Origin of the sequence: Streptomyces sp. NPDC051563, from assembly GCF_044454225.1 — a bacterium.
Lineage (GTDB): Bacteria > Actinomycetota > Actinomycetes > Streptomycetales > Streptomycetaceae > Streptomyces.
The window spans coordinates 1-56,556 of the sequence record NZ_JBITDL010000005.1 but is presented as its reverse complement, the minus strand read 5'-3'; the positions used below and the strand labels follow the sequence as shown (position 1 = coordinate 56,556).

50 protein-coding genes and 1 riboswitch (1 of these 51 only partly in view) are annotated in these 56,556 nt (G+C 72.3%); of the genes, 13 read left to right on the top strand and 37 right to left on the bottom strand.

Annotation, left to right across the window (positions count from 1 at the left end; all coding sequences use genetic code 11):
* The 8 genes from ACIA8F_RS07950 to ACIA8F_RS07915 form a co-directional block, all read right to left on the bottom strand.
* A protein-coding gene (locus tag ACIA8F_RS07950; RefSeq protein WP_399377398.1) for a sensor histidine kinase crosses the window boundary here: on the bottom strand, window positions 1-1,312 show its 5' portion. The gene continues 323 nt to the left of window position 1, outside the view; the window shows 1,312 of its 1,635 coding nt (coding positions 1-1,312); it begins with the start codon at window positions 1,310-1,312; the stop codon falls past the left edge of the window.
* 421 nt (window positions 1,313-1,733) lie between these two features.
* Window positions 1,734-2,933 (bottom strand): MBL fold metallo-hydrolase, encoded by a 1,200-nt coding sequence (locus ACIA8F_RS07945; RefSeq protein ID WP_399377397.1) that lies wholly within the window; start codon window positions 2,931-2,933, stop codon window positions 1,734-1,736.
* 182 nt (window positions 2,934-3,115) lie between these two features.
* Window positions 3,116-4,009, bottom strand: coding sequence for an SGNH/GDSL hydrolase family protein (locus tag ACIA8F_RS07940; RefSeq protein WP_399377396.1), 894 nt, complete (start codon window positions 4,007-4,009; stop codon window positions 3,116-3,118).
* Between the two features lie 191 nt (window positions 4,010-4,200).
* On the bottom strand, window positions 4,201-4,473 hold the full coding sequence (locus tag ACIA8F_RS07935; RefSeq protein ID WP_399377395.1) for a hypothetical protein: 273 nt from the start codon (window positions 4,471-4,473) through the stop codon (window positions 4,201-4,203).
* Between the two features lie 105 nt (window positions 4,474-4,578).
* Complete coding sequence (gene abc-f / locus ACIA8F_RS07930; protein ID WP_399377394.1) at window positions 4,579-6,252, bottom strand: ribosomal protection-like ABC-F family protein; 1,674 nt, start codon at window positions 6,250-6,252, stop codon at window positions 4,579-4,581.
* A gap of 129 nt (window positions 6,253-6,381) precedes the next feature.
* Window positions 6,382-6,681, bottom strand: a complete 300-nt coding sequence (locus ACIA8F_RS07925) for a hypothetical protein (protein ID WP_399377393.1) — start codon at window positions 6,679-6,681, stop codon at window positions 6,382-6,384.
* Window positions 6,682-6,773: 92 nt separating this feature from the next.
* Window positions 6,774-7,265, bottom strand: a complete 492-nt coding sequence (locus ACIA8F_RS07920) for a M15 family metallopeptidase (protein ID WP_399377667.1) — start codon at window positions 7,263-7,265, stop codon at window positions 6,774-6,776.
* A 20-nt stretch (window positions 7,266-7,285) separates the two neighbouring features.
* Entirely contained in the window at window positions 7,286-7,423 is a 138-nt protein-coding gene (locus ACIA8F_RS07915; protein ID WP_399377682.1) for a hypothetical protein, read from the bottom strand.
* A gap of 274 nt (window positions 7,424-7,697) precedes the next feature.
* Between ACIA8F_RS07915 and ACIA8F_RS07910 the strand changes: the two genes are divergently transcribed.
* Window positions 7,698-7,976 (top strand): alanine racemase, encoded by a 279-nt coding sequence (locus ACIA8F_RS07910; protein WP_399377392.1) that lies wholly within the window; start codon window positions 7,698-7,700, stop codon window positions 7,974-7,976.
* A 34-nt stretch (window positions 7,977-8,010) separates the two neighbouring features.
* Here the strand turns inward: ACIA8F_RS07910 and ACIA8F_RS07905 are convergent, their stop codons facing one another.
* A complete protein-coding gene (locus tag ACIA8F_RS07905; RefSeq protein WP_399377391.1) occupies window positions 8,011-8,367 on the bottom strand; it encodes an STAS domain-containing protein in 357 nt (118 codons plus the stop codon).
* A complete protein-coding gene (locus ACIA8F_RS07900) occupies window positions 8,364-9,689 on the bottom strand; it encodes a PP2C family protein-serine/threonine phosphatase (protein WP_399377390.1) in 1,326 nt (441 codons plus the stop codon). Before ACIA8F_RS07900 ends, ACIA8F_RS07905 begins: the two co-directional genes overlap by 4 nt.
* Window positions 9,690-9,902: 213 nt before the next feature.
* On the opposite strand from ACIA8F_RS07900, the gene ACIA8F_RS07895 reads away from it, so the two are divergent.
* The 3 genes from ACIA8F_RS07895 (at window position 9,903) to ACIA8F_RS07885 (ending at window position 15,128) form a co-directional block, all read left to right on the top strand.
* Window positions 9,903-14,087, top strand: a complete 4,185-nt coding sequence (locus ACIA8F_RS07895; RefSeq protein ID WP_399377389.1) for a SpoIIE family protein phosphatase — start codon at window positions 9,903-9,905, stop codon at window positions 14,085-14,087.
* On the top strand, window positions 14,087-14,374 hold the full coding sequence (locus tag ACIA8F_RS07890) for an STAS domain-containing protein (RefSeq protein ID WP_399377388.1): 288 nt from the start codon (window positions 14,087-14,089) through the stop codon (window positions 14,372-14,374). Before ACIA8F_RS07895 ends, ACIA8F_RS07890 begins: the two co-directional genes overlap by 1 nt.
* 85 nt (window positions 14,375-14,459) lie before the next feature.
* Window positions 14,460-15,128 carry a carbonic anhydrase gene (locus tag ACIA8F_RS07885; RefSeq protein WP_399377387.1) on the top strand — a complete coding sequence of 223 codons (669 nt, stop codon included), beginning with the start codon at window positions 14,460-14,462 and terminating at the stop codon, window positions 15,126-15,128.
* Between the two features lie 370 nt (window positions 15,129-15,498).
* Here the strand turns inward: ACIA8F_RS07885 and ACIA8F_RS07880 are convergent, their stop codons facing one another.
* Window positions 15,499-16,515: a peptidoglycan DD-metalloendopeptidase family protein gene (locus ACIA8F_RS07880; RefSeq protein WP_399377386.1), complete on the bottom strand. Its 1,017-nt coding sequence runs from the start codon at window positions 16,513-16,515 to the stop codon at window positions 15,499-15,501.
* A 4-nt stretch (window positions 16,516-16,519) separates the two neighbouring features.
* Window positions 16,520-16,715: riboswitch (cyclic di-AMP (ydaO/yuaA leader) on the bottom strand.
* A gap of 315 nt (window positions 16,716-17,030) precedes the next feature.
* Here ACIA8F_RS07880 and ACIA8F_RS07875 point away from each other — a divergent pair.
* Window positions 17,031-17,837 carry a tyrosine-protein phosphatase gene (locus tag ACIA8F_RS07875; protein ID WP_399377385.1) on the top strand — a complete coding sequence of 269 codons (807 nt, stop codon included), beginning with the start codon at window positions 17,031-17,033 and terminating at the stop codon, window positions 17,835-17,837.
* A 24-nt stretch (window positions 17,838-17,861) separates the two neighbouring features.
* On the opposite strand, the gene ACIA8F_RS07870 is transcribed toward ACIA8F_RS07875, so the two are convergent.
* The 15 genes from ACIA8F_RS07870 to ACIA8F_RS07800 all read right to left on the bottom strand — a co-directional run bounded on the left by ACIA8F_RS07870 (window position 17,862) and on the right by ACIA8F_RS07800 (window position 35,216).
* Window positions 17,862-19,244 (bottom strand): aspartate aminotransferase family protein, encoded by a 1,383-nt coding sequence (locus tag ACIA8F_RS07870; protein WP_399377384.1) that lies wholly within the window; start codon window positions 19,242-19,244, stop codon window positions 17,862-17,864.
* Complete coding sequence (gene hpnH / locus ACIA8F_RS07865) at window positions 19,241-20,275, bottom strand: adenosyl-hopene transferase HpnH (RefSeq protein WP_399377383.1); 1,035 nt, start codon at window positions 20,273-20,275, stop codon at window positions 19,241-19,243. Before hpnH ends, ACIA8F_RS07870 begins: the two co-directional genes overlap by 4 nt.
* A gap of 5 nt (window positions 20,276-20,280) precedes the next feature.
* Window positions 20,281-20,964 (bottom strand): 1-hydroxy-2-methyl-2-butenyl 4-diphosphate reductase, encoded by a 684-nt coding sequence (locus tag ACIA8F_RS07860; protein WP_399377382.1) that lies wholly within the window; start codon window positions 20,962-20,964, stop codon window positions 20,281-20,283.
* Complete coding sequence (shc, locus tag ACIA8F_RS07855; RefSeq protein WP_399377381.1) at window positions 20,964-23,015, bottom strand: squalene--hopene cyclase; 2,052 nt, start codon at window positions 23,013-23,015, stop codon at window positions 20,964-20,966. Before shc ends, ACIA8F_RS07860 begins: the two co-directional genes overlap by 1 nt.
* 122 nt (window positions 23,016-23,137) lie before the next feature.
* Entirely contained in the window at window positions 23,138-24,232 is a 1,095-nt protein-coding gene (locus ACIA8F_RS07850; protein WP_399377380.1) for a polyprenyl synthetase family protein, read from the bottom strand.
* Window positions 24,233-24,324: 92 nt separating this feature from the next.
* Window positions 24,325-25,701, bottom strand: coding sequence for a hydroxysqualene dehydroxylase HpnE (gene hpnE, locus ACIA8F_RS07845; RefSeq protein ID WP_399377379.1), 1,377 nt, complete (start codon window positions 25,699-25,701; stop codon window positions 24,325-24,327).
* A gap of 91 nt (window positions 25,702-25,792) precedes the next feature.
* Window positions 25,793-26,743: a presqualene diphosphate synthase HpnD gene (gene hpnD / locus ACIA8F_RS07840; protein ID WP_399377378.1), complete on the bottom strand. Its 951-nt coding sequence runs from the start codon at window positions 26,741-26,743 to the stop codon at window positions 25,793-25,795.
* Between the two features lie 62 nt (window positions 26,744-26,805).
* Window positions 26,806-27,786 (bottom strand): squalene synthase HpnC, encoded by a 981-nt coding sequence (gene hpnC, locus ACIA8F_RS07835; RefSeq protein WP_399377377.1) that lies wholly within the window; start codon window positions 27,784-27,786, stop codon window positions 26,806-26,808.
* A gap of 381 nt (window positions 27,787-28,167) precedes the next feature.
* Window positions 28,168-28,944 carry an ABC transporter ATP-binding protein gene (locus tag ACIA8F_RS07830; RefSeq protein WP_399377376.1) on the bottom strand — a complete coding sequence of 259 codons (777 nt, stop codon included), beginning with the start codon at window positions 28,942-28,944 and terminating at the stop codon, window positions 28,168-28,170.
* Window positions 28,937-29,866, bottom strand: coding sequence for an ABC transporter permease (locus tag ACIA8F_RS07825; protein ID WP_399377375.1), 930 nt, complete (start codon window positions 29,864-29,866; stop codon window positions 28,937-28,939). Before ACIA8F_RS07825 ends, ACIA8F_RS07830 begins: the two co-directional genes overlap by 8 nt.
* A gap of 96 nt (window positions 29,867-29,962) precedes the next feature.
* The gene (locus ACIA8F_RS07820) at window positions 29,963-30,826 is read right to left on the bottom strand and encodes a glycosyltransferase family 2 protein (RefSeq protein ID WP_399377666.1); all 864 of its coding nucleotides are present in this window, start codon (window positions 30,824-30,826) and stop codon (window positions 29,963-29,965) included.
* Window positions 30,827-30,861: 35 nt separating this feature from the next.
* Window positions 30,862-31,641 (bottom strand): CDP-alcohol phosphatidyltransferase family protein, encoded by a 780-nt coding sequence (locus ACIA8F_RS07815; RefSeq protein WP_389686711.1) that lies wholly within the window; start codon window positions 31,639-31,641, stop codon window positions 30,862-30,864.
* The gene (locus ACIA8F_RS07810) at window positions 31,619-32,680 is read right to left on the bottom strand and encodes an iron-containing alcohol dehydrogenase family protein (protein ID WP_399377374.1); all 1,062 of its coding nucleotides are present in this window, start codon (window positions 32,678-32,680) and stop codon (window positions 31,619-31,621) included. The genes ACIA8F_RS07815 and ACIA8F_RS07810 overlap by 23 nt, the downstream gene beginning before the upstream one ends.
* On the bottom strand, window positions 32,668-33,420 hold the full coding sequence (locus tag ACIA8F_RS07805; RefSeq protein WP_327256157.1) for a phosphocholine cytidylyltransferase family protein: 753 nt from the start codon (window positions 33,418-33,420) through the stop codon (window positions 32,668-32,670). The genes ACIA8F_RS07810 and ACIA8F_RS07805 overlap by 13 nt, the downstream gene beginning before the upstream one ends.
* A complete protein-coding gene (locus ACIA8F_RS07800) occupies window positions 33,417-35,216 on the bottom strand; it encodes a DUF5941 domain-containing protein (protein WP_399377665.1) in 1,800 nt (599 codons plus the stop codon). The genes ACIA8F_RS07805 and ACIA8F_RS07800 overlap by 4 nt, the downstream gene beginning before the upstream one ends.
* A 526-nt stretch (window positions 35,217-35,742) precedes the next feature.
* Between ACIA8F_RS07800 and ACIA8F_RS07795 the strand changes: the two genes are divergently transcribed.
* Window positions 35,743-36,984, top strand: coding sequence for a GNAT family N-acetyltransferase (locus tag ACIA8F_RS07795; RefSeq protein WP_399377664.1), 1,242 nt, complete (start codon window positions 35,743-35,745; stop codon window positions 36,982-36,984).
* A 170-nt stretch (window positions 36,985-37,154) separates the two neighbouring features.
* Complete coding sequence (idi, locus tag ACIA8F_RS07790; protein ID WP_399377373.1) at window positions 37,155-37,754, top strand: isopentenyl-diphosphate Delta-isomerase; 600 nt, start codon at window positions 37,155-37,157, stop codon at window positions 37,752-37,754.
* Window positions 37,755-37,833: 79 nt separating this feature from the next.
* Here idi and ACIA8F_RS07785 read toward each other — a convergent pair whose 3' ends face one another.
* Window positions 37,834-38,388: an ATP-binding protein gene (locus ACIA8F_RS07785; RefSeq protein ID WP_399377372.1), complete on the bottom strand. Its 555-nt coding sequence runs from the start codon at window positions 38,386-38,388 to the stop codon at window positions 37,834-37,836.
* Window positions 38,389-38,482: 94 nt separating this feature from the next.
* Entirely contained in the window at window positions 38,483-39,184 is a 702-nt protein-coding gene (locus tag ACIA8F_RS07780; protein WP_399377371.1) for an HdeD family acid-resistance protein, read from the bottom strand.
* A 124-nt stretch (window positions 39,185-39,308) separates the two neighbouring features.
* On the opposite strand from ACIA8F_RS07780, the gene ACIA8F_RS07775 reads away from it, so the two are divergent.
* The gene (locus tag ACIA8F_RS07775) at window positions 39,309-40,058 is read left to right on the top strand and encodes an enoyl-CoA hydratase/isomerase family protein (RefSeq protein ID WP_399377370.1); all 750 of its coding nucleotides are present in this window, start codon (window positions 39,309-39,311) and stop codon (window positions 40,056-40,058) included.
* Here the strand turns inward: ACIA8F_RS07775 and ACIA8F_RS07770 are convergent.
* Complete coding sequence (locus ACIA8F_RS07770) at window positions 40,033-40,671, bottom strand: DJ-1/PfpI family protein (protein ID WP_399377369.1); 639 nt, start codon at window positions 40,669-40,671, stop codon at window positions 40,033-40,035. The two genes, ACIA8F_RS07775 and ACIA8F_RS07770, sit on opposite strands and share 26 nt — an antisense overlap.
* Window positions 40,672-40,753: 82 nt before the next feature.
* Complete coding sequence (locus tag ACIA8F_RS07765) at window positions 40,754-41,716, bottom strand: GlxA family transcriptional regulator (RefSeq protein ID WP_399377368.1); 963 nt, start codon at window positions 41,714-41,716, stop codon at window positions 40,754-40,756.
* A 240-nt stretch (window positions 41,717-41,956) separates the two neighbouring features.
* On the opposite strand from ACIA8F_RS07765, the gene ACIA8F_RS07760 reads away from it, so the two are divergent.
* The 3 genes from ACIA8F_RS07760 (at window position 41,957) to ACIA8F_RS07750 (ending at window position 45,393) form a co-directional block, all read left to right on the top strand.
* On the top strand, window positions 41,957-43,198 hold the full coding sequence (locus tag ACIA8F_RS07760) for an SLC13 family permease (RefSeq protein ID WP_399377663.1): 1,242 nt from the start codon (window positions 41,957-41,959) through the stop codon (window positions 43,196-43,198).
* 73 nt (window positions 43,199-43,271) lie between these two features.
* On the top strand, window positions 43,272-44,909 hold the full coding sequence (locus ACIA8F_RS07755) for an ABC-F family ATP-binding cassette domain-containing protein (protein WP_399377367.1): 1,638 nt from the start codon (window positions 43,272-43,274) through the stop codon (window positions 44,907-44,909).
* A gap of 244 nt (window positions 44,910-45,153) precedes the next feature.
* Window positions 45,154-45,393 carry a hypothetical protein gene (locus tag ACIA8F_RS07750; protein WP_399377366.1) on the top strand — a complete coding sequence of 80 codons (240 nt, stop codon included), beginning with the start codon at window positions 45,154-45,156 and terminating at the stop codon, window positions 45,391-45,393.
* A 67-nt stretch (window positions 45,394-45,460) separates the two neighbouring features.
* Here ACIA8F_RS07750 and ACIA8F_RS07745 read toward each other — a convergent pair whose 3' ends face one another.
* From ACIA8F_RS07745 to ACIA8F_RS07720, 6 genes are all read right to left on the bottom strand, one after another.
* A complete protein-coding gene (locus ACIA8F_RS07745; protein WP_399377365.1) occupies window positions 45,461-46,249 on the bottom strand; it encodes an SDR family NAD(P)-dependent oxidoreductase in 789 nt (262 codons plus the stop codon).
* 40 nt (window positions 46,250-46,289) lie between these two features.
* On the bottom strand, window positions 46,290-47,471 hold the full coding sequence (locus ACIA8F_RS07740) for an MAB_1171c family putative transporter (protein ID WP_399377364.1): 1,182 nt from the start codon (window positions 47,469-47,471) through the stop codon (window positions 46,290-46,292).
* Window positions 47,461-47,946, bottom strand: a complete 486-nt coding sequence (locus ACIA8F_RS07735) for a hypothetical protein (protein ID WP_399377363.1) — start codon at window positions 47,944-47,946, stop codon at window positions 47,461-47,463. Before ACIA8F_RS07735 ends, ACIA8F_RS07740 begins: the two co-directional genes overlap by 11 nt.
* Before the next feature lie 300 nt (window positions 47,947-48,246).
* A complete protein-coding gene (locus tag ACIA8F_RS07730; protein WP_399377362.1) occupies window positions 48,247-50,742 on the bottom strand; it encodes a Tex family protein in 2,496 nt (831 codons plus the stop codon).
* Window positions 50,743-50,881: 139 nt separating this feature from the next.
* Window positions 50,882-51,745 (bottom strand): hypothetical protein, encoded by an 864-nt coding sequence (locus tag ACIA8F_RS07725; RefSeq protein WP_399377361.1) that lies wholly within the window; start codon window positions 51,743-51,745, stop codon window positions 50,882-50,884.
* Between the two features lie 141 nt (window positions 51,746-51,886).
* Window positions 51,887-52,462, bottom strand: a complete 576-nt coding sequence (locus tag ACIA8F_RS07720; protein ID WP_399377360.1) for a cysteine hydrolase family protein — start codon at window positions 52,460-52,462, stop codon at window positions 51,887-51,889.
* Between the two features lie 322 nt (window positions 52,463-52,784).
* Between ACIA8F_RS07720 and ACIA8F_RS07715 the strand changes: the two genes are divergently transcribed.
* The gene (locus ACIA8F_RS07715) at window positions 52,785-54,314 is read left to right on the top strand and encodes a M1 family metallopeptidase (RefSeq protein WP_399377662.1); all 1,530 of its coding nucleotides are present in this window, start codon (window positions 52,785-52,787) and stop codon (window positions 54,312-54,314) included.
* Window positions 54,315-54,323: 9 nt separating this feature from the next.
* On the opposite strand, the gene ACIA8F_RS07710 is transcribed toward ACIA8F_RS07715, so the two are convergent.
* Window positions 54,324-55,223, bottom strand: coding sequence for an oxygenase MpaB family protein (locus tag ACIA8F_RS07710; protein WP_399377358.1), 900 nt, complete (start codon window positions 55,221-55,223; stop codon window positions 54,324-54,326).
* 191 nt (window positions 55,224-55,414) lie between these two features.
* Here ACIA8F_RS07710 and sph point away from each other — a divergent pair, with 191 nt between their 5' ends.
* Entirely contained in the window at window positions 55,415-56,407 is a 993-nt protein-coding gene (sph, locus tag ACIA8F_RS07705; RefSeq protein ID WP_399377357.1) for a sphingomyelin phosphodiesterase, read from the top strand.
* Window positions 56,408-56,556: the final 149 nt, after the last annotated feature.

Genomic DNA, 56,556 nt, shown 5'->3' with positions numbered 1-56,556 from the left:
GCTCCGGCCCGGGCAGGGGCATCCGTACCGGCTCCAGCCGTGGCGCGCCGGTCCCCTCGCCGGTCCCCCAGGCGGTCGCCCGGGAGCCGCCCAGGGCGTCGGCCGCGCTCGGCGCCTCGGCCCCCAGCAGCTCCTGGGGCAGGACCAGTACGGCGAGCACGCCGCCGTAGATGTTCGACTTGAGTTCGACGGCGATCCCGTGCCTGCGGGCCAGCGCCGAGACGACGAACAGGCCGATCCGGCCGTCCGCCAGCAGGTGGCGGACGCTGATCTGGTCGGGGTCGCCGAGCAGGGCGTTCATCCGGTGCGCTTCCTCGAGCGGCATGCCGAGGCCCCGGTCCTCCACCTCGACCGCGATCCCGGCCGTGACCCGCTCCGCGCGCACCACGACATCGGTGTCGGGGGCGGAGAACACGGTTGCGTTCTCGACTAGTTCGGCCAGCAGGTGCACGACGTCGGCGACGGCGTGGCCGCGTACGGAACCGCCCGCGGGGGGCACCACCTTGACGCGGGTGTACTGCTCGACCTCCGCGACGGAGGAGCGCAGTACCTCGCTCAGGTCGACGGGCCGGGTCCACTGGCGGCGCGAGGCGGCTCCGCCGAGCACCGCGAGGTTCTCCGCGTGGCGCCGGATCCGGGTGGCGAGGTGGTCGACGTGGAAGAGCTCCTTGAGCAGGTCCGGATCCTCGACCGTGTCCTCCAGGTCGTCCAGCAGCGAGATCTCGCGGTGCACGAGGGACTGGAGGCGGCGTGCGAGGTTGACGAAGACCTCGACCTTGCGGTCGCTGTCGGAGGGCGCGACGGGGCCGCCCAGGCGGACCAGAGTGGCGTGGGCCTGTTCGCGGGCGCCGCGCAGTTCCTGGGCGAGCAGCCAGAACTCGTCGACTCCCGCCGTCTCCGAGCCGAAGGACGGCGCGGCCGGTCCGCCGCGCGCCGGGCGGGCGGGCAGCTCTCCGCGCTCCAGCCGTTCGGCGGTGGTGTGCAGCTCCTGGCGGCCGCGGACGCTGGAGCGGCGCAGCGCCTCGCAGCGGTCGCGCACGGTCTTGGCCGCGCGCTGGGCCCCGAGCAGGGCGGCCGCGAGCGCGCCCGCGAAGAGCAGGGCGCAGCCGCTGAGCGCCGGCCACAGCCGGGGGTCGCGGTCGCCCGCGCCGCCGCCGAGCTGGAGCGCGAAGAGCACCGCGGCGGCCCCGCTGAGCCCGGCGGCGAGCGTGGGCAGCAGGGCGGCGCGGATCAGCTGGGGCCGTATCTGCCGAGCGGGACCGGTGACGGCATGTCTCGACGGGGAGTGGCGGGCGGCGCGGAGTCCGGACATCGGCGTCCTCGGTAGGTGGGGCCCGGCCCCGGCTTCCCGGGATACCGGTGTTGATCACCGGATACCCACGCTAGACCGCACGCTCGGCCCCAGGACGGCCAGTTGGGGAACTTCGCCCGGGTGCTTCCCGCTCCCGATGGAGCGCTCGTACGACAGCCCGAATGCGCCGGGAGCGCGCACGCCCCGGCTCCTCACGGGCACGCGCCGCCTCCCCGGAGCCCCCGCCAGCCTCCCGGAGACCCCTTCCGTCTCCCGAGCCCCACGCCGTCTTCCGGGGCCCCCGTCCGCACCTCGGCCCGGGCGGGGGCCGGAAACGACGCAGAGCGGATCCCCCTGTACCCGGGGGATCCGCTCTGCGTCGTTTGGGTGTCGTTCCGGGCCGCGTCTCGGTGTCGTTCCGGGCCGCCGCCCGGACAGGCCCCTAGGAGCCGACCGCCTCCGGCTCCTCGCGGGTCACGGCGACCGGCCGGCCGGTCGTGACGGTCCGGGCCGGTGCGGGCGGCGGGGGTGAGCCCGCGGCCACGAAGGGCCGCCACCACGGCGCGCTCGGCGCGTCCGCCGCACCCGGTTCGAAGGGCTGCCCCGGCACCGGCAGCGCGATCGCCGCACCGGCCCCCTCGGCGGCGGTCACCGTGCCCTCACCCGGCTCGTCCCACGGGTGCGGGGCCAGGTTGAAGGTGCCCCAGTGGATCGGCAGCATCGTGCCGCGCGGGACGCCGCCCTGGAGGTCGAGGTGGGCGCGCACGCCCTCCTCGGGCGTCATGTGGATGTCGGTCCAGAACTCCGAGTACGCGCCGATCTGGATCATCGTCGCGTCGAAGGGGCCGTGCGTCGCGCCGATCTCCTGGAAGCCGGAGAAGTAGCCGGTGTCGCCGCTGTGGTAGATCCGGTGTTCTTCGCCCGCGACGACCCAGGAGGCCCACAGGGTGAACTGCTGGTTGCGCAGGCCGCGCCCGCAGAAGTGCTGGGCCGGGGTGGCGGTGAGCGAGAGTCCGGCGACCTCGGTGCTCTCGTTCCAGTCGAGCTCGCGCAGCCGGTCGGCCGGGACTCCCCAGCGCTCCAGGTGCGCGCCGACGCCCAGCGGGACGGCGAAGACCGTGTCCGTACCGGCCAGGGCCTTGATCGTCGGCAGGTCGAGGTGGTCGTAGTGGTCGTGCGAGATGACCACCACGTCGACCTCGCCCAGCGAGGCCAGCGGTACGGGTACGGGGTGCAGGCGCTTGGGTCCGGCGAAGGGGAAGGGGGAGCAGCGCTCGCCCCAGACCGGGTCGAAGAGCACCCGGCGGCCGTCGATCTCGGCGAGCACGCTGGAATGGCCCATCCAGGTCAGTCGCAGGCCGCTGACCGGGGGCTTCGAGAGCTCCGCGAGGGTCGTCGGGTAGACCGGGATGGGGGCGCCGGGGCTGCGCCGGAGCCGCTGCTCCTTGTGGAAGTAGATCTTGGCGAACTCCGCCATGGACCCGGACGGTCTGGTCCGGGTGCCGGCCGGGTTCTGGAAGATGCCGTCGGCGAAGTTCGGCGAGCGCAGGATCCGCTCCAGCCGGGCACCGGACGGGTCCGCGCCGAAGGCTTCAGGCCGCAGTGCGCGCAGCCGTGGACGCAAGGGACGGGAGCCGGTCAAGGCGCCTCCAGTGTGGGGGGTGCGGGCAGGGCGTTCTCATGGTTACCACCATCCCAACGCCTGATACCCCCCAAGGATTCCGTTCGGCGCCTCCGAACGCTCCCCGGCAGCTCCCCGCCCGCCCCGCGCGCCTCCCCCGCACCGCCCCTCGCGCACCGCTTCCGCAGCGCCTGCGCACCGCCCTAGAGCGGCAGCAGGTCCGGCCGCTTGGCCTGTACGTGGTCCCCGGAGGACTCCCCGCGCAGCCGGCGGCCGATCCACGGCACGAGGTGCTCGCGGGCCCAGTGGATGTTGTCGCGGGTGGTGTCGACCGACCCGCGCGGCCGCATCGGCGGCCAGGGCTGGTCCGGATCGGCCGGCGTGTCGAGGCCGAGCACCTGGGCGGCGCGCAGGGCCACCCGGGTGTGCCCCTCGGGCGAGAGGTGGAGCCGGTCGGCGTCCCAGGCCCGCCGGTCCTGGATGGATTTCAGCGACCAGAGGTCGAGCACGGGGCACTCGTACCGGTCGGCGATGGACCGGACGTGCGCACTGAACGTCGCGATCTTGCCCCGCATGTGCTTGAGGACGGGCACGTCGCGCGTGTCGAAGCCGGTGGTGATCACGACCAGGCCGACGGATCCGGTGAGGTCGCGCACGGCCGCCTCGTAGCGTTCGGCCACGGCGTCCGGGTCGCTGCCGGGCCGGATGATGTCGTTGCCGCCCGCGCAGAAGGTCACCAGGTCCGGAGCGAGCTCCTTGGCCCGGGGGACCTGCTCGGCCACGATCTGGTCCAGCAGCCGGCCCCGTACGGCCAGGTTCGCGTAGCGGAACCCTCCGGACCGGGCGGCCTCTCCGGGGTGCCCGTGCTGCCCCTCGTACGGCTCGTGCTGCTGCTCCTGCCGCCGCTCGTGCTGCTCCTCGCGCCGGTCGGCCAGGAGGACGGCCAGCCGGTCCGCCCAGCCGAGGAAGGTGTCCCCCGGTCCCGGGTCCCCCACGCCCTCGGTGAAACTGTCCCCGAGCGCCGCGTACGAGCCAATGGTCTTGGTCTTGGAAGTCGTCGTCGCTGCCACGGGAGCCCATACTTCACCGCGGATCATGACCTACGCGACCGTAGCCAGGGCCTTACGTACCGTGATCTTCACCACCTCCGGGCCGGGGAATAACCCGGGCGGCTTCGCGACGGGGCCCGCGTCCACCGCGCCCCGTGGAGCGGGCGCGCGGGATTCACGACCCGTCAGCCGGCGGGGTGCGTTCCCGAGGAGGAGACGCACCCCGCTTCACCTCGGCGTCAGCCGACCAAGCGGCTCTTCACCAGGTACTCGGCCTGTTCTGACAGTTCCGCGCGCCGCGTGTGCTCGCGGGCGGATTCGATTTCGCGGCGCAGCGCAAGTTCCGTACGCAGGACCGTAGTTCTCGGAACCGGTACCCGCTGGCCGGGCTTTTCGGTGAAGGGCTGCAGCTCGCCCGCGAGCTCGTGCGCATCGGCGGACGTGCCGCGGCGGAGCGAGAGGAACACGCGGGCGAGCCAGTCGGCGGAGATCTGCACCATGAAATCGGTCATGCAGGTGCAACGACGCGACCGCTCGGCTGTGGCGCGCAATCGCCCGGCCGGCCGAGTGCCGCCAGGGCTTCGGGGCGCGAACGGGCGTATGCGGGCGTATGCGGGTCAGCGCATCCGGCCGTCGCGGAGTTCCACCCGCACCCCGTGGAAACGTGCACCGAAGTCGCGGTCGTGCGAGACCGCGACCACCGCTCCCGGATAGGACGCGAGCGCCTCCTCCAGGTCCCCGATCAGGTCGAGCGCGATGTGGTTCGTCGGCTCGTCGAGGACGAGGAGGTCCGCGGGACGGGTCACCAGGTTCGCGATCTGCAGACGCCGCTGCTGGCCGGCCGACAGCGCCGCGACCGGGACGTGCAGGTCCTCCTCGCGGAACAGGCCCAGCGCGAGGAGGAGTTCGGCGTGCTCGTGCGGCAGCCCGGGCCGCCCGGCCGCGAAGGCGGCGAGCAGCGGGAGCCGCGTGCGGCGTGCCGGCAGTTCTTGCGGCAGGTATCCGATCCGGGCGGGACGGCGTACCGTGCCCGCATCCGGTTCCAGGTCACCGGCAAGGACACGCAGCAGTGTCGTCTTGCCCGCCCCGTTCTCCCCCGTGACCAGCAGCCGCTGCCCGGGCGCGATCGCCAGCGAGCCGTCCAGACGCAGCCGTTCGCCGACGACCACGCCGACGAGTTCCGCGAGCGGACGGCCGGATGCGCCCTCCCCGTGCACGGTGTCCGGCGACCCGTCGGCGGTGGCCGGTGACGCGGTGAAGCGCAGCGGCACGGGGGGTGCGGCCACGGGATGGCGCCGCAGGTGTGCCAGCCGCTCCCGGACGGACCGGACCTGCCCGCCCAGCTTCGCCTCGTGCGAGCGGCGGTGCTTGCCGAAGCCCTGGCCGGGATCCTTGCCGGTGCCGGCCAGCCGCCTGCCCGCGGCGTCGAGCAGCTCCTGCGTACGGGCCACCTCCTGAACCCAGTCGCCGTACTCCTGCTCCGCGCGGCGCCGGGCGGCGGCCTTCGCGGCGCGGTAGCCGGCCCAGCCGTCGCCGTACCGGTGCACCGTGCGCGCATCGCGGTCGACTTCGAGGATCGTGGTGGCGGTGCGCTCCAGGAAACCGCGGTCGTGGGTGACCGCGACGACCGTGCCGCGGTGCGCGCGCAGGTGCTCCTCCAGCCACCGCACCGCGGCCGCGTCGAGGTGGTTCGTCGGCTCGTCGAGAAGCAGCAGCTCGGGGGCGGCGGCCAGCACGCAGGCGAGCGCGAGCCTCGACTGCTCACCGCCCGAGAGCGAGCCGAGCACGCGGGCGCGGCCGATTCCGGCGAGCCCGAGGCCGTACAGGGCGGCATCCACGCGGGCGTCGGCCCCGTATCCGCCGCGCTCCTCGTAGGCGATCAGCAGGTCGCCGTAGGCCGCGAGCTCCTCCTGCGAGGCATCGCCGAGGTGCTGCTCGGCCGTGCGCAGCCGGCGCTCCATGGCGCGCAGCTCGGCCAGCGCGCGATCGACGGCGTCCTGCACGGTGCGGTCGGCGTCGAGGTCGAGGGTCTGGGCGAGGTGCCCGGTGCCGCCGGGGAAGCTGACGGTGATCTCCCCGGCGTCCGGCGCCTCCGCCGCGGCGAGCAGCCGCAGCAGGGTGGACTTGCCCGAGCCGTTCTCGCCGATGACGGCCGCCTTCTCGCCGGGACGGACGGTGAAGGAGACCTGGTCGAGAACGGTCCGGGTGGCATAGGTCTTGGTGACCTCCTTGACGGACAGCTGCGCCACGGCAGCGGGTCGAGGCCGGGAGGTGGGGACGCGGTCGCGCATGTGACTTTCCCTGGGCATGCGAAGTGTCTACGGGCAGCAGAAACGGCGGCGGCCGTGCCCGGACTCAGAGGAAGAAGGAGGAAGTCATGTGGGCACCGTAGCAAGACGGAGCGTCTCGTCTCAAGCGATTTATGACCGTGCCGGAAGCCGATCGGGGCCTTCCCGGTGTTCCGCCTGCGCCGCAGCGCTGTGGGTCAGGAGGCCGAGGACCACGAGCATCGCACCGAGGCACAGCCCGATCGCCCCGAGTTCACCGGCGGGCTGCCATGACTGCCCCGCCGCCGAGTCCGTGCCGAAGGCGCTGATGATGAGCCACATCGATGCGGCGATGACCAGGGCACCGGCCATCCAGACCCCTTTGAACACGGCGGTCAGGACGCGGGAGGAAACGGCGCTCGGCTTGTGGGAGGTGTGGTCGCAGGTGTTCACGCATGGCTCCTGGAGAAGGACGTCGGTCGGTGTCGGGGGCTCGAAACGGCTGTGCGGGAGGTCAGTGCCGACAGGTGGCCGGGCCAGGTCCGTCACGCCGCGCACAGGTCGGCGTCGAGGGCCGCCCGGGTGGCGGGGAAGTCGAAGCAGGTGTGCGGGAAGGGTTCGTCGTCGAGGGTGAAGTGCCACCACTCGGTGGGCAGGTTGTGGAATCCCGCCCAGGTCATCGCGTGGTGCAGGAGCCGGCGGTGTTCGCGGGCGGCCGGCGCGATGTCGGGGTGATCGGTGCGGGAGCGGGGGTCGAAGAAGTCGAAGGGGGTTCCCATGTCGAGGAACGTCCCGTCGGGGGTGGTCAGGGTGATGTCGACGGTGCTGCCGCGGCTGTGGCCCGAGTGGGCGTGGATGTGGTCGGGGCCGAACAGACGGTCCTTGGGAACCCGCGGGACATACTGCTCCTTGCCGGCCTGCTGGTAGGGGTCCCGCGCCCAGCGGCGCATGTGGTCCACAGCGCGCTGGGGGCGGTAGCCGTCGAACAGGGTCAGTGCGTAGCCGTTGCGGGTGAGCAGGTGCTGGGCACGGCTCAGGGCCCGGGCGGCGGGAAGGGTCAGCAGGCAGGTGGCGTCCCGGTAGCCGTCGAGGGGGTGGCGGCGAAGTTGCGGTCGGTCGCGTAGCGCAGGTCCTGGCGGATGGTGGGGTCGACGTGGGCGAGGGCCACGAACCCGGCGGGGGCGCGGTCGGGCACGAGGGGCTCCTTCAGTGGGACGACGGGTGGGTTCTGCACCGGTGACTGCGGCTTTCCGGCTGTTCGCCGCGTACGCCGCGGTGCCCGCCGTGGGCCTGCTTCGCTCATCAGGCTGCTCCCGGCGTGCGGCACTGCGGCATCCGGTGTGCATCGGGTGGCGCTCAAACGCCGTCCGTGGACGAGCGCCGGCTGATACACGTCGGATGCCCCAGTGCCACGTGCCCGGCTCATCCTGTTTGTCGTGATCCAACAACACCGATAGCCCCTGCTCCCGGTGGACCTGGCCGCCGTCGCGGCCAACACCCGACGCCTGCGAGCGCGCACCACCGCCACCTGCATGGCGGTCGTCAAGGCCGACGGCTTCGGCCACGGGGCCGTCGAGATCGCCCGTACCGCCCTCGCCCACGGCGCCGAGGAGCTCGGCGCCGCCACCCTGACCGAGGCCCTCGCGCTGCGCGGGGCCGGACTGACCGCGCCGGTTCTGAGCCGGCTGAACAGCCCGTACGAGGACTTCGCCCCGACCGATCACGGATGTGCGGCGCACCGGCGGTGACCGGCAACCCCAGCACGTCCGTACGGGGGGGGTTCTACGGCTGGAGGGCCTTGAGCGCGTCCTCGATGGTGGGATGGAAGGTGAAGAGCTGGTTGAGGCCGATGATGCGGAAGACGTGCATCAGGTCGGCGTTCAGCCCGACGAGGGACAAGGGGGCTCGGGCCTTCTCCGCACGGTGGTAGGCGCCGATCAGTACGGTGATGCCCGTGGAGTCGCAGTAGGCGAGCTCGGAGAGGTCGATCAGTACGGGGACGCCCGCGCTGAAGGAGGTCTCCTCGATCACCCCGGTGAGCTCCGGTGCCGTGTGGTGGTCGAGCTCGCCGACCACTCCCAGGACGGTGGCCCCGCTCGGGTGGGAGCGCCGACTGGTGGTCAGGGTGCGGTGGGTCACCTGTTCTCCTGGGCTGGTAGCAGTGCCTGGTGGTACGGGACGGACAGGGCGAGCAGGGCGGTGTCGTCGCTCACTCCCGGTCCCAGATCGGTGAAGAGCTCGTGCAGCGAGGCCAGCAGGACGTCCGCTCCCCGGGCGGGCCGGGCGACCAGATGACGGGCCAGCCCCTCCTCCCCGAGCATGCTGCCGTCCGCGGTACGGGCCTCGGTGAGCCCGTCGGTGTACAGCAGCAGGGCGTCACCGGGCGCGAGGCGGGTGGTGGCCTGTGCGAAGTGCGGGTCGGGAAGGATCCCGATCAGCTGGCCGCCGTTGGTGGACACCGGTTCCACGGTGCCGTTCGCACGCACCGCCAGCGCCGGGGGGTGTCCGCCGCCGGCCAGGGTGACCGTGAACGACCCGTCGGTGGCGGCGTCGAGCACGCCGAACACCGCGGTGCAGTACCGGGGGGTGTCCCCCTGGTACTCGCCCTTGAGGACCGTGTCCAGGTTGGACAGGACGGTGCGGGGGTCGGGGTCGTAGATGGCTGCGGCACGCAGGGTGTAGCGGGTCAGCGAGGTCAGTGCGGCGGCGGCCGCGCCCTTGCCGCACACGTCGCCGAGGAAGAACGCCCACCGGCCGTCGTCGAGGGGGAACAGGTCGTAGAAGTCGCCGCCGACCTCGTCGGCGGAGGCCGTGTGGTAGGCGGCGGCCGCTTCCAGTCCGGGAACCGTGGGCAGGGCCGGCGGCAGCAGGGTGCGCTGGAGCGTGCGGGCCAGTCGCTCGGCGTCGGCCCGGCGCGCGCGTTCGGCAGCGACCATGTGCTGCGCGCTCAACCGCAGTTCGAGCTCCTCCATGACGAGTGCGGCCAGCTCCTGGAGGGCGGCCAGCTGGTCGCCGGTGGGGTGGCGCGGACGGGTGTCGAGCACGTTGACGGTGCCCAGTCGGTGGCCGTCGGGCGTGGTGATCGCCGCGGCGGCGCAGAATCGTACTCCCGGCCGGCCCTGGACGGCGGGGCCGGTGGTGGTGCGCGGGTCGATGAGGGTGTCCGTGACCACGTACGGCCCTTCCTGCGGGAGGGTGCCGAGCACGCTCTGGTCGCGGGGGACCTCCCTGAGGCCCGCGAGGCCGTGGGCGGCCTTGAGCCACACCCGGTCGCTGTCCACGATCGCCACGGTCGCCATGGGGGCGCCGAAGATGCGGGCCGCGAGGGTCGCGATCCTGTCGAAGGCCCCGTCGGCGGAGGTGTCCAGGGCCGCGTAGCGGCGTACCGCGGCGAGCCTGCTCCGCTCGTCCGCGCCGTCCTGCGCCGCCCCGTGGTGGAGGGTGTACTCGGTTGCCGTCACACAGTCTCCCGGACCGCCTGGTTGGCCGTACCTCGTGGTCCCGGGCTCGGCTGTCCTATCCTACGGATCACGTCAACGGTCTCCCTACGGTGGTCCGTCAGCCGTACGGGCCGCCGGGGGCCGCACAGCCCACCACGGCACGCGCAGTGGCAGCACAATGGTTGTCGGCCGTATGCCCGGACGGCGGCTGTTCGAACGAAGAAGGGGTGAGCAGTGACGCGTTCCGAGGATGCCGCTCGCGAGACGGCGGCGCCCGCCGGGGCCGGCGTGTTCGCCGCCGACGAGGCGGTCGGCCGGGATCTGGGCCAGGTGGACTGGTCGGCGGCCACCCCGCTCGGCATCCCCGAGAACTGGCCTCAGAGCCTGAAGACGACCGTGAGCATCCTGCTGTCGTCGAAGTTCTCGATGTGGATGGCCTGGGGACCGGAACTCACCTTCTTCTGCAATGCCGCCTACCGGCGCGACACCCTGGGCCGGAAGTACCCGTGGGCACTGGGACGGCCGGCGAGCGAGGTCTGGGCGGAGATCTGGGACGACATCGGCCCCCGCATCGACACCGTCCTCACCACCGGCGAGGCGACCTGGGACCAGGCACTGCGTCTGTTCGTCGAGCGCTCCGGATACCCGGAGGAGAGCTACCACACGTTCTCCTACAGTCCGCTGCGCGACGACACCGGTGAGGTCGTCGGCATGCTCTGCGTGGTCAGCGAGGAGACCGAGCGCGTCATCGGCGAACGGCGGATGACCACGCTGCGCGACCTCGGCTCCGACCCCAGCGTGGTGCGCACCGAGCAGGAGATGCTCGACTTCGCGCGGCTGCAGTTGAGCGGCAACCCGCACGATCTGCCCTTCACCCTGACCTACCTGTTCCAGGACGACGGCAGCGCCTCGCTGGCCACTGCCACCGGGATCGGGAGCGATCACCCGGCCGCCGTGAAGTTCCTCCCGCCGGACTCCGTCACCCCGTGGCCGACGGCCGCCGCGGCCCGGGGGGAGTCCGCGCTGGTGCCCTTGGAGGGCGACGTGTTCGCGGACCTGCCGACCGGCGAGTGGGCCGAGGCGCCCCTGCAGGCCCTGGTGGTGCCGCTGCGTCAGCAGGGCGGCGACCCGTACGGGTTCATGGTGGTCGGTCTGAACCGGTACCGGGCCCTGGAGGACGGATACCGCGGCTTCGTGGAGCTGGTCGCCGGGCACGTCGCCACCGGAGTGGCCAGCGCCCGCAGCTACCAGGCGCAGCAGCGGCGTGCGGAGGAACTCGCGGAGCTGGACCAGGCGAAGACGACGTTCTTCTCCAACATCAGCCACGAGTTCCGTACGCCGCTGACGCTGATCATGGGGCCCGTGGAGGAACTGCGGGACCGGCTCGCGGGCGTGGACGCGGACGCGGGGGTGCACGAGGAGCTGGAGGTCATCCACCGCAACGGGCTCCGGCTCGGCAAACTGGTCAACACCCTGCTGGACTTCTCCCGCATCGAGGCCGGCCGCATGCAGGCGTCCTACGAGCCGGTGGACCTGGCCGAGGTCACCGGTGAGCTCGCCAGCGTGTTCCGCTCCGCCGTCGACAAGGCCGGCCTGGGCTTCCGGGTGGAGTGCTCCCCGCTGCCCGAGCCGGTCTTCATCGACCGCACCATGTGGGAGAAGGTCGTCCTCAACCTGCTCAGCAATGCGCTGAAGTTCACCTTCGACGGCTCGATCCGCGTCGCGGTGGACGCCGTGGACGGGGCGGCCGTCGTGACCGTCGACGACACCGGCATCGGTGTCCCGGCGGAGGAGATACCCCGGCTGTTCGAACGGTTCCACCGCATCGAGAACGCCCGCTCCCGCTCCAACGAGGGCAGCGGCATCGGCCTGGCCCTGGTGAAGGAACTGGTCGGGCTGCACGGCGGCGAGATCAGTGCCACCTCCGCGGAGGGCCGGGGCACCCGGTTCACCATCCGGCTGCCCTTCGGGTCCTCGCACCTGCCCGCCGACGCCGTCCTCTCGGCGCCGGGTTCCGGGGCGGGCTCCACCGCGACCGCCCCCTTCGTCCAGGAGGCCCTTCGCTGGCTGCCCGGCGACCACGGCCAAGCGGCGCCCTTCGCGGCCCGGATCGAGAACGTCGCGGACGCCGAGGCCGCCAGGACCGACCCCGGTCCGGCCCCGGCGTCACGACTCCTGGTCGCCGACGACAACCCCGACATGCGCGAGTACCTCGTACGCCTGCTGCACGGCGCCGGTTACCAGGTCGACGCGGTCGCCGACGGCCAACAGGCTCTGGGGGCCATCCGCGCGAAGGCCTACGACCTGGTGGTCAGCGATGTGATGATGCCCCGCCTGGACGGCCTCTCCCTGGTCACGGCGCTGCGGGCCGACCCGCGGACCGCCTCGGTTCCGGTGCTGCTGCTGTCCGCGCGGGCCGGACAGGAGGCCTCCATCGAAGGCCTGCACGCCGGCGCGGACGACTACCTCGTCAAGCCCTTCGCGGCCGCGGAACTCCTCGCCCGCGTACGGGCGAACATCGAGCTGGCACGGCTGCGCGGCCACCACGTCCGCTGGCGAACCGCCCTGGTGGACTCCCTGCAGGAGGCCTTCTTCGTGTGCGACGAGGAGGGCGTGGTCATCGAGATCAACACCTCGTTCAGCGACATCCTCGGCTACGGACCCGAAGGCCTGCCCTACCGGCCGGTCCACCCGTGGTGGCCCGACGCCACCACCGACTCGGTGGCGCACCAGCAGGTCGAGGAGGCCTTCGCCCTGCTGCTCGGCAGCACGAAGGGCTCGTACACCATTCCGATCACCCACCGCGACGGGCACCGGCTGTGGGTCACGGCCACCTTCAACCAGGTCGACGACCCCGACACCGGGCGCCGCGTGACCGTGGGCACCTTCCGGGACGTCACCGCCGAGCACTACGCCATCCAGCGCGAGAGCGCCCTGGCCGCCCTGGGCACGTGCCTGTCCCGGGCCACGAGCGTGCCCGAGGCACTGGCCGGCGCACTGCAGGAACTGAAGAAGCTGTGGCGCGGCCGGTGGGTCGTGGCGGCGGTCTTCGACCGGGGCGACGAACCCGCGCTGACCTCCACCGACGCGCGGCTGGCCTGGTCGCAACTGCCCGCCGGACAGCGGGAGGCGCTCGAGGAGCTGCGCCGGGGGCCGGTCCTGACCCCGGTCGCCGACCGCACGGGGGCCGGCATCCTCCTGGAGTTCCCCGACGGGCCGCTCGCCCTGTGGATCGACCTGGGCGAGAACCGGCCGTTCACGGGCGAGGACGAACTGCTGCTGTCCCTCCTGGCCGGTCACCTCGCCCAAGGCCTCAACCGCGCCCACCAGATCGACCAGCAGCGCGAGACGGCCATCGCCCTGCAGCGCGCCATCCTCGGCCCCTCGCAGCTGCCCGCCGGTTTCGCCGTCCGCTACGAGCCCGCCACCCAGCCGCTGGAGGTCGGCGGTGACTGGTACGACACGGTCGCACTGCCCGACGGCCGCATCGGCATCGTCGTCGGCGACTGCGTGGGACGGGGGCTCGAAGCCGCCAGCGTCATGGGGCAGCTGCGCAGCGCCTGCCGCGCCCTCCTGCTGCAGGACGCCAGCCCCGCCCGGACGCTGATGGCCCTGGACCAGTTCGCCGCCGGTGTGCCGGGCGCGGCCTGTACCACCGTCTTCTGCGGAGTCCTCGACGTCGACACCGGGCAGCTGACGTACTCCAGCGCCGGTCACCCGCCCGGCATCCTCGTCCGGCCCGACGCCAGCACCCGGCTCCTGGAGGAGGGCCGCTCCCTGCCTCTGGCCGTCCGGCCCGGATCGCAGCGTCCCGAAGGCGCCTGCACCATACCGGCCCGGTCCACGCTGCTGCTGTACACCGACGGGCTCGTCGAACGCCGCCGCCGCCCGCTCAGCGCGGGCATCGACCAGGCCAGCAAGGCCCTCCAGGACGGCCGGGACACCGCGATCGACGACCTCGCCACCGATGTCATGTCGCGGCTGGCTCCCGTCGACGGCTACGACGACGACGTCGCCTTGCTGCTCTACCGTCACCCGGCGCCCCTGGAGATGTCCTTCCCCGCCGAATCGTCCCAGCTCGCGCCCGTACGCAAGACGCTGCGCGGCTGGCTCGACCGGTGCGACCTGCCCTCCGCCACCGTGCAGAACATCCTGGTCGCCGCGGGCGAGGCATGCGCCAATGCCATCGAACACGGCCACCGCGACGCTGCAGGAGGCACCATCCAGTTCCGGGCCGAGGCGAACGTCAACGTTCTGCACCTGACCATCGCCGACACCGGCCGCTGGAAGGCGCCGGAGCCGGAGCTCAACACGCACCGCGGCCGCGGGATGGCCCTGATGCGTGCGCTGATGCAGCACGTCACCGTCACTCCCGGCCCATCCGGAACCACCGTCGACATGCACACGAGGATCGCCTGATGACCACGCCCCTGACCCTCACCCTCGGACGGCGGCCCGACGGCACCGCGCTGCTCACCGCGGTCGGCGAGATCGACATGAGCAACACCAAGGAGCTGGCCGCCGCCCTCGCGGGCACGGCCGGCCCCCTGGTCCTCGACCTCACCGGCGTGGAGTACCTCGACAGCGCCGGCCTCAGCGTCCTCTTCCCGCACGCCGAGCGCATCGAACTCCTCGCCAATCCGCTCCTGGAACCCGTCCTGACCATCTCCGGCCTGACCGACCTCACCACCGTCCACGGCATCTAGCCGGGTGCGCCTGCAGCCGCTGCGTGCCGAGGTTGCCCGATGCCCTGATCGCGCGACGCGGCAGAGCGTCTCGTACGCTGCCGCCATGGCTTCTCTTCCTGTCTCCCCCGCTCAGGCCCTCGACGGCCTCCTCGCCGGGAACCAGCGCTTCGTGGACGGGGCTCCGCAGCACCCCAACCAGGACGCCGCACGGCGGGCCGAGCTCGCCCCGGCCCAGCAGCCCTTCGCCGTACTGCTCGGATGCTCCGACTCGCGCCTGGCCGCCGAGATCATCTTCGACCAGGGCCTGGGCGACCTCTTCGTGGTCCGCACCGCCGGCCACGTCCTCGGCCCCGAAGTCCTGGGCAGCATCGAGTACGGCACCAGCGTGCTGGACTGCCGCCTCGTCGTCGTCCTCGGACACGACTCGTGCGGCGCTGTCGCGGCCGCACGCACCGCCGTCGAAGAAGGACTCACGGCCACCGGGTACGTCCGCGACGTCGTCGAACGCGTCACCCCCAGCGTCCTGGCAGCCCGCGCCGCCGGACTCACCGCCGACAGCGACATCATCGACACGCACATACGGCACACCGTGAACCTGCTCCTGGACCGCTCCCGCGTCCTGGCCGACCAGGTCGCCACCGGCCACACCGGCATCGTCGGCCTGGCCTACCAGCTCGCCGACGGCCACGCCCGGCTCGTCACCTCCCACGGCCTCCCCACCCCGGTGACTCAAGACACGGTCGCGTCCTCCGTCGGCGTGCACCCGTCGTAAGCGGCAGCCACCGCGCCGGCGGGCGTGCGCATGACCTTGCGCGGCTTCGGCTTCGGCATCGGCCGCAAACCTGGTGAGGGGGCCGGGACCCCCCTCCGGTCCCGGCCCCGCGTTCAGTCGAGCAGCCGGGTTTCGGCGCCCGGCAGTTTGTTCCACCAGTGGTCGTAGCGGTGGCAGACCTCGGGCTCGCGGTCGGCCAGGAAGGCCGTCAGGGCCCGGGCCTCGCCGGCGAGCGCCTCCCAGGCCTCGAGCCCCGTGAAGGCGGCGTCGAGGTCCGCCGGGTCGGAACCGGCGAGCCGGTTCCACAGCGCGAGGTAGGGCGAGGCCGCGTACGTGCAGCCTGACCGGCACCTGCGACAGCTCCCCGGATTCAGATGCTGACGCCCTTCGACCGCAGGTAGGCCAGCGGGTCGATGTCCGAGCCGTACGAGGGTCCGGTGCGGATCTCGAAGTGCAGGTGCGGGCCGGTCACGTTGCCCGTGGCGCCGGAGAGTCCGATGGTCTGTCCGGCGCCGACGCTCTGGCCGGACGAGACGGAGAGCTGGGAGAGGTGCGCGTACTGGCTGTACTTGCCGTCGGCGTGGCGGATGACGACCTCGTTGCCGTACGCGCCGCCCCAGCCGGCGGAGACCACGGTGCCCGCGCCGACCGCCTTGACGGTGGTGCCGGTGCTCGCGGAGAAGTCGACACCGGTGTGGTAGCCGCTGGACCACATGGAGCCGGCGGTCTTGTACGCGGTGGACGTGCCGCCGCCGACGGGGGCGACGAAGCCGGTCGACGTGGAACCGCCCTGCTGCTTGGCGGGGGCCTTGCGCGCGGGGGCGGGCGCGGCGGCCTCGTCCGAGGAATCCTCATCGGACGAGGCCGCGTCCGAGTTGGAGGAATTCGACGAAGCGGAAGAATCAGAAGAAGAGGAAGAAGCAGACTTCTTGGCCGGCTTCGGCGTTTCGGCCGGCGCCGACTCGGCCGACGCGGCCGGAGCCGAGCCCTTCGCGCCGAGCGTGAGCTTGAGGCCCGGGTGGATCAGCGACGGGTCGGTGCCGACGGCCTCGCGGTTGTCCGCGTAGAGCTGCTCCCAGCCGCCGGCGAGGTGCCGGCTCGCGGCGATCTTGGAGAGGTAGTCGCCCGGCACCACGGTGTAGACGGTGGGGGCGCTCTGCGCGGTGGCCGGCGCGGCCTGGAGCGCGGCGGGCACCTGAGCGGCCACGGCCTGCGGGGCGGCCTGGACCGGAGCGGCGGCGGGCGCCGCGGCGGGGACCCCCGCGGCGTGGGCGCCGGCGGCGCCGAGCAGCGGAAGCGCGAGGGCCGCGCCACCGGTGCCGGCGGCGGCGAACCCGCGGGATATCGAGCGGGACTTGGGACGGCGGTGCTTACCCGTTCCGGACATGTCGCATTCCTCTCCGACGCCTGCGAGGTGAGCTGTCGGGTTCGGACTGGAGATGTCCGGCCGCCTCCGCGCCGGTGAACGGCACGTGTACGGCTTCACCCCGAGCTGTCCCGTCGTGAAGATCTCGACCGGAGATCCGGAACAGCGGCTTACCTGGTTCCCCCGCTCCTGCCGCGCGCGTGAATAGTCGGGTGCGGTTTCCGGTCGGCGGCAGGATTAGGCGGTCCGTCCGGATCGATCGCGAAGGTAATCGAGTCGGCCCGCGCGGAACAAGTCATGAATTCCCCAACGGAATCTTGAAGATGACGGGCTGCCGGAATTCCGGTCACCCTCCGTCCATTCCGCACCTTCAACAGCCGCCCCGGGCAGGCAATTCGGCATTTGCGATCAGGCACGCACCGTCACCGTATGATCTGGCTCACGGGGGCAGGTCCGATCTCGCCTCTCGCCATGGCAAGTTGTCAGCAAGTAGCGTAATTCGGACACCATCGACGACGATGACACGGAGGAGCCCGGTGACCCAGCCGATACCCCAGAGTCCGCACGAGGAGCCGACGCTGACCGGAGTGCGCAACTTCCGCGACGTGGGCGGGCTGCCGACCACGGACGGCCGGCGGGTCAAGTCGGGAAAACTATTCCGAAGCGGACATCTGGCTCATGCCACCGAAACCGACGCGGAGTTCCTCGGGTCGCTCGGGCTGCACACCGTCTTCGACTTCCGCAACGGAGCCGACCACGCGCTGGAGGGTCCGGACGTGGAGCTGCCCGGCGTGCTCAACGTCAGCATTCCGCTGTCGGATCCGGCCGACGGCAGCGAGTTCTGGAAGATGGTCCGCACCGGGGACCTGGCGCAGCTCCGCGAGATCCTGGGCGACGGGAAGGGCGCCGCGCGGATGTCCCGTTCGTACCGGACGATGATCCGGACCCGGACCGCCGAGCACGGCCGGGTGGTGCACGCGCTCGCCGAGTACAGCGTCCCGGCCCTCATGCACTGCGCCGCCGGGAAGGACCGGGCGGGCCTGTCGATCGCCGTCACCCTGCTGGCGCTGGGCGTCGAGCGGGAGGCGATCGTGGCCGACTACCTGGAGTCGAACGCCCCGCACAACCGCTACCGGGTCCGCCGGGGCAGCGAGGCGACCGAGCCCCGGACCCCCGAAGTGCTGGAACTGCTCTCCCCGCTCTTCGACGCCCGCGCCCCGTATCTGGCGGCGGCCTTCGAGACCATCGACGAGGAGTGGGGCGGTGTGGAGCGGTACCTGGCAGAGGGCCTCGGGCTCGCGCCCGAGACCCTCGCCAGGCTCCGTGACCGCCTGCTGGACTGACGCCCCGCGAGCCGGGCCGTCGCCTCAGCGGTTGGCGACGGCCTGCTTCACCAGCGTCCGGCCGAAGTCCCACATCAGCGCGCCGCCGCCGTGGGCCTCGTCCATGACCGCGCGGAAGGCGCCGACGAACCGGTCGACGTCCGCCTCGTCCACGATCAGCGGCGGGATCAGCTTGATCACTTCCAGGTGGTCGCCGGAGACCTGCGTGAGGATCCGGTGCTTCTGCAGCAGCGGCACCACGACCATCTGCGCGAACAGCCCCTTGCGCGCCGCCTGGAGCATGCTCCAGCGGCTCCGCAGCCCCAGGGAGGACGGCCGGCCGAACTCGATGCCGATCATCAGCCCGCGGCCCCGTACCTCGTGGAGCAGTTCGTACGTGTCCACGAGCGCGGCGAGCCGCCCGCGCAGCAGGTCGCCCATCGCGCGGGCGTTGGCCACGACCTGCTCGTCCTCCATGACGGACAGGACGGCGAGGCCGGCCGCCATCGCCTGCGCGTTGGAGCCGAAGCTCGCGGAGTGGACGAGCACCCGGTCCATGGACGAGTAGACCTTCTTGAAGATCCAGTCCTTGCCCAGGGTCGCGCCGACGGGCACGTAGCCGCCGGAGAGGGCCTTGGCCACGCAGACCAGGTCCGGTTCGACCCCGGCCTCGTGCTGGTAGGCGTAGAAGTCGCCGGTCCGGCCGAGGCCCGTCTGCACCTCGTCGGCGATCAGCAGTGCCCCCCGCCGGTGCAGCAGCTCCTGTGCGGCGAGCAGGAAGCCGGGCGGGGCGGCGAGCACCCCCTTGCCCTGGATGGGCTCCACGACGAGGGCCGCCACGTCGCCCTTCTTCAGCTCCCGCTCCAGGGCGGCCAGATCCCCGAGGGCGATCCCGGTGTCCGGCAGCAGCGGCGCGAAGCCGTCGCGGAAGCCGGCCTCGCCGTTGACCGAGAGTGAGCCCGTGGTGAGCCCGTGGAAGGCGTGGTGGCAGTAGAGGACCCTGGGCCGCCCGGTGGCGTACCGGGCGAACTTCAGGGCGGTCTCCACGGCCTCGGTGCCGCTGTTGCCGAAGAAGACCCGGTCCAGGTGCGGGCTGTGGGAGAGCAGCTTCTCGGCCAGCAGCCCGGGCAGCGGCTGGCAGTCGAAGCGGGTGAGGTCGGCGAGCTGGGCGTCCAGCACGTCGTGCAGGGCCTGCCTGACCACCGGGTGGTGGCGGCCCAGCCCCATCACCCCGAAGCCGGCCAGCATGTCGAGGTAGTCGTTGCCCTCGGCATCCCAGAAGTGGGCCCCCTCGGCCCGTACGTAGACCTTGTCGAACCCGATGGTGTGCAGCATGCGCGGCAGCTGGTGGTTGAGGTGGCGGGCGTGCAGTTCGTACCGCTCGCCACCCCGCTCGGCCAGCAGGGCGCCGAGGTCGAAGCCGGTCATGCCGACTTGTCCCTGCTCCCGCCCCCCACGGTCTCGCGGACCGCCCGCAGCGACTCCTTCAGGGACCCCATGGTGGCCAGGACGGCCGTGGGCTCGTACCCGCAGTGGGCCATGCAGTTCGCGCAGCGCGGGTCCTTGCCGCGGCCGTACTTGCTCCAGTCGGTCTCCTCGACGAGTTCCCGGTACGAGGGCACGTACCCGTCGCTCATCAGATAGCAGGGCCGCTGCCAGCCGAAGAGCGAGTAATTCGGAATGGCCCAGGCGGTGCAGGGGAAATCGGCTTTGCCTTCCAGGAAGTCCAGGAAGAGCGGGGAGTGGTTGAGCCGCCAGCGCCGCCGGTTGCCTCCGGCGAAGGCCTTCTTGAAGAGTTCGCGGGTCTGTTCGACGCCGAGGAAGTGCTCCTGGTCGGGGGCCTTTTCGTAGGCGTAGGCCGGCGAGATCATCATCTCGTCCACCTGGAGATCGTCATTGAGGTAGTTGAGGACCTCGATGATGGTCTGCGGAGTGTCGGTGTTGAAGAAGGTGGAGTTGGTCGTGACCCGGAATCCGCGCTTCTTCGCCTCCTTGATGGCCTCGACCGCCTCATCGAAGACGCCTTCCTTCGCCACCGACTCGTCGTGGCGTTCGCGCAGTCCGTCGATGTGCACGGCGAAGGCGAAGTACGGGGAGGGCGTGAACTTCTCGATCTTCTTGCGGAGCAGCATGGCGTTGGTGCAGAGGAATACGTACTTCCGCTTGGCCACCAACTGGCGCACGATCTCGTCGATCTGCGGGTGCATCAAGGGCTCTCCGCCCGCGATGGACACCATGGGCGCGCCCGATTCCAGCACGGCGCCCACCGCCTGGGCCACGGGCATGCGCTGCTTGAGCACCCCGGCCGGGTGCTGGATCTTCCCGCACCCCTCGCAGGCCAGGTTGCATGCGTAGAGCGGTTCCAGCTCGACGATCAGCGGGAACTTCTCACGCTTGCGGAGCTTCTGTTCGAGCAGGTACGTCCCGACCCTGATGGTCTGTCGCAGTGGCATGGCCATCTGGCTCACCTCCTGGGGAGCAGCAAAGAACGGTGCCATTCGTAAAACGCGGGCAGTACGGCACGCAGTACGCGAAAGGCCGATATTCCCCCGCGGACGGTGCCGATACGGACGAGCTCATGCTCCGGAGCGTCCACGATCACCCGGACGGCCGCAACCGGACGGTCCCGGGATCCCGGGGCGCTCCCGCCCCGGGTCGCGGCCCACAGGGTGGCCGCGGATTCCATGTCGACCCCGACGGCGCCGCCGGCGCGCAGTTCGGCGCGCTCCTGGCCCCGGACGACGTGGTCGGATCCGGTCAGTGCACCGAGGTGTACGGTCCGGCCGGGTACCGCCCGGGCCAGTGCCTCGGCGAGCAGGGCGGTACCGGCGCAGGCGACCGTGCCGCGCGGGTCCCGGGTCTCCTCGGCGACGATCAGGTCGCCGGGGCTCATGCCAGGCAGCAGCCCGGCGCAGAAGCCGGTGGCGAGCACGGCCGCGCCGTGCAGCCCCGGCTCGGCCAGCTTGCGGGTGACGGCGCGCTCGGCCGCGCGCGGGCCCATGCCGGTGCGCAGGACCTCGTACCGCTCGGGTGCGCCCCGCTCGCGGCCGCCGCGGTACGGGGCGCTGCGCAGGGCGGTCCGCTCGATGCGCAGGGCGCAGGCGATCAGCAGCGGCGGCGGTGCGGCCGCGGCGGGGCCGCCGGTCATCAGGCCTCCCCGGGGGCCGTGCGCGGGAGGGCGGCCGGATCCGCGTAGCGCCCGCCCGGGCCGAACGGTTCTCCGTGGAGGTAGCGGCCCAGCGCGGTGAGCGGGAAGACCTGGCGGTACAGGTGGTAGTTGATGGAGAAGTCCCAGGGGAATCCGGTGCCGGTGAAGTACGGCTCGTCCCAGGTGCCGTCGGGCCGCTGGGTGGAGACCAGGTAGCCGATGCCCCGCTCCACGGCCGGCGCGTCGCGCTCCCCCGCCGACAGCAGGGCCATCAGCGCCCACGCCGTCTGCGAGGCGGTCGAGGCGCCCTTCCCCGCCCAGGACGGGTCCTGGTAGGAGCGCTGGTCCTCGCCCCATCCCCCGTCCTCATTCTGTACGGATTCCAGCCAGGCCACGGCCCGCCGGATCGCGGGGTGCGAGGGGGCGTAGCCGGCTGCGGTCAGCGCCGGGACCACCGAGCCGGTTCCGTAGACGTAGTTGGTGCCCCAGCGGCCGAACCAGCCGCCGTTCGGGTCCTGTTCGGCGAGGAGCCAGGCGATGCCGCGCCGGGTGCGCGCGTCGCCCGCGCGGCCCTCGACGGCGAGCATCTCCACCACGTGGGCGGTGACGTCGGCCGAGGGCGGGTCGATGACCTCGCCGAAGTCGCAGAAGGGCAGCTTGTTGGGGTAGGGGCTGGTGTTGTCGGCGTCGAAGGCGCCCCAGGCGCCGTTCTTCGACTGCATGCCCAGGTTCCAGGACACCCCCCGGGCGATGGCGCCCTCCAGCCGCTCCGGATCGGGGTGCTTGATCCGGCGCAGGGCGAGGACGACCTCGGCGGTGTCGTCGATGTCGGGGTAGTTGTCGTTGTGGAACTCGAACGCCCAGCCGCCCGGGGCCAGTTGGGGCCTGCGCACGGCCCAGTCGCCGCTGCGCACGATCTCCTCGCCGAGCATCCAGTCGGCGGCCTTGACCAGGGCCGGGTGGTCGGGGCTCAGCCCCGCGTCGGCCAGCGCGATGGCGGCCAGGCATGTGTCCCAGACCGGGGACTGGCAGGCTTCGATCATGCGGGCGCCGTCGGCGCGCCAGACGGCGAAGCGGTCCAGGGACTCCAGTCCGGCGCGCATCACCGGGTGCCGCAGGTCGTAGCCGAGCAGGTGCAGGGCGATGACGGAGTACACGGCGGGCGGCTGGATGCCGCCCCAGCAGCCGTCGTTTTCCTGCCGCTCCACGATCCAGCGGCCCGCGCTGGCCATGGCGGCCGCGCGCAGCCGGCGCGGGGCGAACCGGCGGTAGACGTGCAGGGCCTTGTCCATCCGCTGGAAGGCACCGCTCCAACTGGCCAGCGGCGCCAGCTTCTTGGCGGGGTACGGGGTGCGCGCGTCGGTGTGCAGCTCGTCCAGGGCGAAGGGGGCCGGGCGGACCGGGCGCAGGGCGGAGACCACGGTGAGGGGGACGATGGTCTGCCGGGCCCAGCAGCCGAAGTCGTAGATGTTGAGCGGCACCCAGGACGGCAGGAAGAGCAGTTCGGGCGGGAGTTCGGGCAGGTGGTCCCAGCTCCACCAGCCGAACAGCGCCAGCCAGATGCGGGTGAAGACGCGGGCGCCCGCGACTCCCCCGTGGGCCCGGATCCACGCCGAGGCGCGGCTCATGTGCGGGGCGTCGGGCGCGTCTCCGGCCAGCCGCAGGGCCACGTAGGCCTCGATGGTGGCGGAGAGGTCGCAGGGCCCGCCGTGGAAGGTGGCCCAGGTGCCGTCCTCCTGCTGTTCCCCGCGGATGAACTGGGCCGCGGCCCGGGTGGTGGCCTCGTCCCGGATCCCGAGGAACTGCCGCAGCAGCAGGTCCTCGGCGTCCATGGTGACGTTGGTCTCCAGGTCGCCCTTCCACCAGCCGGCCTCGTCCTGCCGGCCGAGCAGGTCCCGGATGGCCCGCTCGGTGGCCGCGCGGACCCCGCTCAGCGCGGCGGGACCGGGATCCGGCCCGGTGCCCGGTGCCGGGCCCGGCGGCCCGGCGGTCCCGGAATCGTTCGGGTCGGCGCCGCAGGCATGGGCGCCGCCGTCGGTCGTCGCAGTCATGGCTTCCCCTTTGCGTGCAGTGTCCTCTGTCATCCGCTGTTCTGGGGGCCGCCGTCGGACGGTACTACCGGCAGGCAGTACCGTCCGGCGACTCGCGATTCATATGCGTGTACGGGTGGCGATCACCTCTTGCGCACGACGACGAAGTCGGCGAGCGCCACGAGCTGGTCGCGCACGCGCTGGTCCATGTCCACCTCGTCGAGGGCCTTGATGGCGATCTCGTACTGGCGGCGCGCCTCGTCGGCGGTCCACCGGCGGCCGCCGGCGGCCTCGATGAGCGCGGCGCGGGCGGCGAACTCCTCCTCGGAGAAGTTCTCGAAGTCGTTGCTCTTGGCGTCGGCGGCGAGCAGTTCGGTGAGTTCCTCACTGGCCGGTCCGCCGGCGGCGAGGGCGGCGACGACGGGCAGCGACTTCTTGCGCTGGCGCAGGTCGCTCCAGGTCTGCTTGCCGGTGGACTCCGGGTCGCCCCAGATGCCGAGGAGGTCGTCGACGGCCTGGAAGGCGAGGCCGAGGTGGTAGCCGTACTCCTCCAGCTTGTCGGCCGTACGGTCGTCCGCGCCGCCGAGCACGGCGCCGATGGAGACCGCGCAGGCGAGCAGGGCGCCGGTCTTGTTGCCCTCCATCTCCAGGCACTCCTCGACGGTGACGCTCTCGCGGTGCTCGTAGGAGATGTCCTGGGCCTGGCCGTCGATGAGCTTGCGGCTGGCGGTGGTCAGACGGCGTGCCGCACGGCCCGCCTCGACCGTGCCGAGCTCCAGTAGCACCTCGTTGGCCAGGGCGAACAGGGCGTCGCCGACCAGGATCGCGAGGGCGGGTCCGTGGACCTTCCACACCGTGTCGCGGTGGCGGCGCTGCTCGTCGCCGTCCATCAGGTCGTCGTGCAGCAGCGAGAAGTTGTGGACGAGTTCGACCGCGACGGCGCCGGGGATGCCGACCTCGGCGGCGGCGCCGGCGGCCTCCGCCGAGAGCAGGGCGAGGGCGGGGCGGACGGCCTTGCCGCCGTCGCCGTCCGCCGGGTTGCCGTGGGCGTCGATCCAGCCGAAGTGGTAGGCGGCGACGGTGTCCATGGGCGCGGCGAGCCGGTCCACGGCGGCGCGGAGCACGGGCGTCGAGAGCGTACGGCCTCGTTCGAGGAGGGCGAACGTGTCCGCCTTCTCCCCGCCGGCCGGGCCCGCACTGGCGTCCGTGTTCTCGACGGCCGGATTCCCCGGGTTCACTGGCTCTCCTCTGGTTCCTGTACGTACTGCGATGCGTGGTGCTGTGGTGCCGGCGCTGCCGGTACCGGTGGGGCTGACGGTGCCGGTGGTGGTCATACGGCCTCCGGCAAGGGGTGTTGGCGGTGGCGGCCCAGCGGGACCAGCGCGGCATGGGCCGCGTTCAGTCCGCTGCGGACGGCACTCTCCATGGTCGCGGGCCAACCCGTCGCGGTCCATGCACCGGCGAGGAACAGCCCCGGCGTGTCGGTCCGGGTTCCGGGCCGCAGCCGTCCGACGCCGGGGGTGGGGGCGAAGGTCGCGGTGCGCTCCCGGGTGACGAAGAAGTCGCGCACCTTGGCTCCGCGCGCCGCGGGCAGCAGCCGTTCCAGCTCGGGCAGGTACTTGGTGCGCAGGACCGAGACGGGTTCGTCGATGTCCTCGTGGGCGACCGACTGGGAGAGCGCCAGGTACTGGCCGCCGTCGGGGAGTCCGGAGGAGTCGGTGCGGTCGAAGACCCACTGGACCGGCGAGCCGAGGGCCGCGAAGAAGGGCTGCTTGAGGACCTTGCGGTCGTACACGACGTGCACGTTGAGGATCGGCGCGGTGCCGATGTCGAGCAGCTTGTCGGGGTCGGCGAGCGCTCCGGCGGGCAGCAGTCCGTGCGCCTCGCGCTGCGGTACGGCGAGGACGACGGTGCCCGCGTCGAAGGAACCGCCCTCGGTGGTCACCCGCCAGCCGTCCTCGGCGGTACGGGAGATGTCCGTGACCCGGGTGCGCAGTTCGGTGCGCACCCCGGCGGCGTCCAGGGCCTTGCGGGCGAGGGTGTCGTGCAGGTCGCCGAGGGGTACCCGGGCCCAGCCGATGTCGGCGGCGCCGTTCTGGGAGAGCAGGCCGGTCTTGAAGACCATGGCGGCCAGGCCCAGCGAGGAGTGCGCGGCGGTGGCGTTGAGGGTGGCGATGCCGACGAGGTCCCACAGGGCCTCGATGGTGCGCGGGGACTGGCCGTAGCGGCCGAGCCAGGTCGCGAAGTCCACGCCGTCCAGCGCCGGGTCGGCGGGGTCCAGTCGGCGCAGCGCGAGGGCGGCGCGGCCGACGGAGGCCCGCTCGGCGAGCGAGAGGTGCGGGTAGCGGGCGAGGGAGCCGGCCAGGTGCAGCGGTACGGGCAGGGCGCTGCGGCGCAGCCGTCCGAGCCGGGGGCCGCCGGGGTGGGCGACGTCGAGGACGGGCACGTCGAGCCGGTCCTGCAGGGGTGCCAGGGCGGCGCCGTCGATGCGGTCGAGGAACCACCGGTAGGCAGTGCAGCAACGCAGGTAGACGTGCTGGCCGTTGTCCACGGTCAGTTCCCCGCGCTTGAAGGAGAACGCCAGGCCGCCGAGGCGGGGCCGGCCCTCCAGCAGGGTCACCCGCAGGCCCGCGTCGGCGAGTTCCAGCGCGGTGGTGACGCCGGCGAGCCCGCCTCCGACGACCACGGCGTGCTGCTGCGCGCTCATGCGTCCTCCTCTGTCACTCCTGCGGACGCCGCCGGGCGCCGCGGGGTTGCTCCCGTCCGCCCCGTGGGCACGGCGCACCGGCCCGCCGTCATCAGAGCCGCCTCCTGGTGCTCTGGCGCGCGATGGTCCGCGCGTCCAGGCCGGAGAGGCCGCGGACGGCCACGTACGCCTTCTCGTGCGGCGGCAGCGAGACCCGGCCGCGGAGCACGGCCTCCGGCTCGCGTTCGATGCGGTCGAGCAGGCGCCGGTAGATGCCGGCCATGGCCGCGACGCAGGCGCCGCTGCGCCGGTCGAGCAGGGGCAGCAGCCGGTAGCCCTCCACGAACAGGGCCCGGGCGCGCCGGACTTCGTGGTGGACGAGACCGGCGAAGTCCGCCCCGCGGGGCATCCGTTCGCTGCGGAAGCCGTCGGAGCAGCCGAACTTGGCGAGGTCCTCGGCGGGCAGGTAGGTGCGCCCGTTGGCCGCGTCCTCGCGAACGTCCCGCAGGATGTTGGTGAGTTGCAGGGCGAGGCCGAGGGTGTCGGCGTACTCCCCGGCCCGCGCCGCGTCGTGCGCGCCGGAGCCGGCGGGCCCGGCCGTGCCGTTGGAGTTCGCGGTGCCGAACACGCCGAGCGAGAGCCGGCCGATGGCTCCGGCCACGCAGCGGCAGTAGGCCTTGAGGTCGTCCCAGGTCTCGTAGGTCTCTCCGCGGACGTCCATGAGGACGCCGTCGATGAGCTCGTCGAGCCCTTCGAGCGGGATCGGGAAGCGGCGCGAGGCGTGCGCGAGGGCGACCGCGACGGGGTCGGTGTCGTCCTCGTCCACCTCCTCGGCGCGGATCCGGCCGAGCAGGGTGCGGGTCTCCTCCAGCCGGGTCAGTTTGACCTCGTGCGGCAGCGTGCCGTCGCCGATGTCGTCGACCCTCCGGGAGAAGGCGTACAGCGCGGACATGGCCTGGCGCTTGTCGGCGGGCAGCAGGCGGATGCCGTAGGCGAAGTTGCGCGCCTGCGAGCCGGTCACGGCCTCGCAGTAGCTGTAGGCGGCCGAAATCGGTGCGGACATCTCCGTCGGCACGGACGGCGCGCCCGGTGCGGAAGCGTGTGTGGGGCCCTCCACGATCGGGCTCACCCCTTTCTCGGCGCTGAGCGCAGTACGGCGGCCACCTCGCGGAGCAGGACGCTCTTGGTGGCCTTGGGCGGGCCGGGAAGGACGTCGAACCCGGCGGCGGTGACGGCTCGCAGGGCGGCGCGTCCTCCTCCCACGAAGCCCGCGAGCAGCAGCCGGAGCCTTCCGTGGACGCTGCCCACGAGCGGCGTGCCTTCGTCGAGGAGCTCCCGCGCCCGTTCGGTTTCGAAGGCGACGAGGGCGCGTACGGACGCGCCCGCGGACGGGGCCTTCAGGTCGGTCTCGGTCACGTGGAAGCGGCGCATGTCCTCGGCCGGGAGGTAGATCCGGTCCCGGGCGAGGTCCTCGGCGACGTCCTGGAGGTGTTCGGCGATCTGCAGGGCGGTGCAGACCGCGTCGGAGCGGCGGATCCGCTCGGGGGTGCTGGTGCCGGTGAGGTCGAGCACGAGCCGGCCCACCGGGTTGGCGGAGAGCTCGCAGTAGCCGACCAGGTCGGCGTACGTCGCGTAGCGCGCGACCCGCTGGTCCTGGCGGTTGGCTTCGATGAGCCCCAGAAACGATTCGGGGGTGAGCCCGTGGGCTCGTACGACGGGCTGCAGGGCCAGCATCAGGGGGTGGCGCGGGGGCCCGTCGGTGCCGCCGAAGACCCGCCCCAGGTCGGCTTCGAGGGCGTCGAGCATGGCGGTGCGGTCGTCCGTGGCGGCGGGGTCGAGGCCCAGCAGCACCGCGTCGTGGCCGCCGGGGGCGAGGTCGCCGTCGCCGATGTCGTCGACCAGGCGGGCGTAGCCGTAGACCGCCATCAGGCCCTCGCGCCAGGCGCGGGGGAGGAAGGCGGGGGCGACGGGGAAGTTCTCGGAGCGCGCCTTGCCGAGGGTCTCGGCGCCGGGGCGGGAGCCGGAGGAGAGGGAGCCGGCCGGGAGGGAGCCGGAGGCGTCGGACGGCTCGTGCGGCCGGGGGCTGGTGCCGTGCCCCGGGGTCACCGCCCGCCGCCCGCGGCGGGGACGGCCGTCGTGCCTGGGGGCCGGAGAATTCCCGTAGCCATTGCCGTCACATCTCCCGTTCTACACTGCCAACCCAAAACATCCTATTTCGGACACGCCGCCGGACTTTCCCCGGGGCGTCCTGGGCTATTCGCCTATGGGGGGAATCGCCCCCTCTTGCCCGCGATTGAGGCCTGGCCCAGCTTACGCTGTACAACGCCGCCGGGGCTCGACGGGTATTCGCTCCGGCCACAATGTCGCCCGCACGCCACTCGCACGAATAGCGGGCCGCCCCGTTCGCCCGGCGCCCCCACGGCATGCGACGGCCCCCGCCGCCGGACGCGGTGGGGGCCGTCGGTGGCGGCCGTCGACGGGGAACCGTCAGCCGGTCGCCTTCTCGTACGCCCTGACGACTTCCTCGGTGGGACCGTCCATCAGGAGTTCGCCGCGCTCCAGCCACAGCACCCGGTCACAGGTGTCGCGGATGGAGTTGTTGTTGTGGCTCACGAGGAAAACGGTGCCGGCCTTCTTGCGCAGTTCGCGGATGCGCGCCTCGGAACGCACCTGGAACTTGCGGTCACCGGTGGCCAGCGCCTCGTCGATCATCAGGACGTCGTGGTCCTTCGCCGCGGCGATGGAGAAACGCAGGCGCGCCGCCATGCCCGAGGAGTACGTGCGCATCGGCAGGGAGATGAAATCGCCCTTCTCGTTGATCCCCGAGAAGTCGACGATGTCCTGGTAGCGCTCCCTGATCTGCTCGCGCGTCATGCCCATCGCCAGACCGCCGAGGACCACGTTGCGCTCGCCGGTGAGGTCGTTCATCAGCGCCGCGTTGACACCCAGCAGCGAGGGCTGGCCGTCGGTGTAGACCTTGCCGGACTCGCACGGCAGCAGACCCGCGATGGCGCGCAGCAGGGTGGACTTGCCGGAGCCGTTGGAGCCGATGACACCGATGGCCTCGCCCCGGTACGCCGTGAAGGTGACCCCGCGCACGGCGTGGACCCGGCGGACACCCGGTGCGTCGCCGCCCCGGCGGACTATCTTGCTGAGCGCCGCCGTGGCGCTGCCCTTGCCGGAGCTGCCGGTGTTGACCCGGTAGACGATGTGCACGTCGTCGGCGATGACGGTGGGGACGTGCCCCTGGTTGTTCTCAGCCACGGCCGTAACGCTCCTCAGCCTTCCAGAAGTACACGAATCCGCCGGCGCCGATCAGGACGGCCCAGCCGACCGCGAATGCCCAGACGTGCGGCGGCAGGTTCTCCCGGCCGTACCCGTCGATGAGCGCGAAGCGGATCAGGTCCATGTAGATCGCGGCGGGGTTCCACTGCAGTACGTCCGCGATCCAGGCGGGCTTGCCCTTGAGCATCTCGGTGATCGAGAACATGACGCCCGAGGCGTACATCCACGTACGCGTGACGAACGGCATGAGCTGCGCGAGGTCGGGGGTCTTGGAACCCATCCGCGCGAAGATCAGGGCGAGGCCGGTGTTGAAGCCGAACTGGAGGACCAGCGCCGGGATCACCAGCAGCCAGGACAGACTCGGGTAGTTGCCGAAGCCCATCGTGACCACGAACACGACGATCATCGAGAACATCAGCTGCTGGAGCTGCTGCAGCGAGAACGAGATCGGCAGCGAGGCGCGCGGGAAGTGCAGGGCGCGGACCAGTCCGATGTTGGACGGGATCGCTCTGACACCCGCCATCAGCGAGCTCTGGGTGAAGGTGAAGACGAAGACGCCGATCACCAGGAAGGGGATGTAGTCGTCCTTGTTGATGCCCCGGCCGGCGTTCAGGATCAGCCCGAAGATCAGGTAGTAGACCAGCGCGTTCAGCAGCGGGGTCGCGACCTGCCAGATCTGGCCGAGCTTGGCCTGGCTGTACTGGGCCATCAGCTTGGCCCGGGAGAACGCGATGATGAAGTGGCGCCGGTCCCAGAGCTGGCGCACGTACGCCACCAGGCCCGGCCGGGCCCCGCTGACGGACAGGCCGTACTTCCTGGCGAGCTCCGAGGGGCTCAGCCCGGCGTCATCGGACGGCCGCTTGCTCGTGGCAAGGGCTCCGTCCTGGGTTGTGTCACTCACAAGATGAAACTTTCCGTCTTCATGATGCGGCAGAAGGTGGCATCGGGCCTGAGTCGATCGGTTCGTGATCGCGCCATGGTCTCAGACCCGGACGTGTCAGATGACAGGCGGTCGGCCCAGCCGGGTCAGCCGCCAGACCGTACGCCATTTCATGGGGCGCCGTGGACCACAGGAGGTGGTCCACCCTTCCTTGAACCCGCCGAACCAGGCCTTGAGCGCGGGTCCCGAGGGCTTGCGCAGGAGCGTCAGCAGGAGCCAGACGCCCACGTAGACCGGGACCAGCAGGGCCGGCAGGTTGCGGCGGGCGAGCCACACCCGGTTGCGAGCCACCATACGGTGGTAGACCGCGTGCCGGGAGGGGGCCGTGGCGGGGTGCAGGAGCACCATGTCCGCCCGGTAGTCGATCAGCCACCCGGCGTCGAGCGCCCGCCAGGCCAGATCGGTCTCCTCGTGCGCGTAGAAGAACTGCCCGGGGAGGTCTCCGACCTGCTCGAACACCTTCGTGCGGACGGCGTTGGCGCCGCCCAGGAAGGTGGTGACGCGCGAGGAGCGCATCGGGTCGGAGGCCCGCAGCCGGGGGACGTGCCGCCGCTGGGTCTCGCCGGTCTGCGGATCGGCGATCCGGAAGCTGACGATGCCCAGCTCGGGGTCCTCGGTGAAGACCTGCCGGCACAGCTCCGCGGTGTCGGTGCGCTCCAGCAGACCGTCGTCGTCCAGGAAGAGCAGCACGTCCGCGTCGAATCCGTGGCCGCCCGGGGTGCGGAAGGCCTCGATGCCGACGTTGCGGCCGCCCGGAATGCCCAGATTCTCGGGCAGCTCGACGGTGCGCACGCCCGCCGCCGGATCCGCCAGGCCGGGGAGCCGTACGCCCTGGCCCACGACGACCACCTGGATCGGGGCCCCGTCCTGCCGGGCCACCGAGTCGAGGAGCGCCTTGAGCTCGTCCGGGCGGTTGCCCATGGTGATGATGACGGCGCCCAGCCGCAGGGGGGCCGTCACTTGAGCCTGCTGGAGGCCAGGACCGACACCAGGTGCAGCACCGTCTGAAGCATCGCGATGCCCGCGAGCACCGCGACGCCGAGGCGGGAGAAGTACAGGTCGCCGCGGACCTGGTCCAGGACGGCCAGGAGCAGGATGAGCAGCGAGGCCTCGATGCCGAGGACCAGCCGGTGGAACTTGAGCGCGGCCGCGGCCCGGCGGGCCAGCGCCATGCCGGACGAGCGCGGCGTGGCCGCCGCGTCCTGGACCACGGGCTTGCCGGCCTGGTGGCGGGCGACGCCGACCAGGTCGGTCTCGGCCTTGATCAGGATCGCGCCGAGCGCCGCGAGGGTGCCCAGGAAGGCCCACAGCCAGTCGATGCGCCCGGTGCCCCACAGGTCGGAGGCGCGCAGGCCGAAGCCGACCAGCACCGCCGCGTCGCACAGGTAGGCGCCGACGCGGTCCAGGTAGACCCCGGACAGCGAGAACTGCTTCTTCCAGCGGGCGACCTCGCCGTCGACGCAGTCGAGCAGCAGGTACATCTGGACCGCCACCACGCCGAGGACGGCGCCCCAGACGCCCGGCACGAGCAGGGCCGGGGCGGCGAGGACTCCGGCGAGGGTCATCACGTAGGTCAGCTGGTTCGGCGTGACCTTGGTGGTGACCAGGAGGCGGGTGATGCGCAGGGAGATCTCGCGCATGTAGAGGCGCCCGCCCCAGTGCTCGCCGCTGACCCGGTCCTTGACGCCCGCCGGGTGAACGACGGGCCGGAGTTCAGCTACGGATGGTCTTGGCATAGTCGGAGTAAGCGTCCCTGATCTCGGCTGCGGACAGGTTGAGGTGTTCCAGGATCGTGAAGCGTCCCGGACGGGTCTGGGGGGCGTACTCGACGGCCGCGACGAACTCGTCCACGCTGAACCCGATCTCCTCGGGCAGCACGGGCAGGCCGTGTCCGCGCAGCACCCGGACGAAGAGCTCGGACTTGTCCGTGTCCCCCCGCAGGTGCATCGCGAAGGCCGCGCCGAGGCCGACCTGCTCCCCGTGGAGCGCGGAGCGTCCCGGGTAGAGCAGGTCGAAGGCGTGGCTGATCTCGTGGCAGGCGCCGGACGAGGGGCGGGTGTCCCCGCTGATCGCCATGGCGATGCCGGAGAGGACCAGCGCCTCGGCCAGTACGGTGAGGAACTCGTCGTCGCCGACCCCGCCGGGGTGGCGCAGCACGGACTCGCCGGCGGTACGGGCCATGGCGGCGGCCAGGCCGTCGACGGGCTCGCCGTTGAGGCGGTGCGAGAGCTCCCAGTCGGCGATGGCCGAGATGTTGGAGATCGCGTCGCCGATGCCCGCGCGGACGAACCGCGCCGGGGCCTCACGGATCACGTCGAGGTCGACGACCATCGCGATCGGCATGGGCACCCCGTAGGAGCCCCGGCCGTTGTCGTTGTCCAGGATGGACACCGGCGAGCAGATGCCGTCGTGCGAGAGGTTGGTGGCGACGGCCACCATGGCCAGCCCGACCCGCGCCGCGGCGTACTTCGCCACGTCGATGATCTTGCCGCCGCCCAGGCCCACGACGGCGTCGTAGCGGCGTCCCTTTATGTCGTCGGCGAGCTTGACCGCGGAGTCGATGGTTCCGTCGACGACGGAGTACCAGTCGGCGTGCGGCAGCACGGGCTCCAGCTTGGCGCGCAGCACCGCGCCGGAGCCGCCGCTGATGGCGATCGCGAGCTTGCCCGACGCGGAGACGCGCTGGTCGGCCAGGAGGCCGGCCAGGTCGTCCATCGCGCCGCGGCTGATGTCGACGACGACGGGCGAGGGGATGAGCCTCGTCAGTACTGGCATGCGATCGTCCGGCCCTTGGCGAGGTCGTCGTGGTTGTCGATCTCGACCCACTTGACGTCACCGATGGGGGCCACGTCGATGGTGAAACCGTCGTTGACGAGCTGCTGGTAGCCGTCCTCGTAGTAGAGGTCCGGGTCGCGCTCGAAGGTGGTCTTCAGGGCCTCGGCCAGCGCTTCGGCGGCCTCCGGCTCGATGAGGGTGACGCCGATGTACTCGCCGGTCGCGGTGGCCGGGTCCATCAGCTTCGTGATGCGCCGCACACCCTTCTCACCGTCGGTGATGACCTTCATCTCCTCGTCGGCCAGGCTCTTGACCGTGTCGAGGGCGAGGATGATCTTCTGGCCCTTGCCGCGGGCGGCGAGCAGGGTCTTCTCGACGGAGACGGGGTGGACGGTGTCGCCGTTGGCGAGGATCACACCCTGCTTGAGGACGTCGCGGGCGCACCACAGGGAGTAGGCGTTGTTCCACTCCTCGGCCTTGTCGTTGTCGATCAGCGTGATCTTGACGCCGTACTTGGCCTCCAGGGCCTCCCGGCGCTCGTACACGGCTTCCTTGCGGTAGCCGACGACGATGGCGACCTCGGTCAGGCCGACCTCGGCGAAGTTGCCGAGCGTCAGGTCGAGGACCGTGATGCTCTCCTCGGCGCCTTCGGGTCCGACGGGCACGAGGGCCTTGGGCAGGGTGTCGGTGTAGGGACGCAGGCGGCGTCCGGCTCCGGCAGCGAGGACGAGGCCGATCATGCTGGTTCTCCTTCGTCATGTACGGCGGGTGCCCCGGAGGAAACCCAGAAGCGGATGCTCTCCACGAGCACCACGAGTGCCACGAACACGGCGAGGGCCGTGAGCGCGACGGGGAAGTCCACGGCGCGCGACGCCAGGACGGAGGCAAGGACCGTGATCAGAAGAACCCGGCCTTCGTGCCCGCCGATCGTCCGCACCAGCCAGTGCGGGGGCGCGCCGGTGCCACCGCGGATGCGGTAGACCGTGTCGTAGTGATGGTAGGCGACCGCCGCGACCAGTCCGAATGCCGCCGGGAGGGCCCCGGGGACGTCCGCCTTGGCGGCGAGGATCAGGACGGTGGTGTACTCGGCGGCGCGGAAGACGGGCGGCAGCAGCCAGTCCAGCGGGGCCTTGAGCGGCTGCGCGACGGCGGCGCCGGCGGTGAACACGTATAGCGCGGCGAAGTAGATCGGCACGGAGCTGCCGAAGGAGGTCTCCTGCGCGGCGACGAGCAGCATGACCGCCGAGCCCACCCCGCTCACCATGAACGCGGGCGCGGTGTAGTGCGGCAGCCTGCGCAGGCCGCGGGCGATCAGCTCGCCCAGCGGGCCGGTGTCGGTCAGGTCGCCCAGCGCCCGGGCGGCGCGGTCGGTCCGCTGCGCCTTGCGGGTCAGCGAGCGCAGGACCCGGCCGGCGGTGGTGTAGAGCGCGCCGAAGGCGCAGCCGACGAGGAGCGCGTAGAAGACGATCCGGGGGGTGGTGAAGGCGATGAGGACCGCGATCATGGCCCAGCGTTCGCCGATCGGCAGGATGATCATGCGCCGGACCCAGACCGTCCAGCCGACGCTGTCGAGCTTGTCGGACAGCGCCGCGGTGGGGCTCGTATTGGCGGTGGCGTCGTGGTTGGCCTCGTTGAAGGCGAAGTCCACGACGTGCCGGCAGGTCATCAGGATCATGGCGCCGAGGGCCAGGGCCCAGACGTCGTCGCCGTTGCGGGCCGCGCCGAGGGCGAGCCCCGCGTAGAAGGAGTACTCCTTCGCGCGGTCGAAGGTGGCGTCGAGCCAGGCGCCCATCGTCGAGTACTGGAGCGAGTACCGGGCGAGCTGCCCGTCCGTGCAGTCCAGCACGAAGGAGACGAGCAGCAGCACCCCGGAGGCCACGTACCCCCAGCGGTCGCCGGTGGCGGCGCAGGCGGCGGCGATCAGCGCGGTGATCAGCGAGGCGGTCGTGACCTGGTTGGGGGTCAGCCCGCGGCGCGCGCACCAGCGGGCGATGTAGCGGGAGTACGGGCTGATGAAGAAGGTGGTGAAGAAACCGTCGCGGGACTTGACCGCGGTCCGCAGCCGGACGGCCTCGTCGTCGACGGCCGCGACGGCGGCGGCCGCCGTCGCGCGCTCGGCGGTGGTGGCGGGCACGGCGGCGACGAGGGTGCCCAGCTCGGGGCGGTGCACGGGGGTGCCCGCTGCCTCGACGGCGGCGGCGAGCCGGTCGGGGTACGGGCCGTGGCCCACGGGTGCGGACACGTCGAGCTCGGCGGCCCGGTCCAGGGCCGCACGGGCGCCGGGCAGGACGGCGAAGGCGCCGGTGACGGCGCAGGCGTCGAACCGCGGGTCGGTCAGCGCGAGCCGCAGGGCGTGCACGTGTCCGACGAACTCCCCGTCGACGACGGCCACCCGCTGGTCGGCGGGTACCCGTGCCAGCGCGGCGGCGGTGTCCGACGGGGTGGCCGCGGGGTGGACCTCGAAGCCGAGGGAGCGCAGCTCGTCGGCGAGCGCTGATCCGGGCACCGGCAGGCCGGTAAGGATGACGGTCGGCAGACGAACTCACTCCTTGCACGCACACGGGTCACGCGCGCCGGGTGGGCCGGCGGCACGTCGGCAGAGGCTATCGGATGAACGGAAGCAGGGGTTCACCGCCTGTTTACGCCCGGATAAGCCGAAAATCACGGGCCTGACGGGCCTGTCTGGATCATCATTGACGATCGGGAGGAGCGATCACAAACCGCTGTCGGCACCGCGGCTGTTAACCTTGCCGCAGACGCGTACGAGTTTCGCAAAAGCGTCCAGATCGCCCGAATGTCATACGAGACGTAACGAAAGAAAGAAAGAGGTGGGGTTGATGACCGTCGCAGGCGTCGCCGCCCAGCGCAGCGCACTCCGGTACATCCCCCTCTCCTTCCGGGCGTCCGGCCGGGCCTGATCACACCGATCGGCCCCGTCGGCCGGAGCCCCCTTTCAAGGGTTCACGTTGACCGACAACACCGGTAACACCAGCAACTCCCACACCACCAACTCCCACACCACCGATTTCAGCACCGAGAGCGACCTCTTCTTCGAGGCGTTCCTGGAGCTGCACCGCGGCCTGCCCCGGCAGTCCCCCGGTTCCGAGACCACCACCCGCCACCTGCTGTCCCTGTGCGGACCGCTGCCCGAGCGGCCGCGCGCCCTGGACCTGGGCTGCGGTCCCGGCCCCAGCGCCCTGCTGCTCGCCGCCGAGGCGGGCGGCCTCGGGGCCGACGTCACCGCCGTCGACCTCCAGGACGGCTTCCTCGAAGAGCTCCGCGCCGCCGCCGCGGCCCGCGGGCTCGCCGGCCGCGTCCGCGCCGTCAAGGCGGACATGGGTGACCTCTCGGCGCACCCGGACGGTTCCTTCGACCTCGTCTGGGCCGAGGGCTCCGCCTACAACCTCGGCTTCGCCACCGCGCTCGCGCGCTGGAAGCGGCTGCTCGCCCCCGGCGGCACCCTCGTGCTCAGCGAGTGCGAGTGGACCGTCGACGAGCCCTCCGACGGAGTCCGCGCCTTCTGGGACCCCCACTACGCGCTGCGCTCCACCGCCCGCAACCTGGCCGCGATCCAGGCCGCCGGGTACCGGGTGCTCGCCGTGCACCGGCAGCCCGACTCCGACTGGGCCGCCTACTACGGTCCGCTCGGCGAGCGGGCCGCCGCGGCGCCGGAGCCCTCGGGTCCCGAAGCCGCGGCCGCGCTGGGATTCGTACGCGAGGAGATCTCCGTACGGGAGCGGTACGGGCACGAGTACGGGTACACCGCCTACGTCCTGCGGCCGGTGACGGCCGGGGACGGCGGCGGGTGGCCCGTGCGCCCCGAGGCGGACGGGGACGCGGCCGCCGTGCACGCGGTGCACTCGGCCGCCTTCGGGACCCCGGCCGAGGCCGATCTCGTGGACGCGCTGCGCGCCGACGGCTCCTGGCTGCCCGGGCTCTCCTACGTGGCCGAGGCCCCGGACGGGTCGGTCGCGGCGCACGCCCTGCTGACCCGCTGCACGGTGGACGGGGCGCCCGCGCTCGCGCTCGCCCCGGTGGCCACGGCTCCCGGGCTCCAGCGCTCGGGCGCCGGCAGCGCCGTCGTACGGGCCCTGCTCGCGGCGGCCAAGGAGCGCGGGGAGAGCCTCGTGCTGGTCCTCGGGCATCCCGGGTACTACGGGCGCTTCGGGTTCGTGCCGGCTTCGCGCTTCGGGATCGGGGCCCCCTTCGAGGTGCCCGACGAGGCCATGATGGCGCTGGTGCTCGACGATTCGCCGCCGGTTCCCACGGGCACGATCAAGTACCCGGCGCCGTTCGGGGTTTGATGCCGGGTCCGGCTCCCGGCCGGATGAACCGACCGATCCGCACCTTCCGCACGCTCCGCCCCTCGCCGCATATCACGCGGCGGGGGGCGGACATGCGCGGATCACCGAAGTGGGGGCAATCCCCATTTGTACGGCAGACTGAAAGCCGAAGTCCGAAGCGAAGGATGGGTATGCCGACCACACCAGCCACCGCCGCGAACAGTGCGACCACCGGCACCGGCGCTCAAGAACCGATCATGCTCGAACTGGTCGACGAGTCCGGCGACACCATCGGTACGGCGGAGAAGCTCTCCGCCCACCAGGCGCCCGGTCAGCTGCACCGGGCGTTCTCGGTGTTCCTCTTCGACGAGCAGGGCCGGATGCTGCTCCAGCAGCGCGCCCTCGGGAAGTACCACTCCCCCGGCGTCTGGTCGAACACGTGCTGCGGTCACCCCTACCCCGGGGAGTCGCCGTTCGCGGCGGCCGCCCGGCGGACCCACGAGGAGCTGGGGCTGTCGCCCTCGCTGCTCGCGGAGGCGGGGACGGTCCGCTACAACCACCCGGACCCGGCGTCGGGACTGGTGGAGCAGGAGTACAACCACCTGTTCGTGGGACTCGCACAGCGGTCGGCGCGGCCGGATCCGGAGGAGATCGCGGACACCGCCTTCGTCACCGCGGAGGAACTCGCGAAGCGGCACGCCGAGGTTCCGTTCTCGGCCTGGTTCATGACCGTGCTGGACGCGGCCCGGCCCGCGATCCGCGAGCTGACGGGCGACGCGGCGGGCTGGTAGCGGGACGCACGGGCCGGTGGCGGGCGGATCCCGTCGGCGGCGGCACCGGGGCCGGCTCGGGCCGCCGAGGTGCGCGGGCTCAGACCGCCGAGGTCGGGGTGGCGGCGGGTACGGCGAGGGCCGTGGTGAGCGGCAGCGCCGCCCAGATGACCTTGCCGCCCGTGGAGGTGTGCTCCACGTCGCAGACCCCGCCGGCCTCCAGCGTGACCTCCCGGACGAGGAGCAGGCCACGGCCGCCGGTCTGGCCGAAATCGGCCTCCAGCGCCTTGGGGCGGTACGGGTGGTTGTCCTCGACGGCCACCCGCACCCACTCCCGGCCGATGGCGACCTCCACCGCGACCTCCGGCGAGAGCAGGGCCGCGTGCCGGACCGAGTTCGTCACCAGTTCGGAGACGATCAGCAGCAGGGAGTACACCAGGTCCCCATCGGCCGGCACCTCCTGCCGGCCGAGCAGGTCACGGACCGCTCGACGGGCCTGCGGAACGGATTCTTCTACTGCGGGTGCCGTGAATCGCCACACTCCCTCGTACGCGAGGGGGGCGGCCGCGACCTCCGGCTCCTCCCCCTCGACCGGCGGGACGCTCCCGCTCACATCCATGTCCCGGCCCCCGTCTTCACGCTCGATCGTCTGCACACGTCAAGAGTGGGGACCGGACCGCTCCGCGCCGGACCACTGACCAGAAGTCAGCATCAATCGGACACTTTCTGACCGCTGGCGTATGACAGAGTCAGTTGTTCGACCGTTCCTGATCTTCTGGGGGCCGCTTCTCGGCCGCCTCGTACGTCACGGGCGTCGCCACCGCCGCCCCTCCGGGCGTCACGGGAACCTCGTCGTCCCTGACCAAGCCCAGGATGCGGCGGGCTCCCATGCCCACGGCGATCAGACTCAGACCGTCGAACAGCAGCGCGAGGGAGAAGAACGCTCCGATCACGTACAGACTGCTGCCGGGCCAGTTGGCGAGGATCAGGAGGCCCAGCAGGATGCCGAAGGCACCCTGGACCAGGGTGAGCCCGAGGTGCGCGCCGCGCACCACGACGGCGCCGGCGAGCCGGAACACCCCGCCGGTGAGGAACAGCAGGGCGGCGAACATGGTGAGCGCCTCCGCGCTCGCCTCCGGACGGCGCAGGATCACGAAACCGGCCGCGATGTTGATCGCGGCGACGATGACGGCGAGCCAGAAGTAGTTGCTCTTGCGGGACTGGATCGCCTGGAGCAGGCCCACCAGGCCACCGAACAGCAGCAGCCAGCCGAAGAGGAACATCGTGGTCAGGGTGGCGACACCGGTGTAGACGAGGCCCACCAACCCGGCCACCACCAGAAGCGCCCCGAGCAGGGCCATCCACGCGAAACTGCGGCTGACCTTCTTCTTGTCGGCCTTGACGTCCTGCGGACCGGTACGGTCCGCACGATCGGCACGGTCTGCGCCCATGGACGCCACCTTTCAGCTGCCCCCGACGGACCCTCGGACCCCGCGACTGCCTGCCGGTCCACCCGAGCTGCCGGGTACCGGTCTTTTGATCATAGGATTGAACGCCCGGGATAGCATCCGGCGCATGGATGCAGCCCTCCTCTCCTCCGTCGCCGACGGGGTCGCCACCGTCGTGATCTCGCACCCCGCCAAGCGCAATGCCATGACGGCCGCGATGTGGCGCGGGCTGCCGGAACTGCTGGCCGGGCTCGCGGCCGATCCCGCCGTCCGGGTGCTGGTCCTGACCGGGGCCGGCGAGACCTTCTGCGCGGGGGCCGACATCTCCTCGCTGACCGGGGACGACGACCCGCAGGCCCTGGCCGTGGCGGCGGAGGAGGCGCTCTCCGCCTTCCCCAAGCCCACGCTGGCCGCGATCCGCGGGTTCTGCGTGGGCGGGGGCAGCCAGCTGGCCGCCGCCTGCGATCTGCGCTTCGCCGAGGAGGGGGCCTCCTTCGGGGTGACTCCGGCGAGGCTGGGCATCGTGTACCCGGCCTCCTCCACCCGGCGGCTCGCGTCCCTGGTGGGGCCGTCGGCCGCCAAGTACCTGCTCTTCTCCGCGGAGTTGATCGACGCGGACCGGGCGCTGCGCACCGGACTGCTGGACGAACTGCTGCCGGCGGGCCAACTGGCCAAGCGCGTCGCGGAGTTCACCCGGATCCTGGCCACGCGTTCGCAGCTCACGCAGAGTTCGGCGAAGGAGTTCGCCGACGGCCGCACCGACCGGGACGCCTACTGGGCGGCGCAGGCCGCCGGGAGCGGCGACATCGCGGAGGGGGTCGCCGCCTTCCTGGAACGGCGCACGCCCGCCTTCACCTGGACTCCGCCGGCGCGGTGAGTGCGCGCAGCCGCGCGACGATGTCGGCGGGCGCCTTCTGGGGGGAGCCCGCGTCGTAGGGCGGCTGCGGATCGTACTCGGTCATCAGCTGCACGGTCTGGGCGTACGCGTCCCCCGCGATCCGGCCGAGCAGCGCGAGCCCCATGTCGATGCCCGCGGACACCCCCGCGGCCGTCACGTACTTCCCGTCGAACACCACCCGCTCCGCGGTGGGCTCCGCCCCGTACGGGGGCAGCCGGTCCAGGTACAGCCAGTGGCCGGTGGCCCTGCGCCCGTCGAGCAGGCCCGCGGCGGCGAGCAGGGTCGAGCCGGTGCAGACCGAGGTGGTCCAGGTGGTGGCGGCGTCGGCGGTCCGCAGCCAGTCGAGGAGGACGGGGTTCTTCATCTCCCGGTCGGTGGCCGGCCCTCCGGGCACCAGGACGATGTCCGGCCGCGTCACCTCGTCGAGACCCTTGGCAGCGACGAGGGACAGGGAGCTCTGGTCGGCCCGTACGGGTCCCGGCCGCTCGGCCACGAACACGGTCTCGGCCCCCGGGAGGCGGCCGAGGGTGTCGAAGGGACCTATGGCGTCGAGGGCGGTGAATCCGTCGAACAGCAGGACGGCGATCTGCATGGCTCCTCCGGAGCGGTCGGTGGTCAGCGGGTGGTGAGTCGGTGATCCGTGGGCGGTCAGCCGGTGGGTGGTCAGTGGGTGGTCAGCGGGTGGTGCCGAAACGGCGGCGGTACTCGGCCGGCGGCTGGCCCAGGGTCTTCACGAAGGCGCGGCGCAGGGCCTCCGGGTTGCCGTAGCCGCAGGCCCGGGAGATCTGGGCGATTCCCTCGTCGCCCTCCTCCAGCAGCCTCCGCGCGTGCTCGACCCGCACCTGTTCCACGTACCGACCGGGCGTCACCCCGGTCTCCGCCTGGAAGGACCGCGCGAAGTGCCGGGGCGACAGCGCCGCCCGCGCGGCGAGGGCCTCCACGCTCAGGTCCTCCCCGGGGTGCTCCGTGATCCAGTGCTGGACATCGCGCAGCGGCTCCCGCTGCGCGGTCTGCGCGGCGAGCTGCGCGCTGAACTGCGCCTGGTTGCCGGGCCGCCGCAGGAAGACCACCAGGTGCCGTGCGACGGACAGCGCCAGCTCCCGTCCGTGGTCCTCCTCCACCAGGGCCAGCGCGAGGTCGATGCCCGCCGTGACCCCGGCCGAGGTGGCCACCGGCCCGTCGCGGACGTAGATCGGGTCGGGTTCCACGGTGACGGCCGGGTAGTCCCGGGCCATCCGCTCGCACACGTACCAGTGGGTCGTCGCGCGCCGTCCGTCCAGCAGCCCCGCCTCGGCGAGCAGCAGGCTGCCGGTGCAGACCGACACCAGCCGCTCCGCGGACCCGCCGTACGCGCGGAGCCAGTCCGTGATCCCCGGCGCGAAGTCCCCCGTGTACCGGCCTCCCGGCACCAGCAGGGTGGTCCCGGCGCCCGGGCGCTCGCTCTCCAGGTCCCCGTCCGGGACCAGCCGCAGGCCGCTGCTCGTACGGACCGGGGCGCCGCCCTGCGAGACGGTGCGCAGCCCGTACCGGGCCGGTCCGGGGTGGCGGCCCGCGCCGGAGAACACCTCCATCGGCCCGGTGACATCCAGGCTCTGCACGCCCTCGTAGAGGACGACGAGCACGTTTCGCGACGACATGACCTCATCGTGTGGCACCCCGCGCGAGGGCCGCAATGACGTGCACCCCACCTATCCGGCCATCCCGGTCCCGGTGCGATCCTGTCTTGGGACCGCCGCGGCCGCCAGGCCCTCCCGCCGCCCTCTCTCGTCCGTCTCCCCCGTCCCGTCCACCTCACCCCCGTCCCGTCCCCCTCGTCCGCCTCGCCCCCTCGCCCCCTCGCACCGGAGCCCGTCCTGTACCCCGTCGCCGCCGCCTGCCTGTCCGTCGCCCTCCTCCTCGGGGTGCTCGCCTTCGCCGTCCTGCGCCCGCGCGGGCTGCCGGAGGCCGCGGCCGCGGTGCCAGCCGCCGGGCTGCTCGTCGTGCTGGGCGTCGTACCGCCCGCCGATGCGTGGGCGCAGATCCGTGAGCTGCTGCCGGTGGTCGGGTTCCTCGCGGTGATCCTGGCGCTGGCCCGGCTCTGCGCCGACGAGGGGCTGTTCGAGGCCGCCGGCGCCGCGGTGGCCCGGCGGGCGGCGGGGCGGGGGCCCGTGGCACTGCTCGGCGGGGTGTTCGCCGTCGCCTCGGTGGTCACCGCCGCGCTGAGCCTGGACGCGACCGTGGTGCTGTTGACCCCGGTGGTGCTCGCGACCGCCTCCCGGCTGGGGGCCAGGCCGCGCCCGCACGTCTACGCGACCGCGCACCTGTCGAACTCCGCCTCGCTCCTCCTGCCGGTCTCCAACCTCACCAATCTGCTCGCCTTCGCCGCCAGCGGGCTGTCCTTCACCCGGTTCGCCGCGCTGATGACCCTGCCCTGGCTGGCGGCGATCGGCGTGGAGTACGCGGTGTTCCGGCGCTTCTTCCGCAGCGACCTGGCTGCGGCCCCCGAGCACGTGCCGCAGGCCGGGGAGCGGGCGCCGCTGCCCCGGTTCGCGGCCGGGGTGCTCGCGCTGACCCTGGTCGGCTTCGCGCTCGCCTCCTTCGCGGGGGCCAGCCCCGCCTGGGCGGCGCTCGCGGGCGCCCTCGTCCTGGCCGTACGGGCGCTGCGGCGCCGGGAGACCACCCCGGTGGCGATCCTGGGCTCCACGGCGCCGGCCTTCTGCCTGTTCGTGCTGGCGCTGGGGGTCGTCGTACGGGCGGTCGTGGACCACGGGCTGGGCGACGGGCTGGAGTGGGCGACCCCGGCCGGGGATTCGCTGCCGGCGCTGCTCGGGGTGGCGGCGGTGGCCGCCGTACTGGCCAACCTGATCAACAACCTGCCCGCCGTACTGGCCCTGCTGCCGGTGGCCTCGGCCGGCGGGGCGGGGCCGGTGCTGGCGGTACTGATCGGGGTGAACATCGGGCCGAACCTGACCTACGCCGGGTCGCTGGCCACGCTGCTGTGGCGGCGGATCCTGCACGCGGACGGCTACGAGGGCGTCCGGCTCGGGGACTTCACCCGGCTCGGCCTGCTCACCACCGGGCCCGCCCTCGTCGCCGCGGTGACGGCCCTGTGGGCGGGGCTTCGGCTCTTCGGCGCCTGAGCCCGGGGCAGGCCGCCACTGCCCTGCGGCCCCGGGATCCGCACGCACGGGGCGCGGATAGGATCGGGACATCATGACTGCAACCCTCGTCGCCAAGAAGCTCACCGCCGCGCACGGTGAGCGCACGCTCTTCGCCGATCTCGACCTCGTCGTCGCCCCCGGCGACGTCATCGGCCTCGTCGGCGTCAACGGCGCCGGAAAGTCCACCCTGCTGCGGATGCTCGCCGGGCTGGACACCCCCGAGACGGGTGACCTGCGTCTCTCCCCGCCCGGCGCGGCCGTCGGCCACCTGCCCCAGGAGCCCGAGCGGCGCCCCGGCGAGTCGATCCGCGAGTTCCTCGCCCGCCGTACCGGTGTGGCAGCCGCCCAGGCCGAGCTCGACACGGCGACGCAGGGTCTCGTGGACGGCACCCCCGGCTCCGACGACGCGTACGCGGACGCCCTCGACCGGTGGCTGAACCTCGGCGGGGCCGACCTCGACGAGCGGGCCCTGCAGGTGGCCGGCGACCTGGGCCTGTCCGTCGGCCTCGACCTGCCGATGACCGCCCTGTCCGGCGGCCAGGCCGCCCGCGCCGGACTCGCCTCGCTCCTGCTGTCCCGCTACGACGTCTTCCTGCTCGACGAGCCCACCAACGACCTGGACCTCGACGGTCTGGAGCGCCTGGAGCAGTTCGTGAAGGGACTGCGCGCCGGTACCGTCGTGATCAGCCACGACCGCGAGTTCCTCACGCGCACCGTCACCAAGGTCCTCGAACTGGACCTGGCCCAGCAGCAGATCAACCTCTACGGCGGCGGCTACGACGCCTACCTGGAGGAGCGCGAGCGGGCCCGCAACCACGCCCGCGAGGAGTACGACGAGTACTCCGACAAGCGCTCCGCACTGGAGGACCGGGCCGCGATGCAGCGCGGCTGGAGCGACAAGGGCGTCAAGAACTCCAAGCGCAAGGCCACCGACAACGACAAGTCCGCCAGGAAGGCCGCCGCCGACGCGAGCGAGAAGCAGGCCTCCAAGGCCCGCCAGACGCAGCGCGCGATCGAGCGCCTCGAGGTGGTCGACGAGCCCCGCAAGGAGTGGGAGCTGCGCATGGAGATCGCGGCCGCCCCGCGCTCCGGCTCGGTGGTCGCCACCCTGCGCGAAGTCGCCGTCCGGCGCGGTGACTTCGCCTTCGGGCCGGCGAGCCTGCAGATCGACTGGGCGGACCGGGTCGCCATCACCGGCGCCAACGGCGCCGGAAAGTCGACCCTGCTCGCCGTGCTCCTGGGCCGGCTGGCGCCGGACACCGGCTCCGCGAACCTCGGCTCGGGCGTGCTGGTCGGCGAAGTGGACCAGGCCCGTGGGCTGTTCCTCGGCGACGAGCCGCTCATCGACGCCTTCTGCGCGGCCGTACCCGACACCGAACCGGCCGAAGTCCGCACGCTGCTCGCCAAGTTCGGCCTGAAGGCGGCGCACGTGACCCGCCCTGCGGCCACCCTCTCGCCCGGCGAGCGCACCCGGGCGGCCCTGGCGCTGCTCCAGGGGCGCGGGGTGAACCTGCTGGTGCTGGACGAGCCGACGAACCACCTCGACCTGCCGGCGATCGAGCAGCTCGAGTCCGCGCTCGAGGCCTACGAGGGCACCCTGCTGCTGGTCACCCACGACCGCAGGATGCTCGAAGCGGTCCAGGTGAACCGCCGCCTGCACGTCGCGGACGGCAAGGTCACCGAGGTCTAGACCGGAGCCCGCTCAAGATGCCGACCCGCCGGAGCGCGACTAGCGTTTGTTGGTGAGAGCCGCAACCGCGGAGCACGCCCCCACAGCCGGCCGTTCCACGCCGCCGGGGTGGGCGGGCACGTGCTTCCGCATGTTCGGCGGCCCTGTATCCGATCCCGGGCTGCGCCTACGCGTACGCGGTCCGCGGTTCCGTCCTCCTCGCCTCGGAGAGGTTCGGGGAGGGTGGGAGGAAAGGGAAATTCTCATGTCTGCACTGAGAGCGAAGCGTCTCTTCGCGATCTCCGCCGCCGGTCTTCTGATGGCAGGCGGGGCCGCGCTCGGCACGGCGGGTACCGCTTCTGCGGCGACCCCGGCTCAGCACGTGAGCTACAGCACCGGTGGCTGGGACCACGATGACGACGGCTACAACGGCTGGCACCACGGCGGCTGGTGGGACAACGACGACGACTACGGCTACGGAGGTTACGACAACGGCGACTGCTGACCACCCCTCCCGTCCGGACGTGCGCGACCCTGTCTCAGGGCCGCGCACCGGGCTGCCGCGACGCGGCTCAGCTCCCGTCGGTCCGGTCCGCCGGGGCCCGCCGGGTGCGGGCCATCTTCCGGGCCACGAAGGCCCGCGGGAGGTGGCGGACCGCCACGGCGTACGCCCGGTAGTGCCGGCCGGTGATGCTCACCGGGCGGCGCCGGGCCAGGTCCTTCAGCGCCTTGGCCACCACGTCGGCCGGCTCCAGCCACACCGCGTCGCGCAGGGTGGTGACGTCCATCCCGGCGCGCTCCTGGAACTCGGTGCGGGTGAATCCCGGCACCACCGCCAGCACCCGGACCCCGTACGGCTCCATGTCCACGCGCAGCGACTCGCTGAAGGCCGTGATCCAGGCCTTCGCCGCTCCGTAGGTCCCGGTCGGCAGCAGTCCGGCCACCGAGGAGACGTTGAGCACCGCGCCGCGGCGGCGCTCGCGCAGGCCCGGGAGCACCGCGTGGGTGAGCCTGAGTGGCACCTTGACCAGCAGGTCGAGCATCCGCTCCTCGTCCTCGACCGGGTTGTACGGGAACGGCGCGGGCAGTCCGAAGCCGGCGTTGTTGACCAGGATGTCCACGGGCCTGGCCGGGTCGGCGAGCCGCTCGGCGACGGCTGCGAGAGCGTCCGCGTCGAGCAGGTCGGCGGGGAACACCTCGCAGACGGAGCCGAATTCCCGCGCGAGGTCCGCGGCGACGGCTTCGAGGCGGGCCTTGTCGCGGGCGACGAGGACGAGGTCGCAGCCCTTGGCGGCGAAGCCGCGGGCGAAGGCCGCGCCCAGTCCGGCGCTGGCCCCTGTGATGAGTACGGTGGTGGTCAAGAGACGTTCACTTCCTGGCTGTTCGGGCGTCGTGCGTGTATCACGCGGTGAAACCGGCCGTGGCCGGTGAGGCGTAGGCCTGGGCCACGTCCACGAGGAAGCGGGCCTCGCCGTCCAGGTCCCCGCCCTCGGCCGAGGTCTGGAGGGCCGCGGGCAGCTCCAAGGCGTTCTCGTCGGACCGCTGTTGCGGGATCCCGGCCAGCTTCGCCTGCCGCGCCTCTTTCAGTACGCAGGCCAGTGCGGCCGCGCTGGCCCGCTGTTCGGGCACTCCGCTGCCGGCCACGTGGCTGCGCGCGAGCTCGGGCACGCCGGGGGCGACGTACTCCCCCAGGATCAGGATGGCGTCCCGGGTCTCGATGACCTTGCGGTAGACGAGCAGGTTGCGCGGGACCGGTGGCCACAGCAGTTCCAGCACCCGGCCGCCGCGCGGCTCGTTGAGGGCGACGTGCGGGACGGCGTGGACCAGGTCGCGCCAGAGCGGCCAGAGCCGCCAGGCGGTGGCGGTGTCGGCGGCCGTGCGGCGGAAGGTGAACAGCGTCGGCACGAGGATCGCGGCGGCGCGGAGCAGTCCGTGCACGTTCATCAGCAGCGGGTTCGCGGGCATCGCCCAGGAGAATCCGAACAGCGCCTTGAGCAGGTACACGAACCAGAACACCCCGGCGAGCGCGGTGCCGAGACCGAACAGCAGCAGTCCGGCGGCGAGGCCCCGGCTCTCGGCGCGGCGGCTGTAGCGCCAGCAGACGTACACGCAGACGGTGTTGGCGATCAGGTGGGCGGAGATCAGCACCAGCCAGTACGCGAGGGAGGGCACCGGGTCGCCGGCGGGCGGGATGGTGTGCGTGCCGTGGGCGGGTGCGGCCGCGTCCAGGAGGACCAGGACGGTCAGCCACAGGACCGTGCCGGCGCCGGAGGCGATCTGGAGCTTGCGGCCCCGGGTCGCGGCGGCCACGAAGTAGAGCACGGCGCCGGCCGAGAGGACGCCGATGAGGTTGCGCACGAGCCCGATGGTGTGGGCGTACGCCGGGTCCCGGCCCATGGCGTAGTCGACCACGTCGGGCAGGTTCAGGGTCATCGCGGCCGCGGCGGTGGCCACGGCGAGCCACAGGCCCCGCTGGTGCGGCGCCCGCAGGGCGCCGGGCGCGCGGAGCAGGACGGCTATCCAGAGGCACACGACACTGGGGACGGCGAGCCCGTCGCCGAAGGCGGTCAGATCAGAAGCCACGGTGGACGGGCCCCCGTCCGCGCCGCTCGTACCCCATCGCGGACTCCAGCCGGGCGAGCGTGTCACGGCCCTCGGCGCCGTGGCCGAGGTGCGGTCCCCGGGTCCCGGTGCGGATGCGGATCATGCTGGCGAGCATCTCCGCCTCCCGCTCCTGGCGGGTGGTGTAGTTGGTGCGCCCGAGCACGGTGGGAACGTACCCGTCCGCCCCGCCGTCGCCCGGGGCGTCCTCGGCCGGGGCCTCCAGGGAGTGGTGCCCGAAGAGGATGTGGCCGATCTCGTGGAGCACGATGTGCTCCCGGTGCAGCGGGGTGGTCTGGGCCTCGTAGAACACGTAGTCCACCTCGGCGGTGCCGACCCACAGCCCGCACACGCCGGACTCCGCCGCCTCCTTGGGCAGCGGGTGGAGCCGGATGGGGCGGCCCCGCTGCTCGGCGATCCGCTCGCACAGTCCGTCGAGCGAGAAGGGGTGTCTCAAGTCAAGACGGCCGAGAATCGCCTCGCACCGTTTGCGCAGACTGGGCTGAGGGTGGCGCATGTGTTCCCTCTTCGGACCCTTTCTCGGGCAACGATGGTAGGTGTGCGTGGGCTGCGGCATGACGTCCTTAGCCTTCAAGGCGACCTCGGGAGTGCGGTCCTGAGGGGGAAAACGGAAGCCCGCTCGCCGAAAGACGAACGGGCGTTCCGTCATCCCTACAGATCATCCGGATGAGTTGGCAAGGTATGTCCCCATGTCGGTTGCCTATTCAGCCAATCCGGCACGCACTGTCACGAACGGCTAGCGCTTGCGGCCGCCCCGCTCGTCGGGGCCGCTGAGGCCCGCCCGCCGCAGGGCGTCCGCCATCGCGCTGTTGGCGGGGGCCGGAGCGCCGCCGCCCTGCCGCTGACCGCCGCCGCCCTGACCGCCTTGGCGGCGGCCCTTGCCCCCGTCGCGGGAGCCGCCCTGCGCGCCGCCCTGGCCGCGCTCGGCGGCGCCCTGGCCACGCTGGCCGCCCTGGCCGCCTGCGGGGCCGCGCTGCTGCGGGGGCCGGCTGCCGCCCCGCCGCTCGCCCCGCTCCTCGCGCTGGCGCGGCGCACCGCCGTCGGCGCCGCCGCGCTCCGTCTCGTCCTCCAGCCGCAGCGTCAGCGAGATGCGCTTGCGCGGGATGTCCACGTCCATGACTTTGACCCGGACGATGTCGCCCGGCTTCACCACGTCGCGCGGGTCCTTGACGAAGGTCTTCGACAGCGCCGAAACGTGCGCCAGCCCGTCCTGGTGGACGCCGATGTCGATGAAGGCCCCGAAGGCGGCCACATTGGTGACCACGCCCTCCAGGATCATGCCGGGGGCCAGGTCGCCGATCTTCTCGACGCCCTCCTTGAAGGTCGCCGTCTTGAACGCGGGCCGCGGGTCCCGGCCCGGCTTCTCCAGCTCGCGCAGGATGTCCGTGACCGTCGGCAGGCCGAAGGCCTCGGTGACGAACTGCTCCGGCCGCAGCGAGCGCAGCACACCGGTGTTGCCGATCAGGGCCGCCACCTCGCTGCCCGCCGTCTTGCCCATGGTGCGGACCACCGGGTAGGCCTCGGGGTGCACGCTGGAGGAGTCCAGCGGGTCGTCCCCGCCGCGGATCCGCAGGAAGCCCGCGCACTGCTCGTACGCCTTCGGGCCCAGCCGGGCCACGTCCTTGAGCCCCTTGCGGTTGCGGAAGGGGCCGTTGGCATCGCGGTGCGCCACGATGTTCTCGGCGAGTCCGCCGCTGATGCCCGACACGCGCGAAAGCAGCGGCGCGGAGGCGGTGTTGACGTCGACGCCGACGCCGTTCACACAGTCCTCGACCACGGCGTCGAGGGACCGCGAGAGCTTCACCTCGGACAGGTCGTGCTGGTACTGGCCGACGCCGATCGACTTCGGGTCGATCTTCACCAGTTCGGCGAGCGGGTCCTGCAGCCGCCGGGCGATGGAGACCGCGCCGCGCAACGACACGTCCATGTCGGGGAGTTCCTGCGAGGCGAAGGCGGAGGCCGAGTACACGGAGGCGCCGGCCTCCGAGACCATCACCTTGGTGAGGTTCAGCTCGGGGTGGCGGGCGATGAGGTCCGCGGCGAGCTTGTCGGTCTCCCGGGAGGCGGTGCCGTTGCCGATGGCGACGAGGTCGACCGCGTGCTCATTCGCGAGGCGGGCCAGCTTGGCCAGCGCCTCGTCCCACTTGTTGGCGGGCACGTGCGGGTAGATCACCTCGGTGGCGACCACCTTGCCGGTGGCGTCCACCACGGCCACCTTCACACCGGTGCGGAAGCCCGGGTCCAGCCCGAGCGTGGCCCGGGTGCCGGCGGGCGCCGCGAGCAGCAGGTCGCGCAGGTTGGACGCGAAGACCCGTACCGCCTCGTCCTCGGCGGCGGCGCGCAGCCGGGAGCGCAGGTCGATGCCGAGGTGCACCTGGATCTTGGTGCGCCAGGCCCAGCGGACGGTGTCGGCGAGCCACTTGTCGCCGGGACGGCCGCGATCGTTGATCCCGAAGCGGCGCGCGACCATGCCTTCGTACGTGGACGGCCCGGGAACCTCGCTCGGCTCCTCCGGCTCCAGCGTCAGATCGAGCACGTCCTCCTTCTCCCCGCGGAGCATGGCGAGCACGCGGTGCGAGGGGAGGGCGGTGAACGGCTCGGTGAAGTCGAAGTAGTCGGCGAACTTGGCGCCGGCCTCCTCCTTGCCCTCGCGGACCTTCGCGGCGAGCCGGCCGCGGCCCCACATCCGCTCGCGCAGTTCGCCGATGAGGTCGGCGTCCTCGCCGAACTTCTCGGTGAGGATGGCGCGGGCGCCCTCCAGGGCGGCGGCCGGGTCGGCCACGCCCTTGTCCGCGTCCACGAACGCGGCGGCCGCCACGGCCGGTTTCGCCGACGGGTCGGCCAGCAGCCCCTCGGCGAGCGGCGCGAGGCCGGCCTCGCGGGCGATCTGCGCCTTGGTGCGGCGCTTGGTCTTGAAGGGGAGGTAGATGTCCTCCAGCCGCGCCTTGGTGTCGGCCGCGTTGATCCGGGCCTCCAGCTCGGCGTCGAGCTTGCCCTGCTCGCGTACGGAGTCGAGGATCGCCGCGCGCCGGTCCTCCAGCTCGCGCAGGTAGCGCAGCCGTTCCTCCAGAGTGCGCAGCTGGGTGTCGTCGAGCATCTCGGTCGCTTCCTTGCGGTAGCGCGCGATGAACGGCACGGTCGAGCCGCCGTCGAGCAGCTCGACGGCGGACTTGACCTGCCGCTCCCGTACGCCGAGCTCCTCGGCGATCCTGCCTTCGATGGACATCGTCACTGTGCGGTCCCGCCTGCCTTCGTACGTGTGCGTGATGCTGGTGCACGCTGCGTGATGATGCTGCTGCGTGCTGCGTCGGAAGGCTGCCAATTGTGGCAGGTGGCGGCGGCGGACGTCGGGAGCCGGGCCCGGTCCGCTCTCAGGCCTTGCCCATGAGGTCCCCGGGGAAGGCTCCGGCGACGAAGGCCTGCACGGTGAGACCGCCGCCGATCTCCGCCAGCCGGGCCACTCCGGCCGCGCCGAGGTGCGCGTACGGGGCCTCGTCCAGGCGGTCGGTCTCCGTCTCCAGTGCTTCGCGCAGCGCCGCTCCCTCGGGCGTGAGCTCGCCGTCGGAGTCGAGCAGTCCGCGCTCGCGGAGCCGGCCCGCGGCCGCGTCCAGGTCGGACTGCTCCCAGCCGCGGATGTACTTGAGGTATTTCGGGGTCATGCCGTGGCCGCTGGCGGTGTGGCTGACCAGGGCCTCGACGGGGTCCAGGCCGACGGTGAGCAGGGCGGCCAGGTGTCCGTCGCCGCGATGCTCGCGCAGCAGGGTGGTGGCGTGCCACAGCCTGAGGTGCGGTTCCTCGGGGACGGGGAGGTCCGCGTGGGCCGAGTAGAGCGTACGGGCGTGCCGGGTGCAGGCCTCGGACGCGCGCATGGCCAGCCCGGCGGCCTCGGCGATCTCCGGGGCGGCGACCGTCTCCTCGCCGAGCAGCCGGCGCAGGGTGGTGTCCACGGCCCGCAGCCGGGCGGCGAGGACCTGTGCGGGGGTGGCGGTGTCCCAGACGGCGGGCAGGTGCCGGGCGACGAGGTCGTGGCGGTAGTTGTAGAAGGTGGACGTCACCGTGCCCGCGCCGACGGCGCCCATGGCGGCGGAGCGGGAGGAGAGGTTGACGGCGTTGCGGTCGGTGATCCCGAGGGCCGCGAACTCCTTGCCGAGGTCGGGCGAGAAGTAGACGGTCGAGTGGAACGGGTTGATCGCCCCGTGCCAACAGCTGCGGGCGGCGTGCGCAGGAAGGGTCATGCGCGCAGGCTAACGACTGTTTGGTATGGAGAGAAGGCCGTCCCCCTCTTCGCGTCTGCCGGTGCGGGGAGGAGGGGGACGGCACGGACGGGCCACGGGAGCCGGCCACCCCCGCGGGGCCGAAGGGGCCGCGGCGCGGGGCTACTTCAGCTCGGCGCCGGTGGCGACGACGACCCCGTAGAGCTCGGTGACCGTGGCGAGGGCCGCCTGGTGGATCTGCTGCGCCGTCAGGGCGCCCGCCGGGCTCTCCAGCGCCCGCGTCGCCGAGGCGTCGGCGACGACGGTCGGGGCGTAGCCGTGCAGGAAGGCGCCCTCGGTGGTGAACAGGGTGCACATGTTGGTCATGAACCCGGCGATGATCAGGTTCTTGCGGCCGGTGGCTTCGATGATCTCGTGGAGATCGGTCCCGTGGAAGCCGTTCGGGACGGACTTGGTGACGACGGCCTCGCCCGTCCGGGGGGCCACGGAGGCGTGGAGGGTGCCCGGCTCGGTGTCGATGCCGTAGCCGCCGTCGCGGATGTGGACGACGGGGGTGCCGGCCTCGCGGGCCCGGGCGAGGAGCCGGGAGGCGGATGCCAGCGCGGGTTCCCAGCCGTCGAGCTCCATGACGCCGCCGGTGTAGGTGTTCTGGTAGTCGACCAGGACCAGGACCGCGTCCTCGAAGGTCGCGGGGGTCTCGTCGAAGCCGTTGAGCTGACGCAGGGTGGTCGTAGCCATAAGGGTGCCGTTCTCACGAAGGTGCGGTGGGGTTGCGGCCGACGCGGGGCCGCATCGGCAACGCTAGGACGCCGTCCGGGCGCGGGCAATGACGGCCGGACCGCAGATCCGGACATCGGTCCGCGCAGGCCGGGGGCGGTGCGCGGGATGCCGGTGCGGGCCGGGGCGGGGCGGGCCGGTGGGCCGGGGCGGGCGTGTTCCGCACGGGCGTTTTTCAGACGCGTGGCGATCGTGTGACAGGAGGGGCCATGGACCTGACGTGGGGTCCCGGGCGTGAATACGGTCGAACGGAAGCCACTCCCCTACCCCTTTGGAGTTCAAGGTGCACCGCAAAGTCATCGCTCCGAGCGTGCTCGCCGCCTCCCTTCTGCTGGTGATCCCGGCGTCGGCGGCGAGTTCCGTTCCGGGCGCACCGGGTATCGGCGATCCTTACTACCCGGCCAGCGGCAACGGCGGGTACGAGGTCTCCCACTACGACCTGCGCCTCCAGTACCAGCCGAAGACGGACCTGCTGGAGGGCACCGCCACCCTGCTCACCACCGCCAAGCAGGACCTGTCCCGCTTCAACCTCGACTTCGGTCTGGACGTCAGCGAGATCCGGGTCAACGGGGTCAAGGCGAAGTTCGCCAAGTCCGGCGTCTCGGAGCTGGAGATCACCCCGGCCTCCCCGCTCCAGCGGGGCAAGCAGTCGAGCGTGGTCGTCAAGTACGCGGGCAAGCCCTCGGAGTTCAAGGTCGACGGCTGGTCGGCCTGGCAGCGCACCCCGGACGGCGGAGTCGCCGCGCAGGAACCCGACTCGGCCGCCTGGTGGTTCCCGAGCAACGACCACCCGCTCGACAAGGCCACCTTCGACGTGTCGGTGAACGTGCCCGACGGCACCCAGGCGATCAGCAACGGCGTGCTGCAGTCGCAGAGTTCGCGCCTGGGCTGGACCCGGTACAACTGGCGCTCGAACAAGCCGCAGGCCACGTACCTCTCCACCCTGGCCATCGGCAAGTTCGACATCACCACCGACAAGACGGCGAGCGGGCTGCCGATCCTGAACGCCTACAGCCAGGACCTCGGCGACAACGCGGGTGCGGCGCGCGCCAGCATCGAGCGGACAGGCGAGGTCGCGGAGTGGCTGGAGGGGGTCTTCGGGCCGTACCCCTTCAACGCGCTCGGCGGGTACGTGCCGAACGTGCCCAGCGGGTTCGCGCTGGAGACGCAGACCCGGCCGTTCTACAGCCCCAGGCAGTTCGCGAGCGGTGCGAACGTGTCCGTGGTCGTGCACGAGCTGGCCCACCAGTGGTACGGGGACAGCGTCTCCGTCGACGGCTGGAAGGAAATCTGGGTCAACGAGGGCTTCGCCCGCTACAGCCAGTGGCTGTGGTCGGAGAAGGAGGGCGAGGGCACCGCGCAGGAGCTCGCCGACTGGGCGTACGCACAGCGGCCGGCCGAGGACCCGTTCTGGCAGGTCAAGCCGGGTGACCCGGGTCCGGAGAACCAGTTCCACGGGGCCGTCTACGACCGCGGCGCGATCGCGATCCAGGCGCTGCGCAACAAGGTCGGCGACGAGAAGTTCTTCCAGATCCTGAAGGGCTGGCCGACCGAGCGCGCCTACGGCAACGCCAAGGTCGGCGACTTCGTCCGCTACGCGGAGAAGATCTCCAACCAGCCGCTCGCGCAGCTCTTCGAGACCTGGCTCTACACCCCGGGCAAGCCGGCCGCCTCGGCGCTGAACACGGCGAAGAAGCTGCCGGCCCCGGCTCCGGGCACCAGCACCCTGCGGGCACCGGCCCCCAAGCCGGCGGCCGAGCCGAAGTCCTGGAAGAAGATCGCCGAGACCAACACGGTCCACGACGGCCACTGATCCACGGCTCTACGCGGCTCCGCGCGCCGCCGCCCCCCGGGAGGCGGCGGCGCGCTGCCGCGCCCGGGCGGCGCGGGCGATCGGCAGGTAGCGCAGCCGCTCCGGCAGGAGCGGTACGAGCAGCCGCAGGGCCGTGCTGAAGCGGCGCAGGCGGCGTTCCTGGGCCGGGGTCCACTCCAGGCCGAGGGCGGCGCGGGCCTCGGGCGGCATGTAGCCGGCGGTGACGAAGGCCCGGAAGTGCAGGAAGGCGGCCCGCAGGACGGGCCAGGCGAGCCGCAGCAGGATCCGGACCGGCAGCGGGCCGCCGGCGGGGCGGGGCAGGGGCGTGTCGGTGGCGAGGAGCTCGCGGGCGACCTTGGTGGGCTCGATCTCCTCGGCGAGCATGCGGTGGTAGTACGGCCAGTACTCCTCGATGCTCTGCGGCATGTCCCGGTCGTGCAGTCCGAGGATGCGGCCGACCTGGAGCCACTCGCGGTAGAGCTGACGCTCCTGCGCCGGCGTGAAGGGGCGCAGCAGGTAGCGCCCGGCGTGGAGGTAGACCGGGAAGCCGGTGGCGTGCACCCAGGCGTAGCAGGCCGGGTGGAGGGAGTGGTAGCGGCGCCCCCGGGTGTCGGTGCCCTGGATCTCCTTGTGCAGGCGGCGCACCCGGCGCCCTTCGGCGGCGGCGTCGGCCCCGCCGTACACCCACAGCTGGACGGAGCGCAGGGAGCGCTCGCCGCGGCCCCAGGGGTCGGTGCGGAAGACGGAGTGCTCGTCGACCCCGGCGCCGATGGCGGGGTGGGCGACCTGCATCGTGAAGGCGGCGGGCAGCATCAGCAGCGCGCGGACGTCTCCGGCGATGGTCCAGAGCACTCCCCCGGGCGGCGGGGGCTCAGGGTCGCTCCGCTTGCTGTCCGTGCGCGTGCCCATCCGCGTGCCCCCAGGGTGTCGACCTGCCGTTCTCCCAGTATGCAGGGTGTCCACCGGCACCGGCCGGAGCCGGTGGACACCCAAGAAGTACGACTGCGTCCAGAAACCCGTGTCACAGGTGTTACCCCTAAGTAACCCTGGCTGCTTGGATGGCGGAGCCGATCTTCCCCCACAGGAACGAGGGAACCTCCATGCCCCAGATCCAGCCCCGCAGGGCCCGTGCCGCCGCCGCGGCCGTCGCCGCGATCGCCGTCGGATCGCTCGTCGCGACCACGGCTCCGGCCGCCACCGCGGCCGAGGGCGCCGCGACCGCGCCTCGGCTCGGCGTCCTGTCGTACAACACGTTCCTGATGAGCAAGAACCTGTACCCCAACTGGGGCCAGGACCACCGGGCGGCGGAGATCCCCAAGGCCTCCTGGTTCCAGGGCCACGACGTGGTCGTCCTCCAGGAGGCCTTCGACAACGGCGCCTCCGACGCGCTGAAGGCCAACGCGGCCGCGCAGTACCCGTACCAGACCCCCGTCGTGGGCCGCAGCAAGAGCGGCTGGGACGCCACGGGCGGCGCGTACTCCTCCACCACCCCGGAGGACGGCGGCGTCACGATCCTCAGCAAGTGGCCGATCGTGCGCAAGGAGCAGGTGGTCTACAAGGACGCCTGCGGGGCCGACTGGTGGTCCAACAAGGGCTTCGCCTACGTCGTGCTGAACGTGAACGGCGCCAGGGTCCACGTGGTCGGCACGCACGCCCAGTCCACCGATCCCGGCTGCGACGCGGGCGAGGCGGCCGAGATGCGCGCCCGGCAGTTCCGGAACATCGACGCCTTCCTGGACGCCAAGAACATCCCGGCGGCCGAACAGGTCATCGTGGCGGGCGACATGAACGTGGACTCGCGCACCCCGGAGCTCGCCTCCATGCTGGCCAACGCCGACCTGGCGGCCTCCGACACCCGCACGGGGCACCCGTACTCCTTCGACACCGCGCTGAACTCGATAGCGAACTACCGCTACCCGACCGACCCGCGCGAGGACCTGGACTACGTGCTCTACCGCAAGGGCAACGCCCGCCCGGCGAACTGGGAGAACAACGTGGTGAAGGAGGAGTCGGCGCCCTGGACGGTCTCCAGCTGGGGCACGTCCTACACCTACACCAACCTCTCCGACCACTACCCGCTGATCGGCCGCTGACCCGCCGCTGATCCGCCACGCCGAAGGGGGGGGGGGGGGGCGCGCCGGGGGGGCCCCCCCCCCCCCCGGGCCCGGGCCCCCCCCCGCCCCCCGCGCCCGCCCCCCCCGCGCGCCGGAGGGGGGCTGCTGTGACGGCGGGGGCGTCGGCG

Excerpts from the sequence above, each read along its gene's own strand:
- ACIA8F_RS07940 (WP_399377396.1), bottom strand. The coding sequence starts at position 4,009 with ATGATCCGCGGTGAAGTATGGGCTCCCGTGGCAGCGACGACGACTTCC.
- ACIA8F_RS07935 (WP_399377395.1), bottom strand. The coding sequence starts at position 4,473 with ATGACCGATTTCATGGTGCAGATCTCCGCCGACTGGCTCGCCCGCGTG.
- abc-f (WP_399377394.1), bottom strand. The coding sequence starts at position 6,252 with ATGCGCGACCGCGTCCCCACCTCCCGGCCTCGACCCGCTGCCGTGGCG.
- ACIA8F_RS07890 (WP_399377388.1), top strand. The coding sequence starts at position 14,087 with ATGACCACGCCCCTGACCCTCACCCTCGGACGGCGGCCCGACGGCACC.
- ACIA8F_RS07885 (WP_399377387.1), top strand. The coding sequence starts at position 14,460 with ATGGCTTCTCTTCCTGTCTCCCCCGCTCAGGCCCTCGACGGCCTCCTC.
- ACIA8F_RS07880 (WP_399377386.1), bottom strand. The coding sequence starts at position 16,515 with ATGTCCGGAACGGGTAAGCACCGCCGTCCCAAGTCCCGCTCGATATCC.
- ACIA8F_RS07870 (WP_399377384.1), bottom strand. The coding sequence starts at position 19,244 with ATGACCGGCTTCGACCTCGGCGCCCTGCTGGCCGAGCGGGGTGGCGAG.
- hpnH (WP_399377383.1), bottom strand. The coding sequence starts at position 20,275 with ATGGCCATGCCACTGCGACAGACCATCAGGGTCGGGACGTACCTGCTC.
- ACIA8F_RS07860 (WP_399377382.1), bottom strand. The coding sequence starts at position 20,964 with ATGACCGGCGGCCCCGCCGCGGCCGCACCGCCGCCGCTGCTGATCGCC.
- shc (WP_399377381.1), bottom strand. The coding sequence starts at position 23,015 with ATGACTGCGACGACCGACGGCGGCGCCCATGCCTGCGGCGCCGACCCG.
- hpnE (WP_399377379.1), bottom strand. The coding sequence starts at position 25,701 with ATGAGCGCGCAGCAGCACGCCGTGGTCGTCGGAGGCGGGCTCGCCGGC.
- hpnD (WP_399377378.1), bottom strand. The coding sequence starts at position 26,743 with ATGTCCGCACCGATTTCGGCCGCCTACAGCTACTGCGAGGCCGTGACC.
- ACIA8F_RS07820 (WP_399377666.1), bottom strand. The coding sequence starts at position 30,826 with ATGGGCAACCGCCCGGACGAGCTCAAGGCGCTCCTCGACTCGGTGGCC.
- ACIA8F_RS07815 (WP_389686711.1), bottom strand. The coding sequence starts at position 31,641 with ATGCCAAGACCATCCGTAGCTGAACTCCGGCCCGTCGTTCACCCGGCG.
- ACIA8F_RS07810 (WP_399377374.1), bottom strand. The coding sequence starts at position 32,680 with ATGCCAGTACTGACGAGGCTCATCCCCTCGCCCGTCGTCGTCGACATC.
- ACIA8F_RS07805 (WP_327256157.1), bottom strand. The coding sequence starts at position 33,420 with ATGATCGGCCTCGTCCTCGCTGCCGGAGCCGGACGCCGCCTGCGTCCC.
- idi (WP_399377373.1), top strand. The coding sequence starts at position 37,155 with ATGCCGACCACACCAGCCACCGCCGCGAACAGTGCGACCACCGGCACC.
- ACIA8F_RS07780 (WP_399377371.1), bottom strand. The coding sequence starts at position 39,184 with ATGGGCGCAGACCGTGCCGATCGTGCGGACCGTACCGGTCCGCAGGAC.
- ACIA8F_RS07775 (WP_399377370.1), top strand. The coding sequence starts at position 39,309 with ATGGATGCAGCCCTCCTCTCCTCCGTCGCCGACGGGGTCGCCACCGTC.
- ACIA8F_RS07770 (WP_399377369.1), bottom strand. The coding sequence starts at position 40,671 with ATGCAGATCGCCGTCCTGCTGTTCGACGGATTCACCGCCCTCGACGCC.
- ACIA8F_RS07765 (WP_399377368.1), bottom strand. The coding sequence starts at position 41,716 with ATGTCGTCGCGAAACGTGCTCGTCGTCCTCTACGAGGGCGTGCAGAGC.
- ACIA8F_RS07755 (WP_399377367.1), top strand. The coding sequence starts at position 43,272 with ATGACTGCAACCCTCGTCGCCAAGAAGCTCACCGCCGCGCACGGTGAG.
- ACIA8F_RS07750 (WP_399377366.1), top strand. The coding sequence starts at position 45,154 with ATGTCTGCACTGAGAGCGAAGCGTCTCTTCGCGATCTCCGCCGCCGGT.
- ACIA8F_RS07725 (WP_399377361.1), bottom strand. The coding sequence starts at position 51,745 with ATGACCCTTCCTGCGCACGCCGCCCGCAGCTGTTGGCACGGGGCGATC.
- ACIA8F_RS07720 (WP_399377360.1), bottom strand. The coding sequence starts at position 52,462 with ATGGCTACGACCACCCTGCGTCAGCTCAACGGCTTCGACGAGACCCCC.
- ACIA8F_RS07710 (WP_399377358.1), bottom strand. The coding sequence starts at position 55,223 with ATGGGCACGCGCACGGACAGCAAGCGGAGCGACCCTGAGCCCCCGCCG.
- sph (WP_399377357.1), top strand. The coding sequence starts at position 55,415 with ATGCCCCAGATCCAGCCCCGCAGGGCCCGTGCCGCCGCCGCGGCCGTC.